The following is a 57323-nucleotide window of genomic DNA, read 5'->3' as shown; positions in this document are numbered from 1 at the left end:
CTCGCTCGAGAACCGCGCGCGCTTCTGGGTCGAGACGCTTGAAAAAGTGCGCCGCGCGGTCGGCCATGATTGCGCGATCGCTACGCGATTCGCGGTGGATACGCTTTACGGCACGGGCGGTATCGAAGTCGAGCGGGACGGCGTGAAGTTCGTCGAGATGGCCGACTCGCTCGTCGACCTGTGGGACGTCGACGTGGGCGATATCGCGGAATGGGGCGAAGATGCGGGACCGTCGCGCTTCAACCTGCAAGGGCACCAGATTCCGTGGACGCGGTTCATCAAGCAGGTGTCGAAGAAACCGGTGCTCGGCGTAGGCCGCTTTACCGACCCCGAGAAGATGACGGAGATCGTCACGAAGGGCATCGCCGACATCATCGGCGCGGCGCGCCCTTCGATTGCGGACCCCTTTTTGCCGAAGAAGGTCGAGGAAGGCCGCATCGACGATATTCGCGTGTGCATCGGCTGCAACGTTTGCATCTCGCGCTGGGAAATCGGCGGCCCGCCGATGATCTGCACGCAGAACGCGACCGCCGGTGAAGAGTATCGCCGTGGCTGGCACCCGGAGAAATTCGCCGAATGCGGCTCGAACGATTCGGTGCTCGTCGTGGGTGCGGGGCCGGCTGGCTCGGAAGCGGCGCGCGTGCTGATGCAGCGCGGCTACACGGTCCACCTCGTGGACTCCGCCGAGAAGATTGGCGGCCATCTGAACAGCGTCGTCACGCTGCCGGGCCTCGGCGAATGGGGTTATCACCGCGACTACCGCGAAACGCAGATCGCCAAGCTCCTGAAGAAGAACAAGCAGAGCCAGCTTGCACTCGGCCAGAAGCCGCTCATCGCCGATGACGTGCTCGACTACGGCGCGGACAAGGTCGTCATCGCGACGGGCTCGCACTGGGTCGCGGACGGCACGAACTGCCTGACGCACGATCCGATTCCTGGCGCCGACGCATCGCAGCCCGACCAGCTCACGCCGGAACAGGTGCTCGGGGGCAAGAAGCCGATCGGCAAGCGCGTCGTGATCCTCAACGCCGATACGTACTTCATGGCGCCGAGCATCGCGGAAAAGCTTGCCGCGGCGGGCCACGAGGTGACGATCGTGAGCGGCGTGCATCTCGCGAACTACATGCACTTCACCCTCGAATACCCGAACATGATGCGCCGTTTGCATGAGCTTCATGTGAACGAGCTGGGTGATCACTTCGCGAGCCGCATCGAACGTGGCCGCATCGAGATCTACAACATCTGGGGCGATGGTTCGCGCCGCACCTACAAGGGCGCGGGCCAGTTGCCGCGCGATGCGAACAAGACGCACCGCTGGCTCGAATTCGATTCGCTGGTGCTCGTCACCGGCCGCAAGTCGAACGATGGCCTGTATCGCGAACTGAAGGCACGCCAGGGCGAATGGGCAGACAAGGGGGTCAAGGCGGTCTACCTGATCGGCGATGCCGAAGCGCCGCGCCTGATCGCCGATGCGACCTTCACGGGTCACCGCGTCGCGCGTGAGATCGAGGAGGCGAACCCGCAAATTCCGCTTCCGTACAAGCGCGAAGTCGCGGTCTGGGGCACGCCGCATATGCCGGGGGGGACGTTCGAGATCGTCTACAAGAAGTGACGTAGTGGTGGGGCGGGCCTGGGCTGTGTTTGCACCGTTTGATGCGCCAAGGCCTCCATGAAACTTGTTTTGCTGTTGGTCTATTGGCACTGCCCCGGACAGGGGCAGAGCTAATAGACCAATAGAACTCCAAGTTTCACGAAGGCCCAGGTGCATCAAACGGCGTAAAGGAAGCCACGACATAAGCAACGCATAGCGACGAACCACTTCTCACCTGTTCAATGGACGACCCATGCTGACAGCATCGAATTTCGACAAGGCCTCGGTGACGCGCATCCTGTTCGAGAACTTCCCTTCGTTCGCGATCGGGCTCTTCTATGCCGTCGGCATCGCCGCAATCGCCGTGTTCGCGTGGGGCGTCCATATCCAGATCCGCAAGTACCGGCGCGGGCGGCCGGTCGCCGGTCCGATCGACCTGCGCGCACGATTCGCCGACATGATGAAGGTCGTAGCGGACCACCGCACGATCGCGCGCCGCGATCCGGCGGCCGGCCGCGCGCACCGCATGATCTTTTACGGCTTCGCGGTGCTCTTCATCGGCACGGCGACAGTCACCGTCGACTACGACATTACGGCGCGCGTCTTCGGCTACCACTTCTGGAACGGCAACTTCTATCTGTTCTTCAAGCTGGCGATGAACCTGGCGGGCGTCTCGCTGGTCGGCGGCCTCATCTACATGATGGTGCGCCGCGGCTGGATCAAGCCGCCCAAGCTGGATTACAAGCGCCCCGACCGCCAGCCCGCAGATCCTGATTACGACCGCAGCGGGTACCGTCGCGAAGACTGGGCGTTCCTCTGGACGCTGATCCTGATCGGGATCACCGGCTTCGTGCTGAGCGCGCTGCGTCTCGTGTGGCTGCAGGATCGCGCCGTGGTATGGGACACGCGCTGGTGGTCGCCGGTGGCCGCCCTCCTTGCCGAGTTCTTGCGTGCCGCAGGGCTCGGATCGTCCGGCGCATCCATCCTGCGCACGGGCCTCTGGTGGTTCCACGGCCTGCTCGCCCTCACGTTCATCGCATTGATTCCGTACACGAAGATCAAGCACATTTTCACGGCGTCGGGCTCGCTGATGATGCGCGATCCGCTCGCCGCGCAACGGCTGCCGCGCATCGCGCCGGAGAGCCAGAGCGTCGGCTACAAGGCCATCACCGACTTCACGTGGAAACATCTGCTGAATCTCGACGCCTGCACGAAGTGCGGACGCTGCCACGAAGCGTGTCCGGCGAATGCGGCAGGCGCCCCGCTCTCGCCCCGCGACGTGATCCTGTCGCTGCGCGAATTCGCGAACGAGGCGCTCGAAAAAAACACGCTGCCCGACGAGGTCAAGCTCGACGTGCATGGCAAGGGCATCGGCCAGGTGTTCATGGAGACCGTGTGGTCGTGCCGCACCTGCATGGCGTGCGTCGAAATCTGCCCGGTAGCGGTGGAACATGTACCGATCATCGTGCAGCTGCGCCGCAAGCTCGTCGAAGACGGCGAGATGGAGCCGCAAGTGCAGAAGACCCTGCAGGCCATCCACAAGAACGGCAACTCGTTCAACGAATCGAAGCGCAAGCGCGCGGCATGGGCCAAGCCCCTGCCCTTCGAGATCAAGGACGCGCGCAAGGAGCCGGTGGACATGCTGTGGTTCGTGGGCGACTATGCCTCGTTCGACCCCCGCAACCAGCGCGTGACGCGGGCCTTTGCGACCCTGCTGCATGAAGCACACGTCGATTTCGGCCTGCTCTACGAGGGTGAATCGAACGCCGGCAACGATGTGCGCCGCGTCGGCGAGGAAGGGCTCTATGAACTGCTGGCGGAAAACAACATCGCGATGCTCGGCAAGTCGACCTTCAAACGCATCGTGACGACCGACCCGCACTCATACAACACGATCCGCAACGAGTACCCGGACTTCGGCGGCAAGTACGAAATCGAGCACTACACGAGCCTTCTCGCCCGCATGATCGCCGAAGGCACGATCAGGCCCAGGCGTTCGCTCGACTATCGCGTGACCTTCCACGATCCGTGCCATCTCGGCCGCTTCAACAAGGGCTACGACGCACCGCGCCAGATTCTCGCCGCGCTCGGCTGCGACCTCGTCGAGATGCCGCGCTCACGCGACAATTCATTCTGCTGCGGCGCGGGCGGCGGGAGGATCTGGATGAGCGATCCGGTCGGCGTCGAAAAGCCGTCGCAACTGCGCATGCACGAAGCCGCGCGCATCGAAGGGCTCGACGTGTTCGTCGTGTGCTGCCCCAAGGACCTGACGATGTTCGAGGACGCGCTGAAGACGAGCGGCTACGAAGGCAAGTTCGTCGTGCGCGAACTCATCGAACTGGTCGCGGAAAGTCTTGCCGATGCAGCCGGAGACGGCCCCGTATCGGACGACCAGCGCAAAGCCGTGCTCGCGTGAGCCGCCACAGAGACCGGCGCACATGTCGACTCCGCAAATCCCCATCCGGCCAATCGCGCTCGCTGATCCTGCCGCCCGGGCGCCGTCAGTCGCGGCCACGCCAAGGCGGCACTGGCGCGAGCTGGTCGGCCTCGCCCTCGAAGCCGACGACCTGTACGGCGCGGCCGCGCTCTATCCGTACGCATGCGGCCACGACCAGGAACGGCTCGGGGCGCGGCTCTTCAATACGCGCCGCGACCGGCTCGCGCTCGCCACGCTCTCCTTCGCGCCTGCCGCCGTGCTCGCGCGGCTTGCCGCCGTCGCGCATGAAAGCAGCGACACGACGCTTGGCGTGCGCCTCGCGCGCAATCCTTCGACCCCTGGCCGGGCGCTCGAAGCGCTGGCTGCGCACGCTGGCGAAACTGATGAAGCCTGGCGTCTGTGGCAACTGCTCGCTCGCCACGCGAACGCGCCGCACGCGCTGCTCGCCGCGATCGCCTCGCGAACCGAAGACCTCGCGGTGCTGCGCGCCCTGTGCGAAAACGTCGATGTACCGGCGGATCTCCTGACGCAGCTCGAACAGCGCGGCATCGCGACGCTGCAGCGCCTGCTCGCCATTCACCTGGCCACCGACGAAGAAACGCTCACGCGTCTATGGAACAGCACGCGCGCGAATGCGGTACGCGCGCAAGTGCTGCGCCATCCGTATTGCCCCGATGCGCTGCTGCGGTCGATTCCCGCGTCGGTGCCCGAGAAACGCAGCGTGGCGCTTCATGCGCGCACGAGCGCCGAGGTGCTTACGCTGCTCGCCCGCGAGGACGACGCCACCGTGCGACGCGCCGCGGCCGTCAACCCGGGCACGCCGGCGGGCGCGCTGATCGCGCTTTGCTTCGACGCCGAACCCGCCGTGCGACGCGCCGTGGCCGCGCGCGCCGACGTTGCACCGAGGGTCGTCGACTGGCTGGCGGGGGATGCGGACGCCTGGGTGCGCCGCTCGCTCGCGCGCAATCCCGCGTGCCCGGTCGAATGGCTCAGCCGCTTTGTGCAGGACGAGGAATCCGGGGTGCGGCGCGCGGCGAGCCGTCATCCGCGTTGTCCCGCGCGCCTGCTCGCCCTGCTCGCCACCGACGATGTGGCGTGGGTGCGCGCGGGCGTCGCCTATCGCGACGACCCGCCCCGCGCGGTGCTGAACCAGCTTGCGCGGGATACCGACGTCGACGTGCTCTGCGGCGTCGCGCGCAATCCGGCCACATCGCAGGCACGCCTTGCACGGCTCGCCGAACATGACGTGCCTGACGTGCGGCGCGCCGTGATCCTCAACCGGCAGGCGACGCGACGCGTCCTGCTGCCGCTGCGCGACGAGGGCTACCCGCTGCATCGCGTGCTTGTGTTCGAGCATCCCAATCTCACCGACGCCGATCGCTGGCGCATGCGCCTCGACCCGGACAGCGAAGCGCGCATGCGCATCTTCGGCTACTTCGGCCGCACGCTCGCGCCGCAGACGTCCCCCGCCACTCGTCTCGCCCACAGGAACATCACAGCCCACGATTTACAGCAGCATCCCGTGCATGACCCGACGAACATGATGGAGCCAAGATGAAGATACTCGTAACCATAAAGCAGGTTGCGTCGCTCGATGAGGATTTCGAGTTGCGCGACGACGGCCGCGACGTCGAAGCGGACTTCCACGTCTTCGACCTCAACGAATGGGATCACTACGCACTCGAAGAGGCGATGCGGCTCAAGGAAGGCGCTCAGGATGCCGGCATCGAAGTCGTGGTGGCGACCGTCGGCCCCGACAGCGCCGACGAAGAACTGCGCAAGTGTCTCGCGAAGGGTGCGGATCGCGCGATCCGGATCTGGAGCGACGACCTCGAAGGCGCGGACCCGGTCGGCATTGCCCGCGTGCTGGCCGCGCTGGCGCGCAAGGAGGCGCCGGACCTGATCTTCGCGGGCGTGCAGGCATCCGACCACGCTTACGGCGCGACCGGCATGGCGCTCGCCGGCCTGCTTGACTGGCCGCACGCCGCGGTGGTGGCCGGGCTCGACTACAGCCCCGGCTCGCCGTGCGCGACCGTGCGCCGCGAACTCGAAGGCGGCGCCTACGCCACCGTCAAGGTGCAGACACCGGCCGTGCTGACGCTGCAACTCGGCATCAACACGCCGCGCTACGCGTCGCTGCGCGGCATCAAGCAGGCAGCGGCCCGTTCGATCGAAACGCTCTCGCCCGCCGAACTCGGCGTGCCCGCCGGCGAAACCGGCGCCGCCGGATCGCTCTCGCGCGTGCGTCGCGTGTACGTGCCGGAACTGGGCCGCGCGCAGATGATCGACGGCACCCCCGCCGAACAGGCCGCACGCCTTGCGAGCCTGATCAAGGAATTCAGAGGAGAAGCGTGATGAGCGGCATTCTGGTTCTCGTAGAACATCGTCATGGGCAAGTGCGGCCCGTGAGCCTCGAAGTGCTCGGCGCCGCCGTGCAGGCGAAAGAAGCAAGCGGCGAACGCCTGACAGTGGCCGTGCTCGGCGCCCGTCCCGACGCATTCACGGAGGCGCTGAAGCTCGCTGGCGTCGATGAAATCCTGACGGTGCAAACCGCGAGCGACGCGTTCGACCCCGACACGTACGAAGCCGTCTCGCGCGCGCTGATTCAGGATCGCTCGCCCTCGCTCGTGCTGCTGCCGCACACCATCGATACGCTCGGCTACGCCGCGCCGCTCGCCGCCAAGGGTAATTACGGATTCACGACCGACGCGTTCGGTCTCTCGCGCGACGGCGACGCATGGCTCGCGACGCGCTCCGGCTACGGCCAGAAGGTCAATATGGAGATCGAGTTTCCGGGCCGGGCGACGGTCGTCGTGACGCTGCGCCCCGGCTCGTTCAAGGCGCCCGACGCGGGCGGCGCTGCCGTGCTCGGTTCGTTCGCTGCGCCGCCGGTCGCGGAGCGCAGCACGCACACCGAATTCGAGGAGCCGGCTGCGGGCGGCGACGTCGATATCGCCGGCGCCGATTTCATCCTGTCGGTCGGCCGCGGCATCGGGGAAGAGACGCACGTCGAACAGTTCAAGGAACTGGCCGATGCCGTAGGCGCGACGCTCGGCTGCTCGCGGCCGATTGCCGACTCGGGCTGGCTGCCGAAAGCACATCAGGTCGGGCAGTCCGGCAAGACCGCCGCGAACTGCAAGGTCTATATCGCGATGGGTATCTCGGGCTCGGTGCAGCACATGGCGGGCATGAAGCACGTCGAGAACATCATCGCCGTGAACACCGACCCCGAAGCGTCCATTTTCACGATTGCGAAGTACGGCATCGTCGGAGACATCTTCGAGATCGGCGAAGAACTGCGCAATCACTTCTGAGGAAAAAACCAGCAAGCGGGCCGGGTCGCCGAATGGCAGCCGGTCCGGAAAAATTTTTTGAGATGTTTTTTTCTTCGCATGCCGTCCGCGGTTAGACTATCCGGCAGAAAAAAGCCGCAGCTCGAAATCGAACGCGAAATCACGCACGAAATGCGCGACGAACGCCGCAAGAGACTGCGCACAGGCCGTTCCAGTAAGAGACAAGCAGTCTGGTCAATGAGCCCAAGGAAGATAAGAGAATGTCCCCCAATACGGTTCTTCTCATCGACGATCACGCGTTGTTCCGCAAGGGCGTCGCGCAACTGATCCAGATGAATCCCGCGTTTTCCGTCGTTGGTGAAGCGTCGTCGGGACGCGAGGGCGTCGACATGGCGGTGCGCCTGAAACCCGACGTGATTCTGATCGACCTGAACATGCCCGAGGTCAGCGGCATCGAGACGCTCGATCTGATGCGCCAGGCAAGCGTCGAGTCGCGCTTCATCATGCTGACCGTGTCCGATAACGAACGCGATGTGGTGGCCGCGCTGCGCGCCGGCGCGCACGGGTATCTCCTCAAGGACATGGACCCCGAGGACCTCTGCGTGTGCCTTCAGAAGGCTTTGAAGGGCACCGCGGTGCTGAGCGAAGCCGTCACGGGCAGCCTCGTTCACGCGCTCTCCGGCGGCCAGCGCATTCCCGCTACGCAAACCGATCTCACGGCGCGCGAACTGGAAGTATTCGACTACCTCGTCGGCGGGCTGTGCAACAAGGCGATCGCGCGCAAGCTCGACATCAGCGTCGGTACCGTGAAGGTTCACGTCAAGCATGTGCTGCGAAAGCTCGACCTGCACTCGCGGCTCGAAGCCGTCGTCTGGCGGCACGAGCATGAGCAGCGCAACCACTGACAGGCGGCCTGCGCGACCCTCCTCCTGGCCGATGCCGTGCGCGGCATCGGCACGCCGGCGCCTGCCATTGGGGGTTCCCCCTACCTCCCGGGGAGTAGGCCATCGAGGTGTATTGCCGCTCGCAATTCGTCAACGAATAATCGGCCAGAGGGTGCCGTCCGCCCGCCGGCCAATATTCGGAGATACGTGTCATGGAATCATGTCAGTCCCTGGAGGAACACGACAGCCGCGTCAGTGAGATCGTGCGTCAGCGGGTGCGTCGTTTTGGGCGCTTCGAACCGAGCGCACCCATCATCCGGTCGTGGACGCGCTGTGTCGATGACCATGGCCTTCGTCCCGACGCGTGGCGTACGCCGCCCGTTCTCACGAGCGCCGAACTCGCCGCGCGGCGCGGCCCGCTCGCCGACCTGATCGGCTGCGCGAAACTCGAAATGGCGACGCTCTACCAGCAACTCGGCGACGCCGAGCTTGCGGTCGTGCTGACCGATGCCGATGGCGTGATCCTGCATCTCGTCTCTTCGACGGAATTCGCCGAAGAGGTCGAGGACTGGGGCTTTTGCGTCGGCGCGGTGTGGAGCGAGCGCGAAGCGGGCACCAACGGCATGGGCACCTGCCTCGCGGAAGGCGAGGCAGTCGCCGTCCGCCAGCATGAACACTTCTATTCGCGCTACACGGGGCTGACCTGCTCGGCGGCGCCCGTCCTCGACGAACGCGGCGCCATCGTCGGCGCGCTCGATGTCACGAGCCGCTCGCAACTGTTGCAGCAGCACTCGCTGGTGCTCGTCGGCATGTCGCGGCAGATGATCGAGAACCAGCTGCTCGATGCACGGCACGCGCGCTCGCATGTCCTGCATTTTCACAGCAGGCCCGAATTCGTCAATACGCTGCACGCGGGCAAGCTCACGATCGCCGACGATGGCACCGTGCTCGGCGCGAATCGAAGCGCCCTCTTTCAACTGGGGTTCTCGTCGCTCGCCGACGTGGCCGGCAAGCTCATCACCGACATCTTCAACGCATCGCTTTCCGACATCGTCGGACGCAGCGCGCGCAGTTCGTTCCACCCTGTTGCGATCTTCCGCGCGCATGCCTCGAATCGCTTTTTCGTAGTGGCACAGGAGCCTCGCAGTCATGCGGCCAGGGTGGTCGAACCCGCCGAAGCGGAAAAGCGGACAGGCTCCGCGCGCGCCGGCACGCGGCAGGCCGCCGAACGCACACGTCGCGCCGGCGTGCCGCGTGTCGAATTCGGCGATGCCGAACTTGCCGGCCAGTTCAGTCTCGGCGAGCGCATGATCGAGCGCGGCATCGCCGTTCTCGTGCACGGCGAGACAGGCAGCGGCAAGGAAGTGCTCGCGAACGCGCTGCACGCGACAAGCTCGCGGCATCGCGGGCCATTCGTCGCCGTGAATTGCGCTTCGCTGCCCGAGCACCTGATCGAAAGCGAACTCTTCGGCTATCGTGCCGGCGCATTCACCGGCGCACAGCGCGAGGGCAGACGCGGCAAGATTCTTCAAGCCGATGGCGGCACGCTGTTTCTCGATGAGATCGGCGACATGCCGCTCACGCTGCAGGCCCGCCTGCTGCGCGTGCTCGAAGAGCGCGAAGTCACGCAACTCGGTTCCGAGACCGTCATCAAGGTGGACTTTCAGCTCGTGAGCGCAAGCCATCGGGACCTGGGCGAGCTGGTGCGAACCGGCCAGTTCCGCGAAGACCTGTACTACCGCCTGAACGGCACCGCGCTGCACATACCGCCGCTGCGCGAGCGCAAGGACAAGCTCGCACTGATCCGTCATCTGCTCGAAGAGGATGCCCCTGACGGCGCGCCTTCGCTGAGCCCGGAAGCGCGGCACGCGCTGCTCGAATGTGCATGGCCCGGCAACATTCGCCAGTTGCGCAACGTGCTGCGCATGGCTGCCGCACTGTGCGACGGGCCGGTGCTCACGTGCGAGCACTTGCCTGCCGATATCGTGCGTGGCAGCGCAGAACGCCCTCCTCCTTCCAAACACGGCACACGGCAGGCATCGACCGAAGTGCAGATGGAAGCAGACGATGCCTGCCCGGCCAGCGCCCCCGCGCTCAACGCCATCCTGCAAAGCGAGCGCGAAACGCTGCTCGCGCTGCTGGAAAAGCACCGCTGGAATGTGAGCCAGGTGGCGATCACGCTCGGGGTCACGCGCAACACGCTGTACCGGAAGATGAAGCGCGTTCACATCAAGCCGTGACGCGCCACGTGTCTTACATCAGATAGCCGGGCTGATCGTCATTGCGTTGCGCGGCGTAGGCAGCAGGCGCCGGGCGCCGCGCCTTGCGCAACTGCGGCTGGCCTCCGATCAGCTCAGGCAACTCGGTGAGATCGTCGATGACGCGCAGACAGGGCAACTCCCCCACCGGATGTTCCGCACTGTACCCGTAGCTGACACAGACGACCGGCATGCCGGCGGCCTGCGCGGCCTGCACGTCGCAAATCGAATCGCCGACGAAGAGCGTATGCGCCGGCTCCACCGCGAGAGCGTCGCAGGCGTGCAGGAGCGGAGCCGGGTCCGGCTTGCGCTTCGCGCAGGCGGTTCCGTCCACGACGATATCGAACCATCCCGACAAGCCGAAGCGCAGCAGCAGCGGCTCGAGAAAGCGCATCTCCTTGTTGGTCACCACACCCAGCTTGATCCCCATCCCGCGCAGTTGCTCGAGCGCGGCTTCGAGGCCGGGGCAGCGTTGCGTCAGATGGCCGTCCGGACTCTGGCAAATGCTCTCGTACGCCAGTTCATAGCGGCGCAGAACCTGGCTATGGGTATGCGCCTCGTCGTCGCGCCCGAGCAGGCTCAACGCCCGCTGGACGAGCACCGCCGACCCTCCGCCTATCAGCCCCTGCGCCGCATCCGGCGCGATCGGCGGGATTCCTCGTTCGGTGAGCGCGCGATTCAGCGCGCGCCCGATATCCGGCGACGTATGCAGCAATGTGCCGTCGAGGTCGAACAAGACGGCATCGACGGGCAGGTTGCGTGGCATGACTTGCATGGCGTATCTCCTGTGGTTTCTCGGTGAGGCATGCTTCAGACGGCACGCCGTTTGCGGTCGATCATCTGAAGGATCATCGGCGTGAAGATCAACTGCATTGCGATCCCCATCTTGCCGCCGGGAACGACGATCACGTTCGGCCGGCTCATGAACGAATCCCGCAACATGGTGAGCAGATAGGGGAAGTCAATACCCTTGGGATTGGCAAAGCGGATCACGACATAGCTTTCATCGGCGGTGGGAATGTCGCGAGCGGTGAACGGATTCGACGTGTCGACGGTCGGCACACGCTGAAAATTGACGTGCGTGCGACTGAACTGCGGACAGATGTAATGGGCGTAGTCGGGCATGCGGCGCAGGATGGTGTCCATGACCGCCTCCTGCGAATAGCCGCGCAGGTTCTTGTCGCGATGCAGCTTCTGGATCCATTCGAGATTGATGATCGGCACGACGCCGACCAGCAGGTCCGCATGCTGCGCGACATCGATACCGTGACCCGCGTAGCCGCCGTGCAGCCCTTCGTAGAAAAGCAGGTCGGTCTCGCCCTCGATGCCGAACCACTCGGTGAACGTGCCGGGGTCCTGCCCGTACTGCGCCGCTTCGATCTCGTCGTGCAGGTACTTGCGCACCCGTCCCCGGCCGCTCTGCGCGTATTCCCGAAAGAGCGCTGCGAGTTCCTCCAGCAGGTTCGCTTCAGGACCGAAGTGGCTGAACTGCCTGCGGCTGTCTTCGGCGTCCTTCATTGCGAAGCGCATCGCTGCGCGGTCGTAGCGATGAAACGCGTCCCCTTCGACGATCTGCGCATTCAACTTTTCGCGCCGGAAGATGTGCTGGAAACTCTTCATAACGGTGGTGGTGCCGGCTCCGCTCGAACCGGTGACCGCCACGATCGGGTGTTTGATCGACATGGTGAATCTCTCATCTGACAGGGCTTCGTTGGCGCACGGCATTTGCGCGCGGCCACGCGTCTTCCGTGAAGCGCTTCGCGCAGGCCCCGGGGTCGCTCGCGGGTTGCATTCAGATACGCGCCTCCGGACGGAACAACGAACGTTCGTTGAAGAGCGGAGAGACGAACGGCTTGTCCACGCCGCTGTCGTATTCACGGTGATAGCGTTCAAGCCGCTCGACTTCCGCCTTCGAACCGAGAATCGCGGGCACGTGGTCATGCAATGCATCCGGCACGGCATCCAGGATCCGCCCGCGCCCGGTGCTCGCGAGACCGCCCGCCTGCTCCACGATGAACGCCATCGGGTTCGCTTCATGCAGCAGCCGCAGGCCGCCGGAGTGGATCGCCCTGTGACGATCGCGCGGCTGCAGGTACACGCCGCCGCGCATCAGAAGCCGATGCACGTCGACGACCATGGACGCCACCCAGCGCGCGCTGAAATCCTGCTGGCGCTCGCCTGCGCTGCCGGCCCGGCACTCGCGCACATAGCGCAGCACCGGCGGCTCCCAGAAGCGTTCGTTCGCGGCGTTGATCGAAAGCTCCGTTGCCGGCGAAGGAATGCGGATGAAGGGATGCGTGAGCAGGAAAGCGCCCGCGTCACGATCCAGCGTGAAGCCGTGCGTGCCGAGGCCGACGGTCAGCACGAGCATCGTCGAAGGCCCGTAGATGGCATAGCCCGCAGCAAGCTGCTCGCGGCCGTTGCATAGAAACGCACCATCCGAAACCGGCTGGCCCGCACGCCTGCGCAGCACCGAAAAAATAGAGCCGACCGCCACATTCAGGCCCGTGTTCGACGATCTGTCCAGCGGATCGAGCACGACGAGATACTCGCCACGCGCGCCACCCGGGCCCGTCTCTCGCGCGATATTCGTGGCTTCCGACACCAGCCCCGCCACGCATGCGTTGCGCTCGCACATCGCGACGAATATCGCATTCGCCGCGAGTTCCAGATGCTTGCGTTCCTCGCCCTGACCGTCAGCACCGCCGTCCACGCCGCCATGGTGGCCGAGTGCGCCGCGCGCGACAATCGACGTCACCGCGCGCACGGCCCCGGCGATGTCCTGTAGCAGGGCCTGAAGGCCCGAGCGGTCGGTTTCATCGACGGTTTCGCGCAACTGTCCGGCAAGGAACTCGGGCAAGGTCATATGGCGTTCGTGCATGGTCGTCTCATGTCAGGATGGTTGAAGGGGGTGGCGAAGTCGCCGGGGCGATACGCCCCACGCGCGGCGGCGTGAAGCCGCGCCAGTTCGTCAGCGGAGTGCCCAGGCGATACGGCCATGCGTTCCTCCTTGCGTATGTTGTCTCGTTGCTCGCGAGCCGTGGCCGGCATCTTCATATGAAACATCGAGCGGCCTCACCGGAAACGTACCGTCTGTTAATTCGAAGGTACGTCAGAGCATGATTCAATCCAACTAAGTTATTCTTAGCCATCCTATAAGCGAACATTACGTTGCGGCTTCCGGCGCATTCCCGACCCTGCTCACCGAGAGCGAACCATGACAAATCTGGTTCGTACACTTCAAGTACTTCGTGCCGAAGCTCATCGCCGCGCTAACTCGACGCCATCGCCGCAGCATCCGCTCGTCACCGCGCAGCAGTTCGACTTGCAGGAATTGCGCCATGAGACGTTCCCGTTGCGCGAAAGAGGATCGGGAACGCGCACCGTCGCAGAACAGACGTTGCGCAATCACGTCTTCACACCGGCATGGATCGTCACGCTCGACAGAAACGAATCGGTGAAGCAGGCGGTGATGGCAGGCATGGGCATCAGCCTCGTATCCCTGCATACGCCAAGGCTGGAACTGCGTACGCGCGAGATCGCGAACCTCCAGGTGAACGGAACGCCCATCGATCGCGCGTGGCCGATCGTCCCTATGAGCGCAAGCGACTGCGCCCGACGTGCCATGCATTTCTCCGCTTTCTGATCGAACATACGGGTCCCGCGCTTGCCGGCGAATTCGCGAAAGCCGCGAAAAAGCCCGGGCGAAACGCATCTCGCGAGGCGCTGGAGGGTTACAGAATGTCTTCGTAACAACGCATGAGCGGCACGTGAGCGAATGCCCGGCGGCGTTTGGCACAACGCCACGCGCATGGCATGGCGCTTGCGTTGATCGGGCGCACCCGTAATCCGGTTGTGCACCGAGGGTCGCTGCACCTCGAAGTCGTCAGGGGCCGAATTCGGGCACGACGTCAGTTCGCACGCCCGCCGGCCATTGATTCACCTCCCCTTCGCCGAGGAAAGATGGAACGTCCCTTCATTCTCCATATGTTCACGCCCACGCGGCAGATGAGTCCTTTCGACGTGAACATGGCCGTCGATGCCGGCTATCAGGTCGTTGTGCCTTACGCCGATGTCGGCGTCGACAACGTCGCCGCTTTCACGCAGGATGCGATCTTCTCGCGCGGCCCGAAAGGCGTCGGGCATACCGGCATTTTCATCGGCGGGCGCGATGTCGTCGTGGCCGCCGACATGCTGCGCATCGCGCGCAAGGCAATGGTGCCGCCGTTCGAGGTATCGGCTTTCGCTGATCCGAGCGGCTCGTACACGACCGCTGCGGCCCTCGTCGCCAGCGTCGAGTGGCACTTGCTGCGCGCACAGGGCACGGACCTTTCCGGCAAGCGCGTCCTGGTACTCGGCGGAACCGGGCCGGTCGGCGTGATCGCGGCGGTGCTGGCGGCGCAGGCGGGTGCGCTCGTATCGGTCGCGAGCAGCCGCGGCCTTGAAGCGGCGGAAAGCGCGAGCAACCGGATCAACGAACGGTTCAGCGTGCAGACGGCAGGCGCCGATGCGCGGTCCGGCGCGACCATTGCATCGGCGCTCGCCGACACCGATGTCGTGTTCGCCGCGGCCGCCGCCGGCGTGCAGGTGCTAAGTGCGAGCCAGATCCAGTCGGCACCGCGCCTGCTGATTGCCGCCGATGTGAACGCCGTGCCGCCAGCCGGCATCGAAGGCGTTGGCGTGATGGACGACGGCAGGGCGATCGGAAATGGAAAGACGCTGGGCATCGGCGCGCTTGCCATCGGCAATGTCAAGTATCAGGTTCAGCGGCGCCTGTTCGAACAGATGCTCGCCGCGAAGCAGCCGCTCTATCTCGGCTTCGAGGAGGCGCGCGCCGTGGCACGCGAGGTGCTCGCCGAGCGTCCCGCACAAGCGGCTGCGTGAATCATCGTTCCGGTCCGCGTCAGCCGCGCTGCGGCGGCTGGTGCGTGAGCGCCATCGAATACAGACGGAAGGTATCCCATGAGCGAACATTCGCTGTGCGCTGATGCAGCGGCATCGCAGGCGTCGTTGAGCGTCAACGCGCTGACCCGGCCGCTGCTCGAGCGGCTGCTCGAACACATGCCGCAAACCGGCATCGAGGCGAGCCGCGACGAAACCGGCGTGCTGATCATCGATGCAGGCATCAATGCGCCGGGCAGCGTCGCGGCCGGCGCGGCGATCGCCGAAATCTGCATGGGCGGGCTCGGCCAGGTGCGTATCGGCGCGGCGGCTTCGAACAGCGCGCGCGAAGAATGGCCGACCTTCGTCGAGATTTCCAGCGCACAACCGGTGCTCGCGTGCCTCGCAAGTCAGTACGCAGGATGGAGCCTCTCCGCGAGCAAGGAAGAAACCGGAGGCAAGAAGTTCTTTGCGCTCGGCTCGGGTCCGGCGCGCTCGCTCGCATGCAAGGAGCCGCTCTACGAAGAACTGCGTTATCGCGACGAGGCGCGTTCCGGTTGCCTCGTGCTCGAAGTGGACCGCGCGCCGCCCGCCGTCGTGATCGCGAAGATCCTGCGCGATTGCCGGCTCGACCCCCGCCGGTCTCACGCTGATTCTCACGCCCACCGCGAGCCGCGCAGGTACGACGCAGGTGGTCGGACGGGCGCTCGAAGTGGCGCTGCACAAGGCACATGTGCTGGGCTTTCCACTGGCCGACATCGTCGAAGGCACGGCGAGCGCGCCGTTGCCGCCGCCGGGGTGCGAGGCCATCGACGCGATGGGCCGCACCAATGACGCCATTCACTATGGCGGCCGCGTGCATTTGACGGTCACAGGCGCCGACGATGCCGCACGCGACCTCGCGCGTCGACTGCCATCGTCGCAGTCGCGCGATTTCGGCCGCTCGTTCGCCGACATCTTCAAGGAATACGACTACGACTTCTATCGAATCGATCCGGCGTTGTTCGCGCCGGCCGAAGTGTGGGTCAGCAATCTGACAACCGGGCGCACGTTTCATGCGGGCGCCACGCGTTTCGATCTGCTCCATCCCCTCTGGCTCGACGAGGCCTGACATGAGCACTTGCGCGCTGCGAGTCGCCATCATGAGCGACGAGACCGGCTGGCATACATCGCGTTTGAAAAAGGCGCTGCGTCGATCTCGCCGACTGCCGCTTCGATACCGCGGGGTCGCCACACGGCCTCGTGATCCCGGGTTTCGGACGCCGCCTGCCCGATGCCGTCATCGTGCGCGGCATCGCGGGCGGCACGTTCGAACAGGTGACGGTGCGGCTCGGCATTCTGCATGCGCTGCGGGAACTGGGGGTGCCCGTCTACAACGATGCACGAGCGATCGAGCGCAGCGTCGATAAATCGATGACGACCTTCCTGCTTCACCGGGCGGGCATACCGACGCCCGCGACCTGGGTCGGCGAATCGAAGCCGCATGCGCAGCGCGTCGTCATGCGAGAGGCGGCGGCCGGACGCAAGGTCGTCCTGAAGCCGCTATTCGGTTCGCAGGGCAAGGGGCTGATGCGGCTTGGGCCGGATGCCGGCGGCTGCACGCCGTTGCCGCCGCTCGAGGCGTATGGCGAACTGGCGTACCTGCAACGCTTTGTCGAGGCGGATGACGCGCCGGGCTTCGACTGGCGCGTGCTCGTGGTAGGCGGCAAGGCCGTCTGCGCAATGCGGCGGGTAAGCGAGCACTGGGTTCATAACGTCGCCCAGGGTGCGCAATGCGAGGCAGCGGTGTTGACGGCCCCGCTTGCGCGACTCGCCGAGCGCGCAAGCGCGGCGTTGAGTCTGGACTACGCCGCTATCGACCTCGTCCCTTGCCGCGAGGCGCCTGAGGGCGCACAGGTGATCGAGGTGAATGGCGTAGCGGCATGGCGTGGCCTTCAAACGGTAACGAAGTTCGATATCGCCGCCTGTATCGTCGACGATCTGCTGACGCGCAAGCTCCCACTATCGGTCTTGCACCGTCGCGTGGAAGTGGCATGAGGACGCGTTTCTGCGGGCTTGCGGACCCGGCGTCGCCTGCCTCGCAAGCGGGGCAACGCGAGTGTCGCGAAGCCGGGTCGCTGGATGACCGCTGATCTCTCCCCCGCAAGGGCGCATGCATCGGCCAGCGCCCTCTTGCGGCACGGCGCCGCGGTCGGCACGCGCGTTCAGGAAACCATCGGCCGCCCGCCCTTCCCGCGCGCCGCCATCTCACCCGCGCCTGCGGGCTGAATGTTCGTCACCGCGCCTCACAGCGAGGACGACGGCGGAAACATGCCCGCGCCGAGCAGTGCAAGGCTGGTTCGTTCGCGCCGTGACACGCGCGCGCTGCCCGTCGTCTGGCGGCGCCGCTCGATCGTCACGCCCACCGCCTTCACGTTCGGAAACTTGCGTGGCTTCACGAGCGAGACGCGCACCCAATGCGCGCCGAAATCGTCCAGCAGCATCCGCGCAATCGCTCCGGCCAGTCCCTCCAGCAATTGCATCCCATGCGCGCTCAGGAGGGCTTCCAGCGCACCGTGCACCTTGCCATAGTCGATCGTGTCGGCAATACGGTCGCTCTCGCACGCAAGGCTTTTCGGCAGACCCGCCCACAAGTCGATGCGCACCGGCTGCGTCTCGTGCAGCTCTTCGGGATCGATGCCGATCACCGTCTCACTCTCGAAGCCTTCGATAAAGATGATGTCCATCGCCTGCGACGGGTCTTCACCGGCATGCCGCGCGCCGTGGGCCCAACGTTCCGGAAGCCGCTCGAAGATGCGGGTGTCGATCGAGTTCATCGATGCTCCTGTGGCTTGGTTTTGAAGTGTCCGTTCCTTCGCGCATGCGTGGTGTTTCCGCGCGTCGCGATGACCGTCATGCAAGAACCGGGCTAGGCACGAATGTCGCAATGGATATTGCGTGCGACCCCGCTGACGTATGCATCGCAACGCGCAAGCGCCCGCCGCATCGCATGACAGCGCGGTCGTGGCATCTGTTTCGCCAGGCAACGCGCGAAACGCAATGCAAACGGGCGGTCACACTGCGTATCGCAAACTGCACAAACTGCCCGATCCCGAATGACCCGCGCAATGCCACTGATCTGCAAGCGAGTTCTACATGACCAAGCCCGATGAAACTCACCACCGAAGGCCCCACTGGCAACCGCGCCTCGCTCGGGCGACGACGGGCCCGGGCCATTGCCTCAAGGAATCGCTCGCGCTCGCCGCCGAGTTGCCGAACGCGGACCGGTTTCCTTCGCGGGGAGCGGAGGAAGTCCTGCCGCTTTTTTTGGCTCGACGTCACTCATCTGAAGGCGCGCAGTGCAAGGGCGGCGCCAGTCGGCAGGTTCTATCAACAGAGCCACGCAGCTGCCCGCGCCCACTATGAACGCGCGTGCGCACAGGAGGCTTCATGATCCGCTTGCTCATCAGTGTGCGTGACCTCGACGAGGCACGCGAGGCCGCCGCCGCTGGCGCAGCGCTCATCGATTTGAAAGAGCCGCGCGCGGGTGCGCTCGGCGCGTTGCCCGCGGCGCGCGTCGAATCGATCGTGCGCGAGTTGCGCGCGGTGCATCCGGGCGTGCCGGTCAGCGCGACCATTGGTGATCTCCCGCCGGGCAATCATGCGGCAATCGAACATCACGCGGGCCTGATCGGGCGATGCGGTGTGGACTACGTGAAGGCAGGGGTGCCGCCCGGGCCGCACGCATTCGAGACGCTCAGGCGCATGCGCGCGTTGCGATCGAACATGGTCCCGGTGCTGCTCGCAGACGACGGCCTCGATCTTTCAGTCGTCGAATACGCTTGCGCATTGGGCTTCACGGCCATCATGGCGGACACCGCACGCAAGAAAAGCGGCAACCTGTTTCACTGCGTATCACTTGCAGTGCTCGACCGCATGGTGCAGATCGCGCGCGCCCATGAGGTCATGGCCGGACTTGCAGGCGCGCTGCGCCTGCCGGACCTTCCCCGCTTGCGGGCATTGCGACCGGACTTCGCGGGGTTTCGCACGGCGGTCTGCCCGGCCGCACGCACGGGCAGGCTCGATCCGGCGAACGTGCGTGAACTGCGCGCGCTGCTGTGCGGTGCAAGCCTGCCCGTCGCTCAGGGCACGGCGGCGTGAAGCAACAGGTCGCGCATGCGCGGCCACTCGTTCTTGCTAAGCAGATCGACGGGGTATGGCGCGTCGCGCGTCAATTCGGCGAAACGGCGATCGAGCAGGCCGTCCGCCGAATGTCGCGCAATGTCGTGCGAACGTTCGATCACGCAGGACTTCACGATCAGAAGGCGCTCGGCGTTCAGGCGATTCGCGAGCCAGGCGGCAAGACTGTCGGACGTGACATCCCAACTCGTCAGCATGCTCGCTTCCTGCCGCATCATGTCGAGCGGAGCCCAGACGACGACGCGGCCGTCATGCATCGCGCGAAGGATCTGCGCATCGGTGGCGGCGATAACGAGATTGCGGCACACGCCCTGCATCAGCAACGCATGCTGCGCCATGGCGAGCACCGCCATGTTGTGCGCGGCGACATCGTCGAACTCCCACACGGCCTGGTGTTCGCGCACCTGGTCGGCGAATCCGCCGCCGCCCGGCACGATCAACACCCTTCCGCCACCGAAGTCGCAGAGCTCGCTCAGCCAGCGCTTGAGCAACGGGTCGCGGCTCAGGCTGCCGCCAATCTTCACCACCCACATAAGCGCTCCATTCGTAGCTTCACGCGGTTCACGCGAACACCGCCTCGCTGGCCTCGCGCGTATCGGCGCGCAGCATGCCGACCGCCACGCACGGCGCACATACCTGCGCCCATCCACGGACCGTGTCGCCGATGCCGATGCCGGGCAGCGCATCGAAGCGCACCACGTCCCGGCCGAGCGGTTCAGCGAGCGCATCCACGAGGAAAGCGCCGCACCCCGCCGCAACCAGCACGACGTTGTGTGCGAGTCCCGTGCGGCCAAGCACACGGGTCAGATTCAGCGACAGGTGAGCGAGTTGGGCATCGCGCCACCGGTTGGCGAAATCCACCCAGTCGTGCCCGGCCGCATCCCGTGCGTCGCGGCCAATCATGCGAGCGAGACGACGGCAGGTTCCGTTGCGATCCTTGGCACCGCCATCGGCCGCGGGCTGCTGGTCGTGCAGCGGATCGAGCGCGCCGGTCAGGCGATATACATCGGCGGTGGCCGCGAAGAATTCGTTCATCACGTTATAGACCTCCCCGCAAAACCTGATGCGATGCGCGAGCGCGCAGAGCGGCGTGCGCACCACGCCCTGGTACACCAGCTCGCCCGATTTCAGACGCCCCGCGTCATCCGTGCCGCGCGCGACGATCCGGCCGTCCTGAATCGGGATCAGGTCCGTGGTGGTGCTGCCGATATCGACCAGCACCGCATGCGGGAGGCGGCTTGCGACCAGTTGAGCCGTCGCGAACCAGTTGGCCGATGCAATCTGCTCCCAGTGAGCCGCCACCGATTCGGGCGCCACCCAGCCGGCCGCACCGGCATAGAACGCGATGCGTTCGCCGCAATGCGACGCGAGGCGCGAGGCGATCGCCGCGACGCCCGCCTCGCGATGCTCGAAAAGATCGGCCATTTCACCGGTCATCGTCACCGCGTGGTCGGCGTGCGCCTGATCGGGCCATCGCGACGCGGCCTGCGCAACCGCGTTATCGACGTGTTCGAGCCCCTGCCACAACGGACACGGCCACTGCGCGATGTCCCTCACGCGCCCCTGTTCGATGCGGGCAGCCTTGACATGCGCGCCGCCGATGTCCCATCCGATCACGAGATCACGCGGCATGGCGGCTCCGTTCTTCGTATCGGGCCCGGTGGACATCGGCATGCACATCATGAGACCTGAACCACTGCGCGTCATGCACGGTTCGATTTCGGTCACGACCGGACCGCAAACCGGATGCCGCGCATCCCATTGAAGGCAGCCCGCGCGCCACGTCGGCATCCACCCGACCGGCTCCGCTGATATATTCGTGCAACAGCCCCTTGGTCATCGCTCATTCCCCATGCAAATCATCCCGGTAGTCGATGTGCTCGACGGCATTGCCGTCCACGCGGTACGCGGTGAACGCAGCCGCTACCAGCCGCTCGAATCGCAGTTGTGCAGCGGCAGCGATCCGGTCACCGTGGCTCAGGCGCTGCTCGACTATTGCGCCGCGTCGGTGCTCTACGTGGCGGACCTCGACGCGATCATGCGAGGTGCGCCGCAACTCGCGACGCTCACACGCCTCGCCCGCGAACTTCCCGGCATCGACCTGTGGCTCGATGCCGGCTTTTCCGATGCCGCTGCCGCCCGCGCCGTCATTGCGCAGTTGCACGGAACCGGTGCGACAGTCACCCCGGTCTTCGGCAGCGAATCACTGCGCGCCGACACGGCTCGCGACATACCCGGCAACTCGATCCTGTCCCTCGATCAGCGCCACGACGTGCCGCTGGGCGACGCCGCCTTCTGGACCGACGCGTCGCACTGGCCTTCGCGCCTCATCGTCATGTCGCTCGATCGCGTCGGCTCCTTCAGTGGTCCCGACCTCGCGGCCATTGCCGCTATCCGCCAACGTGCGGGCAACGCGCGAATGATCGTCGGTGCGGGCGGTGTCCGTCATGCCGACGACCTGCACGCGGCGAACGCCGCTGGCGCCGACGCGTGGCTCATCGCCTCCGCACTTCACGACCGGCGCATTCCCGCGGCCACACGAGCATCGAACCCCTTGCAACGCTGACTATCACGTTTCATGCCAATGCCGGATGCGTGCGGCCGCCCCGCTTCGCCACGCTTTCATTGCGTTACAGTGTGTAGAGCCAGCCGCGCGGCAAGCGGCGCACTATGCTCTGCCGGCAGTGCGCGATCCCGCATCGATTCGCACGCGAGCGTTGACGCCGCTTGCATGGCACATGCCTTGCAAGAGTGCGCGCATGAACTCGACTCTTTCCTCTCCACCGTGGACCTGCCCGTTCTGCGCATTGCTGTGCGACCGCTTCGGCGTCGATGCGGGCGAGACGCTGAAACCAGCCGGCACGACATGTCCTCGCGCGACCCGTGCGCTCGCGCAGTTCGGCAGCGTTCCGTCGCAGGCTACCCCGCTCGTGAACGGACAGCCCGTAGCCGACGATGCGGCGCTCGACGCCGCGGCGCGATGGCTTCGCGCGTCACGCCAGCCGCTTTTCGGAGGCATGGCGACCGACGTGGCCGGAACCCGCTCGCTGTATCGGCTGGCCAATGCATGCGGGGCGATCGTCGATCATGCGCACGGCCGCGCCCTGATGCATGGACTGACGGCACTTCAGGACCGCGGCGCATTCACGACGACGCTCGCTGAAATCCGCACGCGTGCGGACCTGATCGTGTGCGTCGGTTCGTCGGCGCCTTCCACACGCCATCCTGAGTTCTTCGCGCGCTGCGGTGTCGGTGAGCGTGCCTCCCTGCAACGCGAGATCGTGTTCGTTGGCGGCGGCATCGATCCGGCGCTGAGCGGCACTGCATCCGACGGAGTATCGACCCGAGCGATCCCGCTACAGGGCGACCTGTACGACACGATCGCGGCGCTCAACACTAGCCTGAGCGCGAGACCGCCGCGCGGCCTGCATCCGGAACTCGCCGCGCTCGTGAGGCGAATGCTCGAGGCACGTTACACGGCCATCATCTGGACCCCCGCAGACCTGCCCGGCGAGCATGCGACGCTACTGGTGGAAGGCATCGACCGCTTGTTGAAGACCCTCAATCGCACGACACGCGCCGGTGGTCTCGCACTCGGCGGCGATGACGGCGGCGCGACTGTGAACCAGACGCTCACATGGCTCTCGGGGCTGCCGCTGCGCACCGGCGTGCATCCCGGCGGGCTCGCGCACGAACCGCATCGCTATGACACCGCGCGCTTGCTGGCCGACGAGGCGGTCGACGCGCTGTTGTGGATCGCGAGCTTCACGGCCGACCTGCGGCCCCCAGAAACCGCCGTGCCCCTCATCGTGCTCGGCCATCCGGGGCTCGCTGCTGCCTGTACGGATCGTTCCGGACCAACGGTGTTCATTCCCGTATCGACGCCGGGCATCGGTTCAGCGGGCCACATGTTCCGTGCGGACGGTGGCGTGGTATTGCCGCTCGCCCCGGTGTATGCGGACTCGCTGCCCGCCGTCACGAACGTCGCAGCTAGCCTCGCCAGTCGTCTCGCGGAGGTGGCCGCATGAGCACCTTTCGTCTGCGCGGCGGCCGTGTGTTCGATCCGGCCAACGGCGTCAACGGACAGATTGCCGACATCTGCGTGCGCGACGGGCGCATCGTCGAGCTGAAGCCCGGCGAATGCGCCGGTCACGAATACGACATGAGCGGCATGGCCGTGATGGCGGGCGGCATCGACATGCACTCGCACATCGGCGGCGGCAAGGTGAATCTCGCGCGCATGCTGATGCCCGAGGACCATCGCCTGCGCACCCGCGAAGCCGCCAGCAACCCGCTCGAACTCGCGTCCTGTGGCGTGTGCACGCCGGGCACGCTCGCAACCGGCTACCGGTACGCGGAAATGGGCTACACGGCCGCATTCGAGCCCGCGATGATCGCGTCAAACGCGCGCCATACGCACCTGGAAATGGGAGACACGCCGATCATCGACCACGGCGCCTACGTGATGCTCGGCAACGACGAGCTGTTCCTGCGCATGCTCGCGCAAGGCACGGATTTCGAGCGCATTCGTGACTATGTCGGCTGGACGATGAACGCGACGAAGGCGCTCGGCGTGAAGGTCGTGAATCCCGGCGGCATCTCGGCATTCAAGTTCAACCAGCGCAGTCTCGACGTGGACGAAGCGCACGTTCACTACGACATCACCCCGCGTCAGGTGCTGAACGTGCTCGCGCGCTCGCTGACCGATCTCGGCGTGCCGCATCCGCTGCACATCCATGCGAGCAACCTGGGCGTGGCGGGCAACATCGAATCGACGCTCGCCACTATCGATGCGCTCCAGGGCCTGCCCGGGCACCTCACGCACATCCAGTTTCACAGCTACGGAAACGAAGGGCCGCGCAAGTTCTCTTCGGCGGCGGAGCGCATTGCGGATGCGGTCAACGCGAATCCGAACATCTCGATCGATGTCGGCCAGATCATGTTCGGGCAAACAGTGACCGCTTCCGGCGACATCATGAAGCAGGTTAGGCAGGCAGACTACGCGTCGCCGCGCAAGTGGATCGCGGGCGATATCGAGTGCGACGCGGGTTGCGGCGTCGTGCCCTTTCGCTATCGCGAGCAAAGCTACGTGAACGCGCTGCAATGGACGATCGGGCTCGAACTCTTCCTGATGGTGAAGAACCCGTGGCAGATCACGCTGACCACCGACCACCCGAACGGCGGCCCGTTCACCAGCTATCCGCACCTGATCCGCCTGCTCATGGACAAGTCGTTCCGCGACGAGCAGCTGGCCCGCCTCCATCCCGATGTGGCGCAACAGTCGCCGCTCGGGAGCATGACCCGCGAACTCACGCTCGATGAAATCGCGATCCTCACGCGCGCCGCTCCCGCACGCCTGCTCGGCCTGCGCGAGCGGGGCCGCCTGAACGCGGGCGCCGCCGCCGATATCGCCGTCTATCGCGAGAACGCGGACCGTGAAGCGATGTTCACCGCGCCCGAGTATGTGTTCAAGGATGGCGAACTCGTCGCGCGCAACGGCCGCATCGTGGCGACGCCCGCAGGCGGCACGCACTACGTGGAGCCCGAATTCGACCGGTCCATCGAACGCACGCTCGAAGACTACAGCGACCATCATCTTGCCCTCAACTTCCGCCATGCCGCCATCGGGCGCGACGAACTCTGCTCGTGCTGCAACGGAGGACGCCTGCTACCGGCTGCGTGCGGCCTGCACCACCACGATCCCCACGATCCATCGGGACAGCAATCATGAGCGGCACCGCAAGCACAGACACGACAGCCGAAGTGTCCGCGCCATTCGCCATCAACGGCCTAGGCATCGACGACACCTTCGCCGAAGCATTCCCGATGAAGGCAACGCGGCTCATCATCACGGCGCGCGACGCCACCTGGGCCCGTCATGCGGCGGTGGCCGCGACCGGCTTCGCGACATCCGTGATCGCGTGTGGCTGCGAAGCGGGCATCGAACGCGAGATTCCCGCATGCGAGACGCCCGACGGCCGGCCCGGCATGGCGATCCTGATCTTCTCGATGTCGGGCAAGGAACTCGCGAAGCAGGTCGAACGCCGCGTCGGCCAATGCGTGCTGACGTGTCCCACGACGGCAGTTTTTGCCGGCATCGAAGAAGGTGAAGCGATCGCGCTCGCGAAGAACCTGCGCTTTTTCGGCGACGGCTGGCAGATCTCGAAGATGATCGACGGCGTGCGTTACTGGCGCGTGCCCGTGATGGATGGCGAGTTCGTGGCGCAGGAAACCACGGCGGTGATAAAGGGCGTGGGCGGCGGCAACCTGCTCTTTCTCGCCCGCGACACCGATGCGGCGCTCGCAGCGGCGCAGGCCGCCGTTGACGCGATGCGGCGCGTGCCGAACGTGATCATGCCGTTCCCGGGCGGTGTCGTGCGCTCGGGGTCGAAGGTCGGCTCGAAATATTCCGCGCTTCCCGCCTCGACCAACGACGCGTTTTGCCCCACGCTCGCCGAGCGCTCGCCGCGCTCCGTGCTGACCAGCGACATACGCAGCGTGCTCGAAATCGTCATCGACGGGCTCAGCGACGCCGATGTCGCACAAGCCATGCGTGCGGGAATCGAAGCCGTGACCGCACGTGGCGCAGAAGGCGGCGTCGTGCGCATTTCAGCGGGCAACTACGGCGGCAAGCTCGGACCGTTTCACTTTCATCTGCGCGAGCTGTGCGGCGCACGGGAGGCGTCATGAAGCGCATTACGCTGCGCGTGAAGCACGCGCCCCTGCTCCGCATCGACGCGCGCACCTTGCTCCCCGCAACGCTTGCGGCCGTCACCGCCGACGAAATCGAGCGAATGCCACTGTGGCACGGAACGGAGCGCATCGCGCTCGCGGACTTGTTCGACGTGCGCGCAGGCGAAGCTTCGACTCCGGCTGACGCGCCATCGCTCGTGTTCGCGGGCGACATGCGGCGCTTCGACCGCATCGGCTGGAAGATGGACGGCGGGCATCTCATCGTGGAAGGTCATGCAGGCGATCTCGCCGGTGCGCAGATGACGGCGGGCACCATCGTCGTCCAGGGCGACGCCGGCAGCTTCACCGCGTGCCAGCTGGCCGGCGGGCGGGTCGAAATCGGCGGCGACACGGGCGACTTCGCCGCGGGCACGCTGCCGGGCGACCTCGACGGCATGCGCGGCGGCACGCTGATCGTGCGCGGCGACGCAGGCGCCCGCTTCGGGGACCGCATGCGGCGCGGCACGGCGCTCGTATTCGGCAATGCCGGCGCGTTCGCGGCGTCGAGAATGGTCGCGGGCACGATCGGCATTGCCGGCGGGGTCGGCGAACATCTCGCCTACGGGATGCGGCGCGGCTCGTTCCTTCTGCTGGGCGCGCAAACCGTCCCCGGTTGCCGTTTCGCTGAAAATCATGGCGACGTCGATGTATTCTGGCGTCTGCTGTCGCGTAGCCTCGCCCGCGAGGGCGGCCCCTTCGGCGAACTCGCGCTCGCCTCGATGCGCCGCTTCGCAGGCGATATATCCGTCGATGGCAAAGGCGAAGTGCTGCTTGCCCGGTAACGTCGTCATGCAGGAGCCACGGGCCGCATCCCTTCCTTTCATCGTCTTTTCCGGAGTCTTTCCCGATGAGTGACAACCTGATTTTTCGCGCAGGAGAAGCAACCGTGCTCGCCGCTCCCGGCCAGGCCACCGACGCGATGCCCGAGATTCTGATCGGCCGCGTCGATGGTCCTGTCGGCCAGGCCTTTGCCAACATGATGGCGCAAAGCAAGGGCCATACCGCGATGTTCGCGATCCGCGCGTGCAACCAGATGGTGCGGCCCGCCACGATGATCGTGCCGAAGGTCACGATGAAGGACATGGAAACGGTGAACCTGTTCGGCGGCGTCGTGCAGTCCGCGACGGCGGACGCCGTGGTCGACTGTCTGATCGAAGGCATTCTTCCGAAGGATCAGGCGAATGACCTGTGCATCATCAGCCTCGTGTGGATCGACCCGCGTTGCGTGCAGGACCCGAACATCGACCGCCGCGACATGTACCGCACGAACTACGAAGCGACCAAGCTCGCGATCCAGCGCGCGATGAACAACGAACCGAGCGTCGAGACACTGATCGAAAACCGCCACAAGATCAGGCACGACATGGACGACTGGAGCTGACGCGTCACGTTGCGTCGTCGATTGCAAGCGCCGATCCGCCGAGCAGGGTGTCCTTGAACGCATCGGCGGCGGCCGAGAGGTGCTTGCTCTCGCGATGCACGACATACAGGTAGCGAACGATCGGGAAACGCTCGACATCCAGCACGCGGATGCGCAGCGTTTCCAGCTCGGGCATGATCGTCTGAAGTGGCACGACGGACAAGCCCATGCCCGCATGCACGCCGCATTTCACGGCCTCATTGCTGCTCACTTCCATGCCCGGCCGGAACGTCACGCGATGCTCGGCAAAGAAGCGCTCCATCGCGAGGCGCGTGCCGGAGCCGGGCTCGCGCATCAGGAATGTCTCGTCCTCGAGCGCGGAGAGCGGAATGCCGCGCTGCCGCGCCAAGGGGTGATCGGGCGGCGCGATGACCACGAGCGGATTCTTCATGAACGCCTTGGCCGCGAGTCCGAGGCCTTCGGGCGGCTGCCCCATGATGGCGAGATCTGTCTCGTTGCTGGCAAGCTCGCTCAACACCGACTCGCGATTCGCCACGTTCAGGTTCACGCGCACGCCCGGAAACGCGTGCGTGTATTTCGCGATCAACTGCAACGCGAGATGACTGGCGGTACCCGTCACCGCTGAGACCTTGATCTTGCCCTGCTTCGTATCGCGCAACTGATCGATCGACCGCTCGAGAAACGTCAGTTGCTGCTGGATCGCGCGCGCATGGTTGAAAACCTCACGGCCGGCTTCGGTCAGAAAGATGCGGCGGCCCATCTGTTCGAAAAGCGGCATGCCGATACGCTCTTCCAGGTTCTTCAGTTGCGTCGACACGCCGGGCTGCGTGAGATGCATTTCCTCGGCCGCCCGGGAAAAGCTCAGGTTGCGCGCAGTCGATTCGAACACCAGCAGTTGACGCAATGTCAGTTGCAACATCCGCTTCCCCTTGCGAGCTTTCCGGGCTCGCTGATCTGGCCTTCACTGTACCAGCCGCGGATGTGCGGGCAATGCCCATAACGGAGTATCCCCTGAAGCGCAAAGCCCGCAGCGCATGGCTTTGCTGGCCGGTTATGGGTTGAATAACAAACCCGAATGAGTCTTTTGACGGCCGCCCCACTACCATCGTTTCAACAGGGACCGAAGCAGCAACGCACCCGAACTGACTACCTGATCACTCACCCAGAGGCGCGCACATGTTCAGCTTCAGACAGACCATCGCGGCAACCGATCCGGAATTGCGACGGGCCATCCGCGCGGAATCACTGCGTCAGCAGGATCACATCGAACTGATCGCATCGGAAAACTACGCGTCGCCTGCGGTGATGGAGGCTCAGGGGTCGCTCCTGACCAACAAGTACGCGGAAGGCTATCCGGGCAAGCGCTACTACGGCGGCTGCGAACATGTCGACGTGGCCGAGCAGCTCGCCATCGACCGGGCGAAGCTGCTCTTTCACGCCGGCTACGCCAACGTGCAGCCCCATTCGGGGTCGCAGGCGAATCAGGCGGTCTATCTTTCGGTGCTCAAGCCCGGCGACACGATTCTCGGCATGTCACTCGCGCACGGCGGACACCTGACCCACGGCGCGTCGGTGAACGTGAGCGGCAAGCTGTTCAAGGCTGTCGCCTACGGCCTGCATCCGGATACCGAGGAGATCGACTACGACGAAGTCGAGCGTTTCGCCCATGAACACAAGCCACGCATGATCGTGGCAGGCGCATCGGCGTACGCGCTCGTGATCGACTGGAAGCGCTTCCGTGCGATCGCCGACCAGGTGGGCGCCTACCTCTTCGTCGACATGGCGCACTACGCGGGCCTCATTGCAGCCGGACTCTATCCGAGCCCTGTGGGCATCGCGGACTTCGTGACGTCGACGACCCACAAAACCCTGCGCGGACCGCGCGGCGGCCTGATTCTCGCCGGCGTCGAGCACGAAAAGGCCCTCAATTCCACGATCTTTCCCGGCATTCAGGGCGGCCCGTTGATGCATGTGATCGCGGCGAAGGCGGTCGCGCTTCGCGAAGCGATGAGCGACGAATTCAGGCAATACCAGCAACAGGTGCTGACCAATGCCCGCGTCATGGCAAAGACGCTGCAGGAACGCGGGCTGCGCATCGTATCGGGCCGCACGGACTCGCATCTCTTCCTTCTGGATCTGCGCGCGAAAAACATCACTGGCAAGGACGCGGAGGCCGCGCTCGGCCGCGCGTCGATCACGGTCAACAAGAACGCGATTCCCAACGACCCGCAAAAGCCCTTCGTCACGAGCGGCGTGCGCATCGGCTCGCCCGCGATGACGACGCGCGGCTTTCGCGACCTCGAAGCGCAACAGCTCGGCAATCTGATCGCCGATGTGCTGGAAGCACCGGCGAACGATCTCGTCATCCGCCGGGTGGCGGACGCCGTGAAGGCCCTGACACGCCGCTTCCCGGTCTATGGCGACGCGCCGGACCACGACAGCGTGCGTCATGAACCCGGTTCGGGCCGCGCCTCGAGCTGAGTCCAGCGAATCCTGTCCGACCACACCACCACGTTGAGGAGCACAACATGTCGAATCCTTCAGGCACACGCATTCCCGGCCGCAACTTCCTGGCCGTGCCCGGTCCCACGAACATTCCCGACCAGGTTCTGCGCTCCATGGTCGTGTCGATGGAAGACCATCGTTCGAGCAAATTCCCCGAACTCGCCAATGGCGTGCTGAGCGATCTCAAGGCGCTCTACAAGACCACGACCGGCCAGCCGTTCATCTTCCCTTCATCGGGAACGGGCGCATGGGAAGCGGCGCTCACGAACACGCTTTCGCCGGGCGACAAGGTGGTCGTCGCGCGCTTCGGACAGTTCAGCCATCTGTGGGCCGACATGGCGCACCGTCTCGGCTTCGAAGTGCAGATCGTCGATGTCGAATGGGGTGAAGGCGTGCCGGTGGAGCGCATCGAGGAGATCCTTCGCGCCGACAAGCAGCACACGATCAAGGGCATCCTCGCATGCCACAACGAAACGGCGACGGGCGTCACGAGCGATATCGGCGCCTTGCGCGCCGCGATGGACAATGCGCGCCACCCGGCGCTCCTTTTCGTCGACGGAGTGAGTTCGATCGGCTGCATCGATTTCCGCATGGATGACTGGCGCGTCGACCTGGCCGTCACCGGCTCGCAGAAGGGCCTGATGCTGCCCGCTGGCCTCGGCATCCTGTGCGTGAGCCAGAAGGCGCTGAAGGCGAGCGAGACGGCCACGTCGCGCCGCTGCTACTTCGATCTCGCGGACATGATCAAGGCGAACGCGACCGGCTACTTTCCGTACACGCCTGCGTTGCCGCTCCTCTATGGCCTGCGCACCGCGCTCGACCTGCTCTTCGAAGAAGGGCTCGATAACGTGTTCGCGCGCCACCACTATCTTGCCCAGGGCGTGCGCGCCGCGATCACCGAAGGCTGGGACCTAGGCGTATGCGCGAAGGCACCCAAGTGGCATTCCGACACGGTCAGCGCGATCGTCGTTCCCGAAAAGTTCAACGCGGCCCATGTCATCGACCGTGCCTATCGCCGCTACAACCTGGCGCTCGGCGCCGGGCTCTCGAAAGTGGCGGGCAAGGTGTTTCGCATCGGCCACCTCGGCGACCTCAATGAACTGATGCTGATGGGCGCGATTGCGGGCGCGGAGATGGCGATGCTCGACATCGGCATCGACGTGCGTCCGGGCAGCGGCACAGGCGCGGCCGCCCAATACTGGCGCACCCACGAGCGCACGCAGAAGAAGCCCGCGCAGCGACAGGAGAAGCGGAACGAAACACGCGCCGCAGCCGTGGCCTGACCGAACCGACCCACCAGCAAGGACGCCGACAGCATGCGACAAGACATCGTATTTCTCGACCGCTCCACCTTGAAAGCCGATGTGCGGCGTCCTTCCTTCGAGCATCGCTGGGAAGAGTACGACGTGAGCGCCGCGCGCGACGTGGCGAACCGGCTCGAAGGCGCGACCATCGCGATCACGAACAAGGTGCCGCTGCGGGCCGACACGCTCGCGAAGCTGCCTCGCCTCAAGCTGATCGCGGTGGCCGCCACCGGCTACGACGTGATCGATACGGCGTATTGCCGGGACCACGGCATCGCCGTCGCGAACATCCGCAACTATGCGACCCATACCGTGCCCGAGCATGCATTCGCGCTGATTCTCGCGCTGCGCCGCAACCTGGGCGCCTATCGCGAAGACGTGCGGCGAGGCCGCTGGCAGACGAGCGACCAGTTCTGCTTCTTCGATCACCCGATTCGCGACCTGCATGGCGCGACCATCGGCATCGTCGGCGAAGGGTCGCTCGGGCGGGGCACGGCTGCGATTGCACGCGGCTTCGGAATGCGCGTGCTGTTCGCCGAGCATGGCTCGTCGAGGAAGGAACTGCTGGACGGCACCGCCTACGCGCCATTCGATCAACTGCTTCGCGAGTCGGATGTCATCTCGCTGCATACGCCGCTCAGGCCCGCGACGCGCAACATGATCGCGCTCGAACAGTTCCGCATGATGAAGCGCACGGCTCTTTTGATCAACACTTCGCGCGGCGGCCTCGTGTGCGAGGACTCGCTCGTCGCGGCGCTCAAGGAAGGGCTGATCGCGGGCGCGGGCTTCGATGTGCTGACGACGGAGCCGCCCAGGGACGGCAATCCGCTGCTCGATCCGGACTTGCCGAACTTCATCCTGACGCCGCATGTCGCGTGGGCCTCGCATGACGCCATGCAGTTCCTCGCTGACCAGCTGATCGACAACATCGAGGCGTTCGTGCGCGGCAAGCCGCAGCATCTCGTCACCTGAGCGGACCGGAGCAACCGCTACCGCCGCTACGTCACACACATTCCAGCAACCCCGCATTCATCCAGGAAACCAGCATGGACATCCACGAATATCAGGCGAAGGAACTGCTGTCCGGGTTCGGCGTGCCAATCCAGCGCGGCGCGGTCGCCTACACGCCCGACCAGGCCGTCTACTGCGCCACCGAACTCGGCGGCTGGCACTGGGCCGTGAAGGCGCAGATTCACTCCGGTGCGCGCGGCAAGGCAGGCGGCATCAAGCTGTGCGAGACCTATCACGACGTGCACGAAGCCGCGACCGGCCTCTTCGGCAAGCATCTCGTCACGAAGCAGACGGGGCCGGAAGGAAAGGTCGTCGAGCGGGTCTATGTGGAAGTCGCCGAATCGTTCGAGCGCGAGCTCTATCTCGGCATCGTGCTCGACCGCAAGGCCGAACGTGTCCGCGTGATCGCCACCGCACAAGGCGGGATGGACATCGAAGAGATCGTCCATACGTCGCCCGACGCCGTGCTGCAAACGGTCGTCGAACCGGCGGTCGGGTTGCAGCAGTTCCAGGCGCGCGAACTCGCGTTCGGGCTCGGGCTGAACAGCAAGCAGGTGAGCCGCGCGGTCGCCGCCATCATGGGCGCATACCGGGCGTTTCGCGACCTCGACGCGACCATGGTCGAGATCAATCCGCTCGTCGTGACGAAGGACGACCGCGTGATCGCGCTCGACGCCAAGGTCTCATTCGACGACAACGGTCTCTTCCGGCATCCGCACGTCTCCGAGATGCGCGACGCGGCCCAGGAAGATCCGCGCGAGGCCGAGGCCGCGCAGTTCGGCCTGAACTATGTCGGGTTGGAAGGCGACATCGGCTGCATCATCAACGGCGCGGGCCTCGCGATGGCGACGATGGACACCATCAAGTACGCGGGCGGCGAACCCGCGAATTTCCTCGACGTCGGCGGCGGCGCGTCGCCCGAGCGCGTGGCCGCCGCATTTCGCCTCGTGCTGTCGGACCCGAACGTGTCCGCGATTCTCGTGAACATCTTCGCGGGCATCAATCGCTGCGACTGGGTGGCCGAAGGCGTCGTGCAGGCCGCGAAGAACCTGCGCGTGCCGCTCGTCGTCCGCCTTGCGGGCACGAACGTCGAACAGGGGCGCAGGATCGTGAGGGAAAGCGGGTTGCCGATCATCGCCGCCGACACGCTGCTGGAAGCGGCGCAAAAAGCGGTCGAGGCGTCCAAGGCGCACCGCGCCGGCAAGAGCAAATAGGGAGAAAGAACATGAGCATTCTCATCGACGAAACGACGCGCGTGATCGTGCAGGGCTTCACCGGCGACAAGGCCTCCTTTCATGCGAAGGAGATGATCGCGTACGGCACCAACGTGGTGGGCGGCGTAACACCTGGCAAGGGCGGGCAGCGCCATCTCGACCTGCCCGTCTTCAACACCGTGAAGGAAGCAGTGCGCGCAACCGGCGCCACAGCGAGCCTCGTGTTCGTGCCGCCGCCCTACTGCGGCGACTCGATCATGGAAGCCGCCGACGCCGGTCTCGAACTCGTCTGCGCGATCACCGACGGCATTCCGGCGCAGGACATGATGCGCGTGAAGCGCTATCTGCTGCGCTATCCGAAGGAGCAGCGCACGACGCTCGTCGGGCCGAACTGCGCGGGCATCATCAGCGCGGGCCGCGCGATGCTCGGCATCATGCCGGGACATATCTACCGGCGCGGTTCGGTCGGCATCGTGTCGCGTTCCGGCACGCTCGGCTATGAAGCCGCTGCTCAACTCAACGCACTCGGTCTCGGCGTGACGACGAGCGTCGGCATCGGCGGCGATCCGATCAACGGCAGTTCCTTCCTCGATCATCTGCGCCGCTTCGAGCAGGACCCGGAGACGGAGGTCGTGATCATGATCGGCGAGATCGGCGGGCCGCAGGAAGCGGAGGCCGCGCGCTGGGTCAGGGATCACATGACGAAGCCGGTGGTCGGCTACGTGGCGGGCCTCACCGCTCCGAAGGGCCGGCGCATGGGGCACGCGGGCGCGATCATTTCGGCGACAGGCGACAGCGCAGCCGAGAAGGCCGAGATCATGAAGTCCTACGGCTTGTTCGTCGCGCCCAGTGCGTCCGAACTCGGGTCCACGGTGGCTGCGGCGCTTGCTCAAAATGTCACGCGCCGCGTCGCTTGAGCGCGAAGGCGGCACCGCTGCCGCCCTCGCCCCCGCACTCACGCACCCGGCGCACCGGCAGCCTTCCGGGGAAGCGGCGGTGGCGCGCCTTGCCACCGCCTCGGCCGCGCTGCCGAAGCTCGATTCGAAGGCTTATGAGCCTGGGGTCGTCGATTTGCTGTTCGGCCTGCTCTGCGACGTGGCCCGGCGGCGCCAGCCAGAAGTCGAACTCGCGCTGCGCGGCCAGTCGCTGCCCGACACCGTGCCGCGCGCCGTCTGGCGTCGAAGCCTCCAGGCGCAGGGCATCTGGTTTCAACTGCTGAGCATCGCCGAGCAGAGCACGGCGATGCGCCGCCGCCGCGAGATCGAGATCGAATGCGGCTACGATCACCTGCCCGCGTCGTTCGCGCGCGTCGTTGCGGAAGCGGCGGCGGCGGGTGTGCCCGCCGAAGAGGTGCGCTCGGTGTTGCAGAACCTGAAGGTGCGCCCCGTCATCACCGCGCATCCGACGGAAGCCAAGCGTGTGACCGTGCTCGAGATTCATCGGCGCATCTATCGAAAGCTCATGGATCTCGAGTCGCCACGGTGGACGCCGCGCGAAAGGCGCGCGCTCGTCGGCGCGCTCGGCAATGAGATCGAGTTGCTGTGGATGAGCGGAGAGTTGCGCCGTGAAAAGCCGACGGTTGCTCAGGAAGTGGCCTGGGGCCTGCACTTTTTCAGCGAAACGCTTTTCGAGGCGGTGCCGCTGCTCCTCGACAAGCTGGAAGAGGCGCTGCATCACTACTACCCTGACGAGCGCTTCGAGACGCCGCGCTTCTTTCAGTTCGGCTCGTGGATAGGCGGCGACCGCGACGGCAATCCGTTCGTCAACAACGAGGTCACTCGCGCGACGCTGCATGAAAACCGCCTTGCGTGCCTGAAGCGGTATCGGCAGCGCCTCGTCGAATTGACGCAGACACTCAGCCTCACCGCCGAAGCGCTGCCCATGCCGGAGTCGTTCAGGCAGCAGCTCTCGCGCGCCCTCGAACAAAGCGGTGAAGGTGAGACCATCGCCGCGCGCAACCCGGGCGAACTCGCGCGCCAGTATCTGACGTGCATGCTGCGGCGGCTCGACACGACCCTCGGCCATGCGCAACGCCGCGGCGCCGGAGCGGCACCCGAAGGCGGCTATGCCACGGCGGACGAGCTGGCCGCCGATCTGCGCGTGATCGAACAGGCCTTCGTCGCCACCGGCAGCATCGCGCTTGCACGCACTTACGTGCGGCCACTGCGGCACGAAGTGGAGACGTTCCGCTTCTCGACCGTGCAGCTCGACCTGAGAGAAAACTCGACGGTGATCGAGAAGACGCTCGTGGCGCTCTGGCGCTCGCGCGCGGCAGACGGCGCGGAGCCGCCCGCGCCGCAGTCGCCCCAATGGAAGGCGTGGCTGCTTGCGGAACTGGCGCGTCCGCTCGATGCCAATATGAGCGACGCAAGCCGCGCCGCATTGCTCGGCACGCTGCCAGCGCTCGAAGCCGAAACGCTGCAGATCTTCTGCACGGTCCGGGAGATGCGTCGCGTGGTGGATCGCAATGCGTTCGGCTCCTTCATCCTGAGCATGACACATCACGCGACCGACATCCTGGGTGTCTATCTGCTCGCGAAGGAAGCCGGCCTGTTCTCCGATGCGGCCGGGATAGAAAGCTGCACGCTGCCTGTCGTGCCGCTTCTGGAAACCATCGACGACCTGCGCCGCGCTCCCGAGATCCTGCGCGAGCTGCTTGCCGTTCCGATCGTCCGCCGCAGCCTGCGCGCCCAGGGCGGCGTGCTCGAAATCATGATCGGCTATTCCGACTCGAACAAGGACGGCGGCTTCTTCGCGAGCAACTGGGAATTGTCCAAGGCACAGACAAAGATCACGCGCCTTGGCAAGGAACTGGGCGTGACGATCGCGTTCTTCCATGGCCGCGGCGGGTCGGTAAGCCGCGGCGGCCTTCCCGCCGGACGCGCGATCGCGGCGCTGCCCGTAAGCTCCGTGAATGCACGCTTTCGCGTAACGGAGCAAGGTGAAGTCGTCTCGTTCAAGTATGCGAATCGCGGAACGGCGCAGTATCACGTCGAGTTGCTCGCATCGAGCGTGCTCGAGCACACGCTCAAGTCGGAACGTGAAGAGGCGCTCGTGCCGAAAGGCGAATTCGACGAAGCGATGGAAGCGCTCTCAGGCGCATCGCGTGCGGCGTATGCGAAGTTCATCGAGCAGCCCGATCTGATTGCGTATTTTCAGGCAGCCAGTCCGCTCGAAGAACTCTCGGCGCTCAACATGGGGTCGCGGCCGGCGCGGCGCTTTGGCGCGCGCACCATGCAGGATCTGCGTGCGATTCCGTGGGTATTCGCGTGGACGCAGAACCGGCATGCGCTCACGGGTTGGTATGGCGTCGGCAGTGCGATAGCGGCGTTTCTCGCGGTGCGCAAGGAGCGCGGTCTCGAACTGCTCAAGCGCATGTATGAGGAATCGCGCCTGTTCCGGCTGATCATCGACGAGGTCGAAAAGACGCTCGCCCAGGTCGATCTGGACATCGCGCGCGGCTATGCGGAACTCGTCGCCGACCACCGGTTGCGCGAGAGCGTCTTCGGCGAGATCGAGCACGAACTGCACCTCACCACGCAGATGGTGCTGCGCGTGAGCGGGGGCAACGAGATTGCGGAGCGTTTTCCACGGTTTCGCGAGCGGCTCGCGCGCAGGCTGCCGGCCATCAACCAGGTCGGCCGGCAGCAGATCGAACTGCTGCGGCTCTATCGGCAGGCCAGCTCGGATGTGGAAAGGCGCGGCTATCTGGTGCCGCTCCTGCTCTCGATCAACTGCATCGCTTCAGGCTTCGGCGCAACCGGCTGAACCACCCTTTCGGAATTCCACCACAGGAGGTCAAGCATGAGCTTTACCGTGATCGAGCAGGCCACGCCACGCCTGCACCGCTCGGAGCTTGCGGTCCCCGGCTCCAATCCGGCGATGTTCGAAAAGGCCGCTAAATCTGCTGCCGACATCATCTTCCTCGACTGCGAGGACGCCGTCGCGCCCGACGACAAGGAGCAGGCGCGCAGGAACATCGTCGCGGGCCTGAACGACATCGACTGGGGCAGCAAGACGATGATGGTCCGCATCAACGGACTCGATACGCACTACATGTATCGCGATGTCGTCGATATCGTGGAAGCGTGCCCGCGTCTCGACATGATCCTGATTCCGAAGGTGGGCGTCGCCGCCGATGTCTACGCGCTCGACATGCTCGTGACGCAGATCGAAACGGCAAAGCGCCGCACGCGCCGCATCGGCTTCGAGGTGCTCATCGAAACGGCGCTCGGCATGGCCAACGTCGAAGCGATCGCGCAAGCGAGCAAGCGGCTCGAAGCGATGTCGTTCGGCGTCGCGGACTATGCGGCGTCGACACGCGCGCGCACGACGGTGATCGGCGGCGTCAATCGCGATTCCGGCGTGCTCACTGACCAGAACGAGCGCGGCGAGCGCGACTACTTCTGGACCGATCAGTGGCATGCGGCTCAAACGCGCATGATGGTGGCGTGCCGTGCCTACGGGCTGCGTCCCATCGACGGCCCGTTCGGCGATTTCAGCGACCCGGACGGCTACGACGCTGCGGCGAAGCGCGCGGCCGTGCTTGGCTACGAGGGCAAATGGGCGATTCATCCGTCGCAGATCGAGCTGGCAAACAAGGTGTTCACGCCGTCGGAAGCGGAGGTCACGAAGGCGCGCCGCATCATGGAAGCGATGGCGCAGGCGGCGAACGACGGCAAGGGCGCCGTGTCGCTCGACGGCCGCCTGATCGACGCGGCGAGCATCCGCATGGCCGAGGCGTTGTTGGCCACCGCCAACGCGATCGCAGGATCGAAGCGGTAATTCAGCCGATGGCCGCTGCATCGCGGCGGTCATCGCGCGCGTTCGTCTGACGCCACGCCGCTATCATCGATTCGGCCGAGCGGTCGATGTCGTCCTCCGTCGCCGGCCACGCAATGACCGACACCCGCATCACCTCGCGGTCGCGCCAGCGCATTGCGCCGACATAGCAAACGCCGGCCGCCTGAATCCGTTCGACGGTTGCCAGCGTGAGCGCATCGCGTCTTGCCGGATCCTCGTCGCCCGCTCCGAAGCGCACCGCGAACTGATTCAGTTCGACCTCGTTCAGCACCTCGATGCCCGGCTCCGCGGCCAGTCGCGCCGCCATGCGCCGGCCGAGCGCGCAATGCCGCTCGATCATCTGCGCGATGCCTTGCCGGCCGAACGCGCGCAACAGCGCCCAAAGCGCAAATCCGCGCGCACGTCGCGAGAGTTCGGGGGCATAGTGCAACGGGTCGCGGATCTCGTCGCCGCCGGTTGGCAGGTAGCTCGCGTCGATCGACATGGCGCGCCGGTGCGCGTTTGCATCGCGCACGAACGCGCAGCCGCATTCATAGGGCGCCTGGAGCCACTTGTGCGCATCGGTGGCCCATGAGTCCGCGTCTTCGATGCCGTCGGAAAGCCGCGCTTTCGACGGACATGCCTGCGCCCACAAGCCGAACGCGCCATCCACATGCAGCCATCCGCCGCGCGCATGAGTAAGCGCGGCGATCTCGCGGAACGCGTCGAATGCGCCCGTCACGATGTGGCCGGCCTGCGCAATCACGATCAGCGGACCATTGGCGTCGGCGAGTGCGGCGCCCAGCGCGCCGGCATCCATGCGGCCGGCGGCGTCGACGGGAATCTTCACGACGCGGCGCTCACCGAAGCCCAGGTAGCGCAATGCGGCGAAGACGCTCGCGTGTGCATCGCAGCCGAGGTACACGGTGATGGGCGACGCACCGAACATCCCGTCGGCTTCGACGTCCCAGCCTGCGCGCCGCAGCAACGCGCCGCGCGCGGCCGCGAGGCACACGAAGTTGCTCATCGTCGCGCCGCTCGTGATGCCGACGGAACACTCGCGCGGCAGCCTCAGAATATCGATGAGCCATTGCGCGGCAACCTGCTCGGCCACGGCGCCCGCCGGCGCACCGTGATAGCTGCCGGCGTTTTGCCCCCACATGCTCGTGAGCCAGTCGGCGGCCACGCCCACAGGGTGCGAGCCGCCTACGACCCATCCGAAGAATCGCGGCCCGGCCGTGCCCATCAGGCCTGGCTCAGCTGCCGCGACAAGCCATTCGATGACGTCATCGGCTGGCGAACCGGCCTCGGGCACGGGACCACCGAACGCACGCATCAGGGCATCGAAATTGGCGGCTGCGTTCGGCGCGCGCGTTGCGCGTGCGTCGTCGAACGCGAGAGCGTGGCGATATGCGGCCTCCAGCGCCGCGCGGGCGTCGGTCTTGTTCAGTGAATCGCGTGGATCGCGGGACATGGGTCGTGTTGGTGTTGTTTACGCCGTTTGATGCACCTGGGCTTTCATGAAACCCGGAGTTCTATTGGTCTATTAGCACTGCCCCTGTCCGGGGCGGGACTTACTTTCTTTGGCTAGCGCAAAGAAAGTAAGCAAAGAAAGCAGCTTTTTCAGGCAGCAGCATGCAAGCGCCACAGCACGTGTTGATCAGAGTGGCCTCCCCGTCGGAGCGTCGCCCTCACAATATCACCGGGCTTGGTACGCGGACCCACGGTGTCAATTCGAACTTCCTCGAAGTGGTAAGCGCTCCGTTCAGCTCCGTCCTCGCTTCGCTCCGACGCAGGGCAAGCCACAACCGATTGCTCCGCTTCGCATGGGCTTGCCGCTCACCCCAATTCACCACCCGCTTCACCCGACGTCTGAGCGCAGCGAAGACGGATGTATGACGGCTGTGCCTGTCTGTTATACACCGAGTTGGCGCAGTGGGTCTGCGTACCAAGCCCGGCGAATGACATGAGGGCGACGCTCCGGCGGGGAGGCCACTCCGAACAACACGTTCTGTGGCGCTTGCATGCTGCTGCCTGAAAAAGCTGCTTTCTTTGCTTACTTTCTTTGCGCTAGCCAAAGAAAGTAAGTCCCGCCCCGGACAGGGGCAGTGCTAATAAACCACTACGAAAACAAGTTTTATAGAAGCACGAGCGCATCAAGCGGTGTACACAAAACCCCCTACCGCGCTGGCACTTGCCAGAACGGCTGCGCCGCGCGTCGCGAGCGCCGTCACGCGCTCGCGAAACCGCTCGCGCAAGCGTCGCGCGAGCTGCCTTCCATCGATGATCCGTGCGCTCATCGCGAGCCGTTGAAGCCGGGAATCCAGTTCGTGCCCGCGAGCGGAACACGCGCCATCGCCGCGGCTTCGACGGTCAGCGCGACCAGGTCTTCGGGCTCCAGATGATGCACGTTCTGCTTGCCGCAGGCGCGCGCGATGGTGGTCAACTCCATGTTCAGCGTCTTCAGGTAGTTCTTCAGCCGCTTCGCCCCCACCTCCGGTTGCAGACGTTCCTGCAGCTTGGCGTCCTGCGTCGTGATCCCGACCGGGCACTTGCCGGTGTGACAGTGATGGCAATAGCCGGGCGCGGTGCCGAGGTTCGCGTATTCGTCGAGGGCCGACACGTGCTGGCCGCCCTGCACATACGTCGAGCTATTGCAGCCGAGCGACACGAGCACGCCCTGCCCGATCGCCACGGCGTCCGCCCCCATCGCCAGCGCCTTCGCTATATCGGCGCCGCTGCGAATGCCGCCCGAGACGATCAGTTGCACCGTGCCCTTCATGTTCAGGTCTTCGAGTGCATCGACGGCCTGACGCAGCGCCGCGAGCGTGGGAATGCCCACGTTCTCGATGAAGCACGTCTGGGTCGCCGCCGTGCCGCCCTGCATGCCGTCGACGACGATCACGTCAGCCCCCGCATGGACCGCGAGCTTCACATCGTTGAACGTGCGCGTCGCGCCCACCTTCACGTAGATCGGCGTTTCCCAGTCCGTGATTTCGCGCAGTTCCTGGATCTTGATCAGCAGATCGTCAGGACCCGTCCAGTCCGGATGACGCGATGCCGAACGCTGGTCGATCCCTTCCGGCAACGTGCGCATCTTCGCCACGCGCGGCGAAATCTTCTGGCCGAGCAGCATGCCGCCGCCACCCGGCTTCGCGCCCTGACCGATCACGACTTCGATCGCGTTGGCCTTCCTCACGTCGTCCGGGTTGAAGCCGTAGCGAGACGGCAGGCATTGATAGACGAGCGTCTTCGACGACAGGCGCTCTTCCTGCGTCATTCCGCCGTCGCCCGTCGTGGTGGACGTGCCCATCTCCGTCGCCGCGCGTCCGAGCGCTTCCTTCACGTTCGCCGACAGCGCGCCGAAGCTCATGCCCGCGACGGTGATCGGGATCGCGAGTTCGATCGGCTTCTTCGCGAAGCGCGTGCCGAGCACCGTCTTCGTCGTGCACTTCTCGCGATAGCCTTCCAGCGGATAGCGCGAGAGCGACGCACCGAGGAACAGCAGGTCATCGAAATGCGGCACGCGGCGCTTGGCACCCAGGCCGCGGATCTCATAGAGACCGTGCGCCGCTGCGTTCTGGATGTAGTCGATCGTCTTGCGGTCGAAGCCCCAGGATTCTTCGGTGGCGATGTGCTTCATGTGTACGGGCTTGATTTCCATGGCGAGGATCCTTGGGTCAATATTCCTGGTTCGCGTCCGCGTTCCAGTGATACAGAGAACGAGCGGAAGCGATGCGCTTGAAATCTTTCGGATCGAACTCCGCGAAGGCCGGCCCGGACGCGCGCAGCAACTGCGCGACGGCTTCGACATCGGCGCCCGTCATCGGCTCTTCGCGCGCATCCGCGCCAAGCGACTTGATGTTGCCGCGCACGTAGAGCACGGCCTCGTAGAGCGAGTCGCCGAGCGCATCGCCCGCGTCGCCGCAGACCACGAGCCGCCCCGCCTGCGCCATGAAGGCCGAGAAGCTGCCGACCGACCCCTTCACCACGACGTCCGCGCCTTTGAGCGAGATCGCGCAGCGCAGCCCCGCGTCGCCTTCGATGACGAGCAGCCCGCCATGCGCCGACGCGCCCGCCGCGTTCGACGCGAAGCCCTTCACGTGCACGCGCCCGCTCATCATGTTTTCGGCGACGCCGGTGCTCGCGCTGCCCGCGATGGTCACCTTCGCCTCCTTGTTCATGCCGGCCGCGTAGTAGCCCGCGTGACCATCGATCTCGATCTCGATCGGCAGGTTCATGCCGACCGCGATGTTGTGTGCGCCGTCTGGGTTGCTGATACGCACCACACGGGTGCCACGGCCAGCGGCGTCCTTGTGAAGGAAGCGGTTGACCTCCGTCACCGGCGTCTTCGACAGGTCAAAGTTCATACTTTCCATACGTACATCTCCTCAGGGGCCGGTTCGAACACGCGTGCATGCTTGATGTCGGGCAGATGCGCCAGCGAGCGGAACTCCGAGGCGATCGCGACGAAGTCGTCGGTCTCAGCGACAACGGCGGGCTTGCAGGCGAACGGGTCGCGGATCAGCGCGAGCTTGTCGGGCGTTCCCATGAGAAACGTGTAGAAGCCGTCGAGCTGCTCGAAGCCTTTTTGCAGCGCCACTTCGAGATCGTCGCCTTCGCGCAGGCGGTATTCGAGGTAACGGCACGCGGCTTCGGTGTCGTTGTCCGTGTCGAAACGGATGCCGTGCGGCTCGAGCATGCGGCGTACGCCATACGGGTTCGAAAGCGAACCGTTATGCACGAGGCAGAAGTCTTCTCCCGCCGTGAACGGGTGCGCGCGATCCGGCGTAACCGCCGATTCCGTCGCCATCCGCGTATGCCCGACGAGGTGCGTGCCGGTCAGGCCGCTGAACGCGTAGCGCTCCGAGACTTCCCCTGGTGTGCCGACATCCTTGTACAGATCGATTGCCCGCCCGGTCGACAGAATGTGCAGCTTTGGATGATGCTCCTTGATCCAGCGCTTCACCGTTTCCGGCGAGAAGCCGACGCTCAGCACGGCGTGGTTGCCCTTCGCTTGAAGCGTCGCCTTCGCGCTGAGATGCAGGTTCAGTTCGTGAACGAGACCGTGCCAGTTGAAGTCCTCGCCGTCATCGGCGAGGCCTGAGTACAGGCTGATCTTGCGTACGCTCTCGTCGACCGGTTCGGTGAACACCGCGAGGCCTGCGGAGTCCGGGCCGCGTTCGGTCATGCCGATCAGCATGGGCACCATCAATTCGCCGAGCCGCTCGCGCAGCTCCGGCTTCTTGACGAGTAATCCGACAATTCCACACATGGGTTTTCTCCTGCGCGCGTTACCCGCGCTCAATGATTCAAGGGGACTGGTCCGTTGCTTAGAAAAATTCGAGGTAAGACTTCTGTTCCCAGTCGGACACATGGCGCATGTACTCGATCCACTCCATGTGCTTGAGACGCAGGAATTCGCCGCCGGCCGGGCCGAGCGCCTCGCGCAGCAGCTCGTCCTGCTCCAGCGCATGCAGCGCGGCCTGAAGGTTCTGCGGCAGGATGCTGATGCCGTGGTCGCGCAACTGCTGCGGCGTCTGCTCGTACAGGTTCAGGTTGCACGGCTCGCCCGGATGCAGGCTGTTGCGCACGCCGTCGAGGCCCGCGGCAATCACCGCTGCGGTCGCAAGATACGCATTGCAGGCGGCGTCGGGCAGGCGCAGCTCGATCCGTCCACCCGGAATGCGGACCATCGAGGAGCGGTTGTTGTTGCCGTAGCTGATATACGCCGGGGCCCACGTTGCACCCGTCAGCGAGCGGCCCACCACGAGACGCTTGTACGAATTGACGGTCGGCGCGCAGATCGCAGTGAGCGCGGCCGCGTGCTTCAGAAGGCCCGCTGTCCAGTGATACGCCAGCTTCGACAGTCCGAGGCCGTAGTCGTCGTGATCGTCGGCGAAGAGATTGCGCTCGCCATCCGAGAGCGACATGTGCATGTGCATGCCGTTGCCCGGGCGGTTCGCGAACGGCTTCGGCATGAACGAGCAGATGAGGCCCAGGTCGTTCGCGATTTCCGATGCGGCCATCTTGAAGAACACGTAGTTGTCGGCGGACTTCAGGCACTCCGTGAACGTGTAGTTGATTTCGAACTGGCCGTTCGCGTCTTCGTGATCGATCTGGTAGACGTCGATACCCGCCTTGATCAGCGACTCGCTCAGCCGTTCGAGGAATTCACGCGAACGCGAGAGGCCCTTGTAGTCGTAGCACGGCTTGGGCAGGGCGTCGGTTGCATCGCATGGCACGATGCTGCCGTCGTCGAGCTTGCGCAACAGCGAAAACTCGGGCTCGAGGCCGGTGTTCAGGATCCAGCCGTGTTCCTCGAGGCGCTTCACCTGCTTCTTCAGGGTAACGCGGCTTTCGAAATCCCACGGCTTCTTTTCCACATGACCGTCGCAGACGATGCGCGCGTAGCCCGGCTGCCACGGCACCAGCTGCAGCGTGTCGATGTCGCCGACCGCCATGAAGTCCGCGCCTTGCGGATCGATGCCGAGACCCCACACCGCGAAGCCCGCAAATCCCGCACCATTCTTCAGGATCATGTCCAGATGCGCGGCCGGAACGGACTTGGTCTTCGCGACACCGTGGATGTCGACGAATTGCGCGAGGATGTACTTGATGTCGTTGTCTGCGAGAAACTTCTTGGCTTCTGCGGGGGTCATGTCGATTGTCCTCAAGCGTCATGGGTGCGATGTCGGGAAGGCCGGGTCGCCACTCGGGCGTGCTCCTGGCCAACTGTCACTTGCCTACCGGGATGCTGCCTGGTCGATTTCGGTGATCGTGGCGAGACCGACCGGCCCGCCACCCAGCTCGGCAGCGATGCCGGCAAGGGTTTCCCACAAGTAGTGACCGTAGGTGCCGTCGGCCCACAGCCGCAAGTAAGGCCGACCCATCCGCTCGCCCGGCAACACGGTGACGGCGACACCCGCCATCGATGTGAGCACCACCGGTCTTGCTTCCAGATCGAGTGCGCGAAAGTTGAAGCTGCACGTCTGCAGCAGCAACTCGTGCAGCGCTTCCCCGGCGAGCGCCAGCGCCAGATCCTGGCGCAGCACCGGGTAGACACGCAGCGCCGGTTCGCGATGGGCCAGCTTCGCCGAGGTCCGGCCATTCAGGCCGTCCTCGATCAGGTATTCGGTCAGGCCAAGGCGTGCGATGAAGCCGCCGCCCGCCAGAGGGTTCCATGAGTTCGGCGCGTCCGGAACCGGCAGCCCCTGCTCGCCGAGCCACGCCGATGCGCCCTGCCCCTTGAACCCCACACGGTGCAGATGCGATACATCGGCGATGCCGAGAATCTCCGCACGGGTCCTTTCGTCGCCGCCGAAGCGCTCGGCGACCTGCATGCTTTCGAGTACGCGCCACTCTGCATGGGCAGCGTGCTGTGCGTCGTGCGCGGGACTGCGGCGCAACGCGGAAAAATGGGCGCTCATGCGGTCTCCTTCTTCAGTGCCGCCGGTTTCGAAGAGGCGGCGTCTTTCTGGCGCAGGTTTTCTGGGTCGTAGAACGGAATCGGGACCACGGTGGCGGCGACCATGCGGCCATCGGTGAGCCGGAACCTGATGCGCGTGCCGGGCGCCGCAAGCGACGGCTTCACGAACGCAAGACCGATCGTCCTGTTCAGCGTCGGGCTGAAGGACACGCTCGTCGCGCGGCCGGCGATCTCGGCACCATCGATCACGAGGTGGCATTCGCGCAGCCCCGGGTCGTTCACGCCTTCGTCGAGGGCGAAGCCGACGCTGCGCTGCTGGACCGGCTGCTTGTCTATGACTTGCAGACTGCGCTTGCCCACGAAGAACGGCTTGTCCATCTTTACGGCCCATTCCATGCCCGCATCGCGTGGTGTCGTCAGACCGTCGGTATCCTGACTCACGATCGCGTGGCCTTTTTCGAGGCGCAGGAGCCGCTGCGCTTCGACGCCGAACGGCCGCACATCGTATTGCGCGCCCGCGGCCAGCAGGGTCTCCCACAGTGCCGCACCGTACTCGGCCGGAATGTGAATCTCATAGCCCCATTCGCCGACAAAGCCCACGCGCATCAGTCGTGCCGGGACGCGGTGCTCGCCGAGGGCGACCCCCGTCACGCGGATGCCGAGAAACGGGAACGCTTCCGAGGACAGGTCCAGATCGACGAGCTTCTGGAGCACGGCGCGCGCGTCGCGCCCCGCGAGATTCACCGCCGCATAAGCGCCCGTCACGTTGACGATGCCGCAATCGAGACCCCAGATCGTGTTCAGCCGCGACAGTTCGCGATAGATCCCGGCCGCGCCCGACGTGGTGGTCGTGAAGTAGAAGTGGTCGTCGGCGAGCCGGGCGATCACGCCGTCGTCGATCACGACGCCCGATTCGTCGCACATCAGCGCATAGCGCGTCATGCCGGGCTTCAGGCCCGCGTACTTCGACACGTACACGCGTTCGAGAAACTCCGCGGCCTGCGGCCCGCGCACTTCGAGCTTGCCGAGGGTCCCGACATCGATGATGCCGACGCCGTTGCGCACCGCATGCACTTCCTCGTGAATGCAGGTCAGCCGGTCCTTGCCTGCCACCGCGTAATACTCGGGGCGCTGCCATACGCCCGCCGGCATCCATACCGCATCGAGCTTCGCATGCTGCGTGTGCAGCGGCGTGCGGCGTTCGGCGTTGAAGCCGCGTCCGGCGAGCAGCGCCATCGGCACCGGATGAAAGAACGGACGCGCCGTGGTCGTTCCGACCTGTTGCGGCTCCTTGCCCGTGAGCCGCGCGAGAATGCGCAGGCCATTCATATTCGAATGCTTGCCCTGGCTCGGCCCCATGCCGTTGGTCGAGAAGCGCTTGAGCAGTTCGATGTTGTCGAAGCCTTCCTGCACGGCGTTTTCGAAATCCTTCAGCTGCAGGTCTTCATCGAAGTCGACGAAATTCTTGCCCTGCGCGTGTGCCACGATCGGCCACGGGTGAGACGGCGACTCCGGCTCCGCCGAAGGCGCGATTGCCGTGGCACGGCTCGCTTCGGAACCCGCCCCGCAGTGAAGCGCGGCCAGCACGCCGGCACGGCGCCCATCCTGCAGCTTGTTGTCGAAGGTGAAGACGCCGTTCACGCGGCCGCAGGCGAACACGCCCGCGGGCAACTGGTCCGGCACGAACTGCTCGACCGGCTTTTCATAGCGCATCCGGGTGCCCGCCTGATAGAGCAGGTTCGCAGCGGGCGCCCAGCCGACGCTCATCAACAGCGTGTCGCAGGAAATGTGCTTTGTGCGCGTCGCGGGCACCGGGCCGCCATCCGGCGCGAACGGACCCACGCGAACGCTCGCGAGACGCGTGCCAGCGGAATTCGCGATTCCTTCGATCACGCAACTCGAACCCAGGACCTCGACGCCGCGCGCTTCCAGTTCGCGCCCCAGGTCGCCAAAGCGGTGCGACGCCCGCAGATCGACGACGGCCGCAACCGCGACGCCGCGCGCCAGCATGTCGAGCGCGGCGCGGTATCCGTCCGCGTTCGCTGTCAGCACGACAGCGCGCTCGCCGGGACGCACCGCGTAACGGTAAGCGAGGCGTTGCGCCGCCGAGGCGAGCATCACACCCGGCAGGTCGTTGTTGCGGAACACCGCCGGCTGCTCGAAGGAACCGGTCGCCATGATCACCGCCCTGGCGCGCATCTTCGTGATGCGCGTGCCATCGACGAGCGGCACCCAGTGGTCCGCGTAATACGCCGCTGCGAGCGTGCCCGTCATCACGCGGATGCGAGGATGGTTGCCCACTTCGGCGTCGAGCTGGCGCATCGCCTGATAGCGCGAATCGTCGCCGCCGAACTGGTAAGTGCCGCTGCCGCCGGAGCGCGCGTTCTCGTCGACGATCACGACATCCGCGCCCTGCTCCGCCGCCGCGAGCGCCGCCGACAGACCGGACGGACCCGCGCCGATCACGAGCACGTCGCAAAACCCATAGCGCTTCGGCGTGCGGATATGCGGCGCGCTGAAATCGACCTTGCCGAGTCCCGACATGTTGCGGAACATGCGCTCCCAGCGCGGGAACCAGCGCTTGCTATAGAACGCCTTGTAGTAGAAGCCGACCGGCAGGAACGGCGCGAGCTTGCCGATCCAGCGGCCACGGTCGGCCGCCACGCCACCGAACGTATTGACCGAGGTCCAGTTGCCGCCGCTCGCGAGTTCCGTGACATCGGCGCGCACGTTGATGCGCGCGCCGTCCTGCACCATCGCGTTCACGTCGTGATTCGCAAGCGACAGCACGCCGCGCTGACGGTGATACTTGAAGCTGCGCCCGAGCACCGTTACGTCGGAAGCCCACAGCGCGCTCGTAATGGTGTCGCCGGCGAAACCCTTGTAGCGCCGGCCTTCGTATGAGAAGTTGAGTTGCTTGTCGCGCGCGATCCATTCGCCTGCGTGGGGAGCCAAACGCATTTACGCCTCCTCGCCATTCAAGTAAGTGCGGACCACGCGATCCAGCGCCGTATCGCGCTCGGCAATGAACCAGGTGTTGCTCGGCGTGTGGCACCACCATTCCTTTTTCATGCCCGGTGCGCCGTTTCGGCAGAAGACGTAGTCGGCCCATTGGTCGTCGGTTGCGGTGCCCGGGTCGGGCATCGCGCGCAATTCGCCCCAGTACGCGAATTCCGACACGGGCCGCGCACCGTTCACCGGGCAGGTCATGATCTTCATTGCTCGTCTCCTCGATCAGTGGCCAACGGACGCCGCGCCCTTCTCGCCCGTCAGCGAGAACTCACGGAAGCGATCGAGCGTGAAGCCCGTGATGAGCGGATGGTTCGTATCGTTCACGACAGTGTGCGACATGGTCTTGCCGCAAATCGGCGTTGCCTTGAAGCCCCACGTTCCCCAGCCGGAATCCAGATAGAACCCTTCAACCTGTGTCTTGCCCATGATCGGCGCGAAATCGGGCGTCATGTCGGCCATGCCGGCCCATTGACGCATCACCTTCACCTGCGAGAGGAACGGGAACATCTCGAGCATGTGAGCCGTCAGTCCCTCGACGAAATCGAGTGTCGAGCGCGTCGAATGCAGTTCGTACGGATCGAGCGACGCTCCCATCACGAGCTCACCGCGCGCCGACTGGCTGATGTACACGTGCAGGCTTCCCGAGACGAGAATCGGGTCGAGCCACGGCTTGAGCGGCTCGCTCACCATCGCCTGCAGCGGATGGATGTAGATCGGCGTGCGCACGTCGACCATATCCGTGATGCGCGGCGTCGAGCCCGCGACCGCGCACAGCACCTTGTTGGTCGAGATATAACCGCGCGAGGTCTTCACGCCCTTGACCTTGCCCCCGGCGACGTCGATGCCGAGCACCTCCGTCTGCTGGTGAATTTCGACGCCGCGCTGATCCGCGCCGCGCCCGTAACCCCACGCCACCGCGTCGTGCCGGGCAACCGATCCGGGCGCGTGATAGAGCGCTCCGAGTATCGGAGCAACGCCGCCGCACGAGAGGTCCATCATCGGCGCAGACGCCTTCACTTCCTTCGGGCCGACCACTTCCGAGTCCACCCCGTAGTGCTTGTTCACCTCGGCGCGCCAGCGCATCGTGCGCATCGCGGAGTCGGTATGAGCGAGCGTGTAGTGGCCGCGCGTCGAGTAAAAGAGGTTGAGGTCGAAGTCTTCCGACAGGTCCTGCCACAGCTTCAGCGACGCGTCGTAGAACTGCACGCCTTCGGGCGTCAGATAGTTCGAGCGGATGATGGTCGTGTTGCGCCCGGTGTTGCCGCCGCCGATATAGCCCTTCTCCAGAACCGCGACGTTGGTGATGCCGTGCTCGCGGGCAAGATAGTAGGCGGATGCGAGACCATGGCCGCCAGCCCCGATAATCACAACGTCATAGGAACGACGCAGACTGTCATGCTGCGTGAACATCCTCGGCTCGGGATGCTTTTTCGACATCGCGAAACGCGCGAGACGCCATGGCATATCTCTCTCCTTGTGCAGCCCTTCGCGGCGCGGGGCTTCTTGTGGATTCCGACTGGGGGGACGATTCGCGCAGCTAGCGCAGCACCACCGTCTTGTTGCCGTGTATCAGCACGCGGTCTTCGAGGTGGTAGCGCAAACCCCGTGCCAATACGGCCTTTTCGATGTCGCGGCCAAGGCGCACGAGATCGTCCGGACGATCGGAATGACGCACCCGGATCGTGTCCTGTTCGATGATCGGACCTTCGTCGAGGTCTTCTGTCACGTAGTGGCAGGTCGCGCCCGTCAGCTTCACGCCGCGCGTATACGCCTGGTGATACGGCTTCGCGCCGACGAAGCTCGGCAGGAACGAATGGTGGATGTTGATGATCCGGCCCGGGTACGCGCGGCACAGCTTCGGCGACAGCACCTGCATGTAGCGCGCAAGCACCATCGTGTCGGCACGCGCGTCTTCGAAGAGGCTCTGCACTTCGTCGTACGCCGCCTCCTTGTTATCCGGCGTGACCGGCACGTGATGAAAGGGGATGCCGTGCCATTCCACGAAACTGCGCCACGTGTCATGGTTCGAAATCACGCACGGGATGTCGATGTCGAGCTCGCCCGCCTTCCAGCGCGCCAGCAAATCGTAGAGACAGTGTTCGAGCTTCGACACCAGGATCACGACGCGCTTCTTCACCGAGTGATCGGCAACCTTCCACGACATCTGGAATTCACGCGCGATACGCTCGAAGCGATCGCGGAACTGGTCGATGCTGATCGACAGCGAATCGGTCGCAATCTCATGGCGCATGAAGAAGCGGTTTTCGATTTCGTCCGCATGGTGCGAGGCTTCAATGATCCAGCCATGATGCTCGGCCAGGAACGTGCTTACAGTGGCCACGATGCCGATGCGGTCAGGACACGACAGGGTCAGCGTAAAGCGGCGAGGTGGTGACATGGGGCTCTCGGCTTTGTCTTTGGTGAGGTGTTGATGCAAGGTAACCACGCGAAAAGAGGCTGTCAATGACACTAAACTCTTTTTCCTGATAGGAAACACCTTATGAGTACCCATTCGTGGGTAGGGCGACAAAAAAAGCGCTCACATGGGGGAAGGCGGCGGACTCGCAACGCTCGGCTGGCCGGGACGAAATTGCGGGAAGAATCGCGCTGGCCTTTACTTCGTGTCGCTGAAGAAGGCCATGCAAGCGCCCAGGCAATTGCCGTTGCGGCATGGCCAGGGCGTACTGTGCTTGTCGGGAACGACGCGCGAGGGGCGCGGGTGGGCTAGGTGGCTTGAGCCTGCAGACGATGCCTGAACAGCGCCCAGCGATAGCGCGCGATCATATAGGCATCCAGCGCGGCTATCGCGTAGATGAAGAGCCCGCCCGCGTGCCGGCCAACGAACGATCGTCCCGGAGCCGCGAGCTCCATCGTCACGAACCCGAGCGAGAGCATGAAGAACACCATCGTCAGTGCGCGGGTGGGCATCCCGTTGAGCACCTGTCCCGCGCCTGGCAGGAGCACGGCGGCGCCCAGCACGAGATAGGGATGCAGCGGCCGCCGAAGGGGCGGCGCTGGCGCGCCGGGCCTCTTGTCGCGTGCGGATGGCGGCATCGATTTACGCTTGCGCATGAGCGCCTCCTCTCACGAGATCGGCGCACACCGCCACGGCCTGATCGAGTATCGACTTGAGCAGTACCGCTGGCACGTGAGCTTCCCGAAGCGCGGCAGAGCGCAGCACCAGATACTCGCTGCGATCCGCGCTGTGCGCCTGATAGACGATTCTCACGCCGTGCCGCGTGACCAGCAGTTCCTTCGAGCGCGGATCGTCGAAGATCGTCCTGACATGAGGATCGAGCAGGCCTAGCGGAAGTTCGGCGGCGGGCCGGTCCGCCATCAACGGGCCGATGATGTGCTTCGCCTGCGTGTACTGGCCGCCCGCGGCGGCAACCGTCGACGTCACTTCGGAATCGATCATGGCAACGCATGTGTACAGCAGGCCGATGATCCAGCATGCGATCAGCGACCCATACGCGCCGCCTTTCGCAACCGAGAAATTCCATCCCATGAATTCGCCGACAAGGACGATCCCGACGCCGAGCGCCCACACGTGAATCGGCCCCAGCACTTTCAGCAGCGCGATTCGCTCGCCTGTCTGCCCTGCCACTGCTGCTTCACTCATGAACAGCTCCTGAACGGGTTGAACTGGCGGATGCGGCTACTCCTTCCCTTCGGTCGAACTCATCAGAAAATCGTCGTCGTATTGACGGCGGACCCTGAGCGCGTCGATCAGAATCCACAGGAACAGCAGGATCGACACGGCCCAAGCCGCATGACTCAGCAATGGCCAGAGGTTCATCGATTTACTCCTGAAATTTCTCGGCGATCACCTGGCGGTATTGCCGCTCGGACACGCGCAGGACGAACACGAAATAGCTCAGAATAGCGAGCGCGGTCACGGTCAATGAAACCGGCTCGATCTCATAGTTGAACTTGCTGGTGACGATGGGTTTTGCTTGCTCGCTGCCGTAGCCGAGCTTGCGCCACTGCGCTTCCATCGCAGCATTCTGGCCAAGCTCGCGCCAGGACACCTGCGTCTTTACCGCATCGGCCTGAACCGGCTTATCCGGCGCCTTCAGGAGAAGCGGAGCGAGCAGGCTGCAGTACACCAGCACAAGCAAAAAGATACTGTCGACCAATTGGCCGAAGCCTTTCTGCACCGGAGGAACGTATTCGGCCGCCATGCGAGTGCCCTCTTCGATTGGCAATTCAGTTGAAACTGCGGGAATGCTTCGGGGGTAAAGCAGACACGCTACGCGTCAGGGCCGCGCGAGCGCCTCGTCCTTCATTTCGGCAGATTCGGCCTTGCTCGCGCGGTTCTCGTCGAGATGGCGGATATCCAGACCGTAGATGTGATCCTTGTCGTCCTTGTAGTGCCGCACCATCGCGAGAATCGACGCGGTATTGAAAACGAGCACCGCCCCGGCACCGATGGAAAGCGCGACACGCACTGCCGGATCGGTGGTGTAAGCCGTGACCGCGACGTACACGTAACCCAGCGTGACCCATAACAGCAGCAAGGCGATGCGCGCCATGCGCCGATCCCGGACAAACATTCCATTGATGCGTTTTCGCATTGCTTGGTCCATCTCGACAACCTCCTCGATCGTGCCGGTTGACGCGGCGGATTGGACAGCCCGGGCAGGCAGGCGGATACGGGTGTTTCAGGACGACCCTGCTGGATTCCCTTGCATAAAATAAGTTTCCCACCAATATTATGTGTGGGCGGCGGGATGTCAATGCGGTTTGGTGGGTAGATGAACGCCGGGCTTTCGGTCAGCGTGTGATGATCGGCTCGATCCACGCGGAGGGTGAACCTGCTGCCGTTGGTCGATCAACTGTTCTGGCCGGCTATCGCCGCGCGGCAAATCCAGTCCGTCCGACTGTTATCGGCCATTCGCGAGTTGAACTCGTGCGCCACACCGCGCGCACGATGCGCTCGCTCGTCAAAGCGGCGATCGCGCCCGTGTACTTCGAACATGCGTTGAGCCGCAGCCCTTCCGCTTACCGCTCATGATTTGTTTGGCAGACTATCGCGGGACCAGGACATCGAGGGTTTTCCATCCTCCCCCTGGAAGCCCCGCGAGCTCCTGCAGACGATCCGCCTCTCTCACATGACATTCCACGGGGAAATATTTCGCACCGTTGGCAGCCAGCCAAATGGTTCGCGTCACACCGTTTGTGAAGGCGACATAGGGAAACCGATGTTCGTTCCAGCCGACCGTCCTTTCGAACAGCAGCCATTTTTTCTGAATGATCGGATGACGGCGCCGGCCGATTTGGCAACTGATGTCGGCAAGCGGTACGGGGTTGTCCTTGCCGCCCTGGAAGCCTTCCTCGGCATGCTGGAATTTGTCATCCCGACGCCATGTTCTTTCGTGACCGTGAGCTTGTGCAGCGTGCAGGCCGTTTGGCTCGGCGCGCCAGAGGGCGAAGAGCCGGCCAGTGTCGACTTCGACGACAGCGCGCTCTTCGTTGAGGTAGTTGGTCCGACCTGCACACATATAGACGTCACCGGCCTGTGTTGCGATCCTGAACCGTGCGACGGTACTCGAAAAAAGCTGAACCACACTGTCAAAGGTTTGCATGTCGGCTCCGAGCGGCGAAGGTTATTGCCTGTTAACGGCACCGCAGCCGGATTATTTAAGCCAACACACCTGTCAAATAACTGTCTGTCGGACATCTTCCACCAGCCGCCGCCGACGCCCGGGCGATGTCAACACTGACGGGTATTGGGGGACGCTCCCGCTTTTCTTACGTTCATGTCGAAGTAGCGCCGCGACTCCTCGATCTTTTGCCGGTTGGTGGCAGCCCACCTTGCAATCGGTCCGATCGCTTCTTTCAACGAACGCCCGAGCGCCGAGCGCTCATAGTCCACGCGCGGGGGAACGGTCGGATAAATTCTCCGTGTCATCAGGCCGTCACGTTCAAGGTGCCTGAGAGTGACGACCAGCATCCGTTGCGATATGCCGTCTACGGACCGATACAGCTCCTTGAAGCGCATGCACCTGTCTCCCAAAGCCGCCGCGACCTCCGCCGTCCACCTGTCTCCGAGGCGGAAATGAATCTCGCGCGCGAGTTCAAAGTCTCCGGTGTTGTGTCCTTGTGCGTAGTTCACTTGTTTTCCCATGCAAACTGCTGTTGATGATCGATGTGGCCGCGCTCGCCGCTTCGCTAGGCATGGCAGGCTCATGAATGCGCGATGTCGGTCGGCAACGTTCGCACGTTCGTCTCTGTTTCCACAAACTCGCTTCCCGCTCGTTCCGCCTGGTTCGCTGAAGGTCCAGCACCAAACGCAGCAGGGAATCACGTTTTGCAATGCAATCCGGCTCACCCGTGTTCAACCGCTTCTGGCTCAAGCCCGGTCAACACTCCGGGCAAGCCGTGCGCGGGCAGGCAGCAATCGCAGCCTGCAACTTTGCTCACCATCACTTTGATGTCATGGTTCTGCTTGCTCAAGACGCCCGCGGCTAGCCAACCGCCGACCTACGGAACAGCGCTCACCGCGCAAGCGGTCGTGCGGGCCGGTCCTTGCGAACATATTCGCGACGCCGATAACAGCCGCTTCATCCGTTCCTTGATTTCGGCGGTGGCGTTGATTGCCGATCGATGACGCGGATATGGAGGCCGAGCGTGGTGAATTCCTCAGGCGCGATCAGGCGAGTGGCGTGCAACAGTGGCCACGTTATCAACCTTGAATGACGATGATAATGTCGCAAGTCGGCAATTTCATGCTCGATCGTCTCACTTGTCGATCGCTATATGTCTCCACCGTTCGCCCACATCCGCCATCCGTCATGCAGGCCAATTCATGCATCGACGGCCTGCGTGGGCAACCGATGCTGAACACGCTGTCAACGGCGATGTTCGCGCTGATATGGCGACTCGCGCCCTCGCCCGTGAAGAAAATGTCCTTTGCATGGTTTCGTCGACAGACTGGCGCCCGGCGGCACCAGACTGTCGACGAGCTTCGCGGATGTCGATGGGGAAGGCCACCACATAAGTTGACACGAGTGTCAAACTTGATGTTTAATGAGCCTTCCGTGATGTTGTCCTCCAATTCAGGAACCTAAACCTTGATTGCGGATGAGCACGCCGTCAATCATGACATTAGTGTCAAATAAGGCGGAGCCGACGCAATCTGCGGAAACACAATCCTTAATCTTCCATCTGCAGATACCTCCATGACTTCCGACATGGCCTCTCATGCCCCGGAGAAGATAGACCGGGTCCTCATGTGGCGTTACATTTTCGCGGGCCTATGCGCAAGCCTCGACAGCATCGGCCTGGCCCGCTTCGCCTTCACGCCGCTGATCCCCGAGCTCATTCAGGCACACTGGTTCTCCGCGTCCAGCGTGATCTACCTCGGCTCGGCCAACCTGGCCGGCTACGTCTGCGGCGCACTCATCGGCCGGCCCATCGCCTCGCGCGTGGCAAACGGACATGTGCTGCGGTTCATGATGGTGCTGATCACCGCCGCTTTTCTTGCATGCTCGGTACCGCTGTCGTTCGCGTGGTACTTCAGTTGGCGATTCCTGTCAGGCATTGGAGGCGGTGTCGTCATGGTCCTGGTTGCGGCCACCATCCTGCCGCACGTGCCGCCCGCCAACAAAGGCACTGCCGGTGGCGCCATTTTTCTGGGGCTTGGCCTCGGAATTGCCGGTTCAGGGACCATCATTCCCCTGTTGCTCGGCCTGGGGCTGACGCAGACGTGGATCGGCCTTGGCGTCATATCGGCGGCTCTGACCGCGGCCAGCTGGTTTTTCTGGCCCTCGAACAAGCCTGGCGCGAGCGCCCCTCAGCAGCGGACACGCGCCACACAAATCCCGCACTTTGGCAGGGACGTCAAGGTTCTGTATCTGCAATATGCGTTGATGGCCTCGTCCGCCATCCCGCCGATGGTCTTCCTCGTCGACTTCATCGCTCGCGGCCTGGGGCAGGGAACGCAACTGGGTTCGGTCTTCTGGGCCATCTATGGCCTCGGTGCCATTGCAGGTCCGCCGCTGTATGGATATCTCGCGGACCGTTTCGGCCCCGGCACTACCGTCAAGGTGGTGTGTCTCGTCATGGCGGTCGTCCTCGCGACGATGTACACCACCGGCAACGTAGTCATGCTCGGCGTTCTCACGGCCATCATCGGCACTTTTGCTCCAGGCATGGTTCCGCTGGCACTTGCGCGCGTGCATGAACTGAACGTGCACCATTCGAGTCGCCAGAATATTGCCTGGGCTCGCGCCAGCATCATCGCTGCGGCGGCAATGGCGGGCGCCGCGTATGGCTATTCGGCGCTCTTCAACGCCACGGGTGGCAATCACCGCCTGTTGTTCCTGACGGCGGCCGCGACGTTGATCGTCGCGATACTCGCGGGCTTGATCGTCCCAACCGACCCCGGCGAGTCTCAAGCGTAAGCGCCCGGTGATCCCAGGGGTT

At 64.7% G+C, this 57323-nt stretch carries 50 protein-coding genes and 2 pseudogenes (1 of these 52 running past the window's edge); 28 read left to right on the top strand and 24 right to left on the bottom strand.

Features of this window, described 5'->3' with window-relative positions; all coding sequences use genetic code 11:
• The 7 genes from BG61_RS12760 to BG61_RS12730 all read left to right on the top strand — a co-directional run.
• Positions 1-1612: the 3' portion of an oxidoreductase gene (locus tag BG61_RS12760; RefSeq protein ID WP_035937774.1), read on the top strand. The gene continues 581 nt to the left of window position 1, outside the view; the window shows 1612 of its 2193 coding nt (coding positions 582-2193); its start codon lies off the left edge, out of view; it ends in the stop codon at positions 1610-1612.
• A gap of 232 nt (positions 1613-1844) precedes the next feature.
• Positions 1845-4007: a heterodisulfide reductase-related iron-sulfur binding cluster gene (locus tag BG61_RS12755; RefSeq protein ID WP_035937776.1), complete on the top strand. Its 2163-nt coding sequence runs from the start codon at positions 1845-1847 to the stop codon at positions 4005-4007.
• Positions 4008-4029: 22 nt separating this feature from the next.
• Positions 4030-5586 carry a hypothetical protein gene (locus BG61_RS12750; protein WP_051672468.1) on the top strand — a complete coding sequence of 519 codons (1557 nt, stop codon included), beginning with the start codon at positions 4030-4032 and terminating at the stop codon, positions 5584-5586.
• Positions 5583-6383 carry an electron transfer flavoprotein subunit beta/FixA family protein gene (locus BG61_RS12745; protein WP_035937778.1) on the top strand — a complete coding sequence of 267 codons (801 nt, stop codon included), beginning with the start codon at positions 5583-5585 and terminating at the stop codon, positions 6381-6383. The genes BG61_RS12750 and BG61_RS12745 overlap by 4 nt, the downstream gene beginning before the upstream one ends.
• Complete coding sequence (locus tag BG61_RS12740; protein ID WP_035937780.1) at positions 6383-7342, top strand: electron transfer flavoprotein subunit alpha/FixB family protein; 960 nt, start codon at positions 6383-6385, stop codon at positions 7340-7342. The genes BG61_RS12745 and BG61_RS12740 overlap by 1 nt, the downstream gene beginning before the upstream one ends.
• Before the next feature lie 239 nt (positions 7343-7581).
• A complete protein-coding gene (narL, locus tag BG61_RS12735; protein ID WP_035937782.1) occupies positions 7582-8226 on the top strand; it encodes a two-component system response regulator NarL in 645 nt (214 codons plus the stop codon).
• 191 nt (positions 8227-8417) lie between these two features.
• Entirely contained in the window at positions 8418-10445 is a 2028-nt protein-coding gene (locus BG61_RS12730; RefSeq protein WP_035937783.1) for a sigma-54-dependent Fis family transcriptional regulator, read from the top strand.
• 13 nt (positions 10446-10458) lie between these two features.
• On the opposite strand, the gene gph is transcribed toward BG61_RS12730, so the two are convergent.
• The 3 genes from gph to BG61_RS12715 all read right to left on the bottom strand — a co-directional run bounded on the left by gph (position 10459) and on the right by BG61_RS12715 (position 13344).
• Positions 10459-11238 carry a phosphoglycolate phosphatase gene (gph, locus tag BG61_RS12725; RefSeq protein ID WP_051672467.1) on the bottom strand — a complete coding sequence of 260 codons (780 nt, stop codon included), beginning with the start codon at positions 11236-11238 and terminating at the stop codon, positions 10459-10461.
• Between the two features lie 35 nt (positions 11239-11273).
• A complete protein-coding gene (locus BG61_RS12720) occupies positions 11274-12146 on the bottom strand; it encodes a phosphoribulokinase (protein ID WP_035937785.1) in 873 nt (290 codons plus the stop codon).
• Between the two features lie 109 nt (positions 12147-12255).
• Positions 12256-13344 carry a class 1 fructose-bisphosphatase gene (locus BG61_RS12715; RefSeq protein WP_035937786.1) on the bottom strand — a complete coding sequence of 363 codons (1089 nt, stop codon included), beginning with the start codon at positions 13342-13344 and terminating at the stop codon, positions 12256-12258.
• Between the two features lie 336 nt (positions 13345-13680).
• Here BG61_RS12715 and BG61_RS12710 point away from each other — a divergent pair, with 336 nt between their 5' ends.
• From BG61_RS12710 to BG61_RS12695, 4 genes and pseudogenes are all read left to right on the top strand, one after another.
• Positions 13681-14109 carry a LysR substrate-binding domain-containing protein gene (locus BG61_RS12710; protein ID WP_051672466.1) on the top strand — a complete coding sequence of 143 codons (429 nt, stop codon included), beginning with the start codon at positions 13681-13683 and terminating at the stop codon, positions 14107-14109.
• Positions 14110-14426: 317 nt separating this feature from the next.
• The gene (locus BG61_RS12705; RefSeq protein WP_035937788.1) at positions 14427-15347 is read left to right on the top strand and encodes an NAD(P)-dependent methylenetetrahydromethanopterin dehydrogenase; all 921 of its coding nucleotides are present in this window, start codon (positions 14427-14429) and stop codon (positions 15345-15347) included.
• A 78-nt stretch (positions 15348-15425) separates the two neighbouring features.
• A pseudogene (gene mch, locus BG61_RS12700) lies at positions 15426-16455 on the top strand (methenyltetrahydromethanopterin cyclohydrolase).
• A gap of 1 nt (position 16456) precedes the next feature.
• Positions 16457-17381 (top strand): annotated as a pseudogene (locus BG61_RS12695) (ATP-grasp domain-containing protein).
• Positions 17382-17629: 248 nt separating this feature from the next.
• On the opposite strand, the gene BG61_RS12690 reads toward BG61_RS12695, so the two are convergent.
• Positions 17630-18160 carry a dihydroneopterin aldolase gene (locus BG61_RS12690; protein WP_035937789.1) on the bottom strand — a complete coding sequence of 177 codons (531 nt, stop codon included), beginning with the start codon at positions 18158-18160 and terminating at the stop codon, positions 17630-17632.
• Positions 18161-18773: 613 nt separating this feature from the next.
• Here BG61_RS12690 and BG61_RS12685 point away from each other — a divergent pair.
• A complete protein-coding gene (locus BG61_RS12685; RefSeq protein ID WP_035937791.1) occupies positions 18774-19484 on the top strand; it encodes a (5-formylfuran-3-yl)methyl phosphate synthase in 711 nt (236 codons plus the stop codon).
• On the opposite strand, the gene BG61_RS12680 is transcribed toward BG61_RS12685, so the two are convergent.
• Positions 19466-20056, bottom strand: coding sequence for an amino acid kinase family protein (locus BG61_RS12680; RefSeq protein WP_035937792.1), 591 nt, complete (start codon positions 20054-20056; stop codon positions 19466-19468). The genes BG61_RS12685 and BG61_RS12680 overlap by 19 nt on opposite strands.
• Before the next feature lie 28 nt (positions 20057-20084).
• Positions 20085-21155: a hydantoinase/oxoprolinase family protein gene (locus BG61_RS12675; protein WP_035937866.1), complete on the bottom strand. Its 1071-nt coding sequence runs from the start codon at positions 21153-21155 to the stop codon at positions 20085-20087.
• Positions 21156-21375: 220 nt separating this feature from the next.
• Here BG61_RS12675 and BG61_RS12670 point away from each other — a divergent pair, with 220 nt between their 5' ends.
• The 6 genes from BG61_RS12670 to fae all read left to right on the top strand — a co-directional run bounded on the left by BG61_RS12670 (position 21376) and on the right by fae (position 27636).
• Positions 21376-22089, top strand: a complete 714-nt coding sequence (locus BG61_RS12670) for a HisA/HisF-related TIM barrel protein (RefSeq protein WP_035937794.1) — start codon at positions 21376-21378, stop codon at positions 22087-22089.
• Positions 22090-22282: 193 nt separating this feature from the next.
• A complete protein-coding gene (locus BG61_RS12665; protein WP_035937868.1) occupies positions 22283-23551 on the top strand; it encodes a molybdopterin-binding domain-containing protein in 1269 nt (422 codons plus the stop codon).
• Entirely contained in the window at positions 23548-25254 is a 1707-nt protein-coding gene (locus tag BG61_RS12660; protein WP_051672465.1) for a formylmethanofuran dehydrogenase subunit A, read from the top strand. Before BG61_RS12665 ends, BG61_RS12660 begins: the two co-directional genes overlap by 4 nt.
• Complete coding sequence (fhcD, locus tag BG61_RS12655) at positions 25251-26213, top strand: formylmethanofuran--tetrahydromethanopterin N-formyltransferase (protein WP_051672464.1); 963 nt, start codon at positions 25251-25253, stop codon at positions 26211-26213. The genes BG61_RS12660 and fhcD overlap by 4 nt, the downstream gene beginning before the upstream one ends.
• Positions 26210-27037 carry a formylmethanofuran dehydrogenase subunit C gene (locus BG61_RS12650; RefSeq protein WP_035937873.1) on the top strand — a complete coding sequence of 276 codons (828 nt, stop codon included), beginning with the start codon at positions 26210-26212 and terminating at the stop codon, positions 27035-27037. The genes fhcD and BG61_RS12650 overlap by 4 nt, the downstream gene beginning before the upstream one ends.
• A gap of 65 nt (positions 27038-27102) precedes the next feature.
• Complete coding sequence (fae, locus tag BG61_RS12645; protein WP_035937796.1) at positions 27103-27636, top strand: formaldehyde-activating enzyme; 534 nt, start codon at positions 27103-27105, stop codon at positions 27634-27636.
• Between the two features lie 4 nt (positions 27637-27640).
• Here fae and BG61_RS12640 read toward each other — a convergent pair whose 3' ends face one another.
• Positions 27641-28555 (bottom strand): LysR family transcriptional regulator, encoded by a 915-nt coding sequence (locus BG61_RS12640; protein ID WP_035937798.1) that lies wholly within the window; start codon positions 28553-28555, stop codon positions 27641-27643.
• Between the two features lie 257 nt (positions 28556-28812).
• Between BG61_RS12640 and glyA the strand changes: the two genes are divergently transcribed.
• The 7 genes from glyA (at position 28813) to BG61_RS12605 (ending at position 38455) form a co-directional block, all read left to right on the top strand.
• On the top strand, positions 28813-30117 hold the full coding sequence (gene glyA / locus BG61_RS12635; protein ID WP_035937799.1) for a serine hydroxymethyltransferase: 1305 nt from the start codon (positions 28813-28815) through the stop codon (positions 30115-30117).
• A 47-nt stretch (positions 30118-30164) separates the two neighbouring features.
• The gene (locus BG61_RS12630; RefSeq protein WP_035937801.1) at positions 30165-31424 is read left to right on the top strand and encodes an aminotransferase class V-fold PLP-dependent enzyme; all 1260 of its coding nucleotides are present in this window, start codon (positions 30165-30167) and stop codon (positions 31422-31424) included.
• Positions 31425-31457: 33 nt separating this feature from the next.
• The gene (locus BG61_RS12625; protein WP_035937802.1) at positions 31458-32417 is read left to right on the top strand and encodes a D-2-hydroxyacid dehydrogenase; all 960 of its coding nucleotides are present in this window, start codon (positions 31458-31460) and stop codon (positions 32415-32417) included.
• Between the two features lie 74 nt (positions 32418-32491).
• Positions 32492-33670, top strand: a complete 1179-nt coding sequence (locus BG61_RS12620; protein WP_035937804.1) for a malate--CoA ligase subunit beta — start codon at positions 32492-32494, stop codon at positions 33668-33670.
• An 11-nt stretch (positions 33671-33681) separates the two neighbouring features.
• Complete coding sequence (gene sucD, locus BG61_RS12615; RefSeq protein WP_035937806.1) at positions 33682-34587, top strand: succinate--CoA ligase subunit alpha; 906 nt, start codon at positions 33682-33684, stop codon at positions 34585-34587.
• On the top strand, positions 34565-37438 hold the full coding sequence (locus BG61_RS12610; RefSeq protein WP_081868055.1) for a phosphoenolpyruvate carboxylase: 2874 nt from the start codon (positions 34565-34567) through the stop codon (positions 37436-37438). Before sucD ends, BG61_RS12610 begins: the two co-directional genes overlap by 23 nt.
• A gap of 36 nt (positions 37439-37474) precedes the next feature.
• Positions 37475-38455 (top strand): HpcH/HpaI aldolase/citrate lyase family protein, encoded by a 981-nt coding sequence (locus tag BG61_RS12605; RefSeq protein ID WP_035937807.1) that lies wholly within the window; start codon positions 37475-37477, stop codon positions 38453-38455.
• 1 nt (position 38456) lies between these two features.
• Here BG61_RS12605 and BG61_RS12600 read toward each other — a convergent pair whose 3' ends face one another.
• The 15 genes from BG61_RS12600 to BG61_RS12530 all read right to left on the bottom strand — a co-directional run bounded on the left by BG61_RS12600 (position 38457) and on the right by BG61_RS12530 (position 53428).
• Positions 38457-39926 (bottom strand): pyridoxal phosphate-dependent decarboxylase family protein, encoded by a 1470-nt coding sequence (locus tag BG61_RS12600; RefSeq protein WP_051672463.1) that lies wholly within the window; start codon positions 39924-39926, stop codon positions 38457-38459.
• Positions 39927-40748: 822 nt separating this feature from the next.
• Positions 40749-42116: an FMN-binding glutamate synthase family protein gene (locus tag BG61_RS12595; protein ID WP_035937808.1), complete on the bottom strand. Its 1368-nt coding sequence runs from the start codon at positions 42114-42116 to the stop codon at positions 40749-40751.
• Positions 42117-42132: 16 nt separating this feature from the next.
• Positions 42133-42831: a GltB/FmdC/FwdC-like GXGXG domain-containing protein gene (locus BG61_RS12590; protein ID WP_035937809.1), complete on the bottom strand. Its 699-nt coding sequence runs from the start codon at positions 42829-42831 to the stop codon at positions 42133-42135.
• Positions 42819-43727, bottom strand: a complete 909-nt coding sequence (locus BG61_RS12585) for a class II glutamine amidotransferase domain-containing protein (protein ID WP_035937810.1) — start codon at positions 43725-43727, stop codon at positions 42819-42821. The genes BG61_RS12590 and BG61_RS12585 overlap by 13 nt, the downstream gene beginning before the upstream one ends.
• Positions 43728-43785: 58 nt before the next feature.
• Positions 43786-45114 carry a type III glutamate--ammonia ligase gene (gene glnT / locus BG61_RS12580; RefSeq protein WP_035937811.1) on the bottom strand — a complete coding sequence of 443 codons (1329 nt, stop codon included), beginning with the start codon at positions 45112-45114 and terminating at the stop codon, positions 43786-43788.
• 84 nt (positions 45115-45198) lie between these two features.
• Positions 45199-45882, bottom strand: coding sequence for a hypothetical protein (locus BG61_RS12575; RefSeq protein ID WP_035937813.1), 684 nt, complete (start codon positions 45880-45882; stop codon positions 45199-45201).
• The gene (locus BG61_RS12570) at positions 45879-48842 is read right to left on the bottom strand and encodes a glycine cleavage T C-terminal barrel domain-containing protein (protein ID WP_035937815.1); all 2964 of its coding nucleotides are present in this window, start codon (positions 48840-48842) and stop codon (positions 45879-45881) included. Before BG61_RS12570 ends, BG61_RS12575 begins: the two co-directional genes overlap by 4 nt.
• Positions 48843-49100 carry a sarcosine oxidase subunit delta gene (locus tag BG61_RS12565; RefSeq protein WP_035937817.1) on the bottom strand — a complete coding sequence of 86 codons (258 nt, stop codon included), beginning with the start codon at positions 49098-49100 and terminating at the stop codon, positions 48843-48845.
• Between the two features lie 15 nt (positions 49101-49115).
• Complete coding sequence (locus tag BG61_RS12560; protein WP_035937819.1) at positions 49116-50357, bottom strand: FAD-dependent oxidoreductase; 1242 nt, start codon at positions 50355-50357, stop codon at positions 49116-49118.
• 73 nt (positions 50358-50430) lie between these two features.
• On the bottom strand, positions 50431-51291 hold the full coding sequence (purU, locus tag BG61_RS12555) for a formyltetrahydrofolate deformylase (RefSeq protein ID WP_035937821.1): 861 nt from the start codon (positions 51289-51291) through the stop codon (positions 50431-50433).
• A 326-nt stretch (positions 51292-51617) separates the two neighbouring features.
• On the bottom strand, positions 51618-51965 hold the full coding sequence (locus tag BG61_RS12550; RefSeq protein WP_232256391.1) for a hypothetical protein: 348 nt from the start codon (positions 51963-51965) through the stop codon (positions 51618-51620).
• Complete coding sequence (locus tag BG61_RS43955) at positions 51952-52515, bottom strand: hypothetical protein (RefSeq protein ID WP_035941683.1); 564 nt, start codon at positions 52513-52515, stop codon at positions 51952-51954. Before BG61_RS43955 ends, BG61_RS12550 begins: the two co-directional genes overlap by 14 nt.
• A gap of 36 nt (positions 52516-52551) precedes the next feature.
• Positions 52552-52692: a hypothetical protein gene (locus BG61_RS43270; RefSeq protein WP_035937825.1), complete on the bottom strand. Its 141-nt coding sequence runs from the start codon at positions 52690-52692 to the stop codon at positions 52552-52554.
• Positions 52693-52696: 4 nt separating this feature from the next.
• Positions 52697-53077: a hypothetical protein gene (locus tag BG61_RS12535; RefSeq protein ID WP_035937827.1), complete on the bottom strand. Its 381-nt coding sequence runs from the start codon at positions 53075-53077 to the stop codon at positions 52697-52699.
• Between the two features lie 75 nt (positions 53078-53152).
• Positions 53153-53428 (bottom strand): hypothetical protein, encoded by a 276-nt coding sequence (locus BG61_RS12530; RefSeq protein WP_232256392.1) that lies wholly within the window; start codon positions 53426-53428, stop codon positions 53153-53155.
• Between the two features lie 251 nt (positions 53429-53679).
• Here BG61_RS12530 and BG61_RS41870 point away from each other — a divergent pair, with 251 nt between their 5' ends.
• Entirely contained in the window at positions 53680-53910 is a 231-nt protein-coding gene (locus tag BG61_RS41870) for a hypothetical protein (protein WP_129572264.1), read from the top strand.
• 13 nt (positions 53911-53923) lie between these two features.
• Here the strand turns inward: BG61_RS41870 and BG61_RS43265 are convergent, their stop codons facing one another.
• Together BG61_RS43265 and BG61_RS12520 are read right to left on the bottom strand one after the other, a co-directional pair.
• Complete coding sequence (locus BG61_RS43265; protein ID WP_051672462.1) at positions 53924-54481, bottom strand: plasmid fertility inhibition factor family protein; 558 nt, start codon at positions 54479-54481, stop codon at positions 53924-53926.
• 128 nt (positions 54482-54609) lie between these two features.
• Positions 54610-55011 carry a winged helix-turn-helix transcriptional regulator gene (locus BG61_RS12520; protein WP_206540586.1) on the bottom strand — a complete coding sequence of 134 codons (402 nt, stop codon included), beginning with the start codon at positions 55009-55011 and terminating at the stop codon, positions 54610-54612.
• Positions 55012-55311: 300 nt separating this feature from the next.
• Here BG61_RS12520 and BG61_RS41865 point away from each other — a divergent pair, with 300 nt between their 5' ends.
• Together BG61_RS41865 and BG61_RS12515 are read left to right on the top strand one after the other, a co-directional pair.
• Positions 55312-55506 (top strand): hypothetical protein, encoded by a 195-nt coding sequence (locus BG61_RS41865; RefSeq protein WP_129572265.1) that lies wholly within the window; start codon positions 55312-55314, stop codon positions 55504-55506.
• A 571-nt stretch (positions 55507-56077) separates the two neighbouring features.
• Positions 56078-57301 (top strand): YbfB/YjiJ family MFS transporter, encoded by a 1224-nt coding sequence (locus BG61_RS12515; RefSeq protein ID WP_035937831.1) that lies wholly within the window; start codon positions 56078-56080, stop codon positions 57299-57301.
• Positions 57302-57323: the final 22 nt, after the last annotated feature.

This window comes from Caballeronia glathei (assembly GCF_000698595.1).
In the GTDB taxonomy this organism is placed as follows: Bacteria; Pseudomonadota; Gammaproteobacteria; order Burkholderiales; family Burkholderiaceae; genus Caballeronia; species Caballeronia glathei.
The sequence above is the reverse complement of the archived record's forward strand: the minus strand, read 5'-3'. Positions and strand labels throughout refer to the sequence as shown.

Excerpts from the sequence above, each read along its gene's own strand:
- BG61_RS12755 (WP_035937776.1), top strand. The coding sequence starts at position 1,845 with ATGCTGACAGCATCGAATTTCGACAAGGCCTCGGTGACGCGCATCCTG.
- BG61_RS12750 (WP_051672468.1), top strand. The coding sequence starts at position 4,030 with ATGTCGACTCCGCAAATCCCCATCCGGCCAATCGCGCTCGCTGATCCT.
- BG61_RS12745 (WP_035937778.1), top strand. The coding sequence starts at position 5,583 with ATGAAGATACTCGTAACCATAAAGCAGGTTGCGTCGCTCGATGAGGAT.
- BG61_RS12740 (WP_035937780.1), top strand. The coding sequence starts at position 6,383 with ATGAGCGGCATTCTGGTTCTCGTAGAACATCGTCATGGGCAAGTGCGG.
- narL (WP_035937782.1), top strand. The coding sequence starts at position 7,582 with ATGTCCCCCAATACGGTTCTTCTCATCGACGATCACGCGTTGTTCCGC.
- BG61_RS12730 (WP_035937783.1), top strand. The coding sequence starts at position 8,418 with ATGGAATCATGTCAGTCCCTGGAGGAACACGACAGCCGCGTCAGTGAG.
- gph (WP_051672467.1), bottom strand. The coding sequence starts at position 11,238 with ATGCAAGTCATGCCACGCAACCTGCCCGTCGATGCCGTCTTGTTCGAC.
- BG61_RS12720 (WP_035937785.1), bottom strand. The coding sequence starts at position 12,146 with ATGTCGATCAAACACCCGATCGTGGCGGTCACCGGTTCGAGCGGAGCC.
- BG61_RS12715 (WP_035937786.1), bottom strand. The coding sequence starts at position 13,344 with ATGCACGAACGCCATATGACCTTGCCCGAGTTCCTTGCCGGACAGTTG.
- BG61_RS12710 (WP_051672466.1), top strand. The coding sequence starts at position 13,681 with ATGACAAATCTGGTTCGTACACTTCAAGTACTTCGTGCCGAAGCTCAT.
- BG61_RS12705 (WP_035937788.1), top strand. The coding sequence starts at position 14,427 with ATGGAACGTCCCTTCATTCTCCATATGTTCACGCCCACGCGGCAGATG.
- BG61_RS12690 (WP_035937789.1), bottom strand. The coding sequence starts at position 18,160 with ATGAACTCGATCGACACCCGCATCTTCGAGCGGCTTCCGGAACGTTGG.
- BG61_RS12685 (WP_035937791.1), top strand. The coding sequence starts at position 18,774 with ATGATCCGCTTGCTCATCAGTGTGCGTGACCTCGACGAGGCACGCGAG.
- BG61_RS12680 (WP_035937792.1), bottom strand. The coding sequence starts at position 20,056 with ATGTGGGTGGTGAAGATTGGCGGCAGCCTGAGCCGCGACCCGTTGCTC.
- BG61_RS12675 (WP_035937866.1), bottom strand. The coding sequence starts at position 21,155 with ATGCCGCGTGATCTCGTGATCGGATGGGACATCGGCGGCGCGCATGTC.
- BG61_RS12670 (WP_035937794.1), top strand. The coding sequence starts at position 21,376 with ATGCAAATCATCCCGGTAGTCGATGTGCTCGACGGCATTGCCGTCCAC.
- BG61_RS12665 (WP_035937868.1), top strand. The coding sequence starts at position 22,283 with ATGAACTCGACTCTTTCCTCTCCACCGTGGACCTGCCCGTTCTGCGCA.
- BG61_RS12660 (WP_051672465.1), top strand. The coding sequence starts at position 23,548 with ATGAGCACCTTTCGTCTGCGCGGCGGCCGTGTGTTCGATCCGGCCAAC.
- fhcD (WP_051672464.1), top strand. The coding sequence starts at position 25,251 with ATGAGCGGCACCGCAAGCACAGACACGACAGCCGAAGTGTCCGCGCCA.
- BG61_RS12650 (WP_035937873.1), top strand. The coding sequence starts at position 26,210 with ATGAAGCGCATTACGCTGCGCGTGAAGCACGCGCCCCTGCTCCGCATC.
- fae (WP_035937796.1), top strand. The coding sequence starts at position 27,103 with ATGAGTGACAACCTGATTTTTCGCGCAGGAGAAGCAACCGTGCTCGCC.
- BG61_RS12640 (WP_035937798.1), bottom strand. The coding sequence starts at position 28,555 with ATGTTGCAACTGACATTGCGTCAACTGCTGGTGTTCGAATCGACTGCG.
- glyA (WP_035937799.1), top strand. The coding sequence starts at position 28,813 with ATGTTCAGCTTCAGACAGACCATCGCGGCAACCGATCCGGAATTGCGA.
- BG61_RS12630 (WP_035937801.1), top strand. The coding sequence starts at position 30,165 with ATGTCGAATCCTTCAGGCACACGCATTCCCGGCCGCAACTTCCTGGCC.
- BG61_RS12625 (WP_035937802.1), top strand. The coding sequence starts at position 31,458 with ATGCGACAAGACATCGTATTTCTCGACCGCTCCACCTTGAAAGCCGAT.
- BG61_RS12620 (WP_035937804.1), top strand. The coding sequence starts at position 32,492 with ATGGACATCCACGAATATCAGGCGAAGGAACTGCTGTCCGGGTTCGGC.
- sucD (WP_035937806.1), top strand. The coding sequence starts at position 33,682 with ATGAGCATTCTCATCGACGAAACGACGCGCGTGATCGTGCAGGGCTTC.
- BG61_RS12610 (WP_081868055.1), top strand. The coding sequence starts at position 34,565 with ATGTCACGCGCCGCGTCGCTTGAGCGCGAAGGCGGCACCGCTGCCGCC.
- BG61_RS12605 (WP_035937807.1), top strand. The coding sequence starts at position 37,475 with ATGAGCTTTACCGTGATCGAGCAGGCCACGCCACGCCTGCACCGCTCG.
- BG61_RS12600 (WP_051672463.1), bottom strand. The coding sequence starts at position 39,926 with ATGTCCCGCGATCCACGCGATTCACTGAACAAGACCGACGCCCGCGCG.
- BG61_RS12595 (WP_035937808.1), bottom strand. The coding sequence starts at position 42,116 with ATGGAAATCAAGCCCGTACACATGAAGCACATCGCCACCGAAGAATCC.
- BG61_RS12590 (WP_035937809.1), bottom strand. The coding sequence starts at position 42,831 with ATGGAAAGTATGAACTTTGACCTGTCGAAGACGCCGGTGACGGAGGTC.
- BG61_RS12585 (WP_035937810.1), bottom strand. The coding sequence starts at position 43,727 with ATGTGTGGAATTGTCGGATTACTCGTCAAGAAGCCGGAGCTGCGCGAG.
- glnT (WP_035937811.1), bottom strand. The coding sequence starts at position 45,114 with ATGACCCCCGCAGAAGCCAAGAAGTTTCTCGCAGACAACGACATCAAG.
- BG61_RS12575 (WP_035937813.1), bottom strand. The coding sequence starts at position 45,882 with ATGAGCGCCCATTTTTCCGCGTTGCGCCGCAGTCCCGCGCACGACGCA.
- BG61_RS12570 (WP_035937815.1), bottom strand. The coding sequence starts at position 48,842 with ATGCGTTTGGCTCCCCACGCAGGCGAATGGATCGCGCGCGACAAGCAA.
- BG61_RS12565 (WP_035937817.1), bottom strand. The coding sequence starts at position 49,100 with ATGAAGATCATGACCTGCCCGGTGAACGGTGCGCGGCCCGTGTCGGAA.
- BG61_RS12560 (WP_035937819.1), bottom strand. The coding sequence starts at position 50,357 with ATGCCATGGCGTCTCGCGCGTTTCGCGATGTCGAAAAAGCATCCCGAG.
- purU (WP_035937821.1), bottom strand. The coding sequence starts at position 51,291 with ATGTCACCACCTCGCCGCTTTACGCTGACCCTGTCGTGTCCTGACCGC.
- BG61_RS12550 (WP_232256391.1), bottom strand. The coding sequence starts at position 51,965 with ATGCGCAAGCGTAAATCGATGCCGCCATCCGCACGCGACAAGAGGCCC.
- BG61_RS43955 (WP_035941683.1), bottom strand. The coding sequence starts at position 52,515 with ATGAGTGAAGCAGCAGTGGCAGGGCAGACAGGCGAGCGAATCGCGCTG.
- BG61_RS43270 (WP_035937825.1), bottom strand. The coding sequence starts at position 52,692 with ATGAACCTCTGGCCATTGCTGAGTCATGCGGCTTGGGCCGTGTCGATC.
- BG61_RS12535 (WP_035937827.1), bottom strand. The coding sequence starts at position 53,077 with ATGGCGGCCGAATACGTTCCTCCGGTGCAGAAAGGCTTCGGCCAATTG.
- BG61_RS12530 (WP_232256392.1), bottom strand. The coding sequence starts at position 53,428 with ATGGCGCGCATCGCCTTGCTGCTGTTATGGGTCACGCTGGGTTACGTG.
- BG61_RS41870 (WP_129572264.1), top strand. The coding sequence starts at position 53,680 with ATGATCGGCTCGATCCACGCGGAGGGTGAACCTGCTGCCGTTGGTCGA.
- BG61_RS43265 (WP_051672462.1), bottom strand. The coding sequence starts at position 54,481 with ATGCAAACCTTTGACAGTGTGGTTCAGCTTTTTTCGAGTACCGTCGCA.
- BG61_RS12515 (WP_035937831.1), top strand. The coding sequence starts at position 56,078 with ATGACTTCCGACATGGCCTCTCATGCCCCGGAGAAGATAGACCGGGTC.